This window comes from Myroides sp. LJL116, assembly GCF_054871685.1.
Window position 1 is genome coordinate 115343 of the sequence record NZ_JBTXLR010000005.1, and the last position, 57671, is coordinate 173013.

37 protein-coding genes and 1 other RNA gene (2 of these 38 running past the window's edge) are annotated in these 57671 nt (G+C 34.1%); 15 read left to right on the forward strand and 23 right to left on the reverse strand.

Features of this window, described 5'->3' with window-relative positions:
• Positions 1 to 1210 carry the 5' portion of an ATP-dependent DNA helicase gene (locus tag ACYSNM_RS06120; RefSeq protein ID WP_461756080.1) on the reverse strand. 224 nt of this gene lie to the left of the window's left edge, so only the first 1210 of its 1434 coding nucleotides appear in the window; its start codon is at positions 1208 to 1210; its stop codon lies beyond the left edge, outside the window.
• A 127-nt stretch (positions 1211 to 1337) separates the two neighbouring features.
• On the opposite strand from ACYSNM_RS06120, the gene ACYSNM_RS06125 reads away from it, so the two are divergent.
• Together ACYSNM_RS06125 and ACYSNM_RS06130 are read left to right on the forward strand one after the other, a co-directional pair.
• The gene (locus tag ACYSNM_RS06125) at positions 1338 to 2129 is read left to right on the forward strand and encodes a DUF3822 family protein (RefSeq protein WP_461756081.1); all 792 of its coding nucleotides are present in this window, start codon (positions 1338 to 1340) and stop codon (positions 2127 to 2129) included.
• Positions 2126 to 2695, forward strand: coding sequence for an RsmD family RNA methyltransferase (locus ACYSNM_RS06130; RefSeq protein WP_461756082.1), 570 nt, complete (start codon positions 2126 to 2128; stop codon positions 2693 to 2695). Before ACYSNM_RS06125 ends, ACYSNM_RS06130 begins: the two co-directional genes overlap by 4 nt.
• A 90-nt stretch (positions 2696 to 2785) precedes the next feature.
• On the opposite strand, the gene rnpB is transcribed toward ACYSNM_RS06130, so the two are convergent.
• Positions 2786 to 3107: RNase P RNA component class A (gene rnpB, locus ACYSNM_RS06135), an RNA gene on the reverse strand.
• A 196-nt stretch (positions 3108 to 3303) separates the two neighbouring features.
• Here rnpB and murQ point away from each other — a divergent pair.
• Genes murQ through ACYSNM_RS06155 form a run of 4 tightly spaced genes read left to right on the forward strand, consistent with a single transcriptional unit; the run spans position 3304 to position 5552 of the window.
• A complete protein-coding gene (gene murQ / locus ACYSNM_RS06140) occupies positions 3304 to 4116 on the forward strand; it encodes an N-acetylmuramic acid 6-phosphate etherase (protein ID WP_461756083.1) in 813 nt (270 codons plus the stop codon).
• Positions 4117 to 4120: 4 nt separating this feature from the next.
• Positions 4121 to 4351, forward strand: a complete 231-nt coding sequence (locus ACYSNM_RS06145) for a DUF6095 family protein (protein ID WP_461756084.1) — start codon at positions 4121 to 4123, stop codon at positions 4349 to 4351.
• A 9-nt stretch (positions 4352 to 4360) separates the two neighbouring features.
• Complete coding sequence (locus ACYSNM_RS06150; protein WP_461756134.1) at positions 4361 to 4747, forward strand: DNA topoisomerase IV; 387 nt, start codon at positions 4361 to 4363, stop codon at positions 4745 to 4747.
• 13 nt (positions 4748 to 4760) lie between these two features.
• Positions 4761 to 5552 carry a TerC family protein gene (locus ACYSNM_RS06155; RefSeq protein WP_461756085.1) on the forward strand — a complete coding sequence of 264 codons (792 nt, stop codon included), beginning with the start codon at positions 4761 to 4763 and terminating at the stop codon, positions 5550 to 5552.
• Positions 5553 to 5892: 340 nt separating this feature from the next.
• Here ACYSNM_RS06155 and ACYSNM_RS06160 read toward each other — a convergent pair whose 3' ends face one another.
• On the reverse strand, positions 5893 to 6576 hold the full coding sequence (locus tag ACYSNM_RS06160; RefSeq protein WP_461756086.1) for a TrmH family RNA methyltransferase: 684 nt from the start codon (positions 6574 to 6576) through the stop codon (positions 5893 to 5895).
• A 40-nt stretch (positions 6577 to 6616) separates the two neighbouring features.
• On the opposite strand from ACYSNM_RS06160, the gene ACYSNM_RS06165 reads away from it, so the two are divergent.
• Positions 6617 to 7315, forward strand: a complete 699-nt coding sequence (locus tag ACYSNM_RS06165; protein ID WP_461756087.1) for an SIR2 family NAD-dependent protein deacylase — start codon at positions 6617 to 6619, stop codon at positions 7313 to 7315.
• Between the two features lie 60 nt (positions 7316 to 7375).
• Here ACYSNM_RS06165 and ACYSNM_RS06170 read toward each other — a convergent pair whose 3' ends face one another.
• Complete coding sequence (locus ACYSNM_RS06170; protein ID WP_461756088.1) at positions 7376 to 7951, reverse strand: YceI family protein; 576 nt, start codon at positions 7949 to 7951, stop codon at positions 7376 to 7378.
• 417 nt (positions 7952 to 8368) lie between these two features.
• Between ACYSNM_RS06170 and ACYSNM_RS06175 the strand changes: the two genes are divergently transcribed.
• Both ACYSNM_RS06175 and ACYSNM_RS06180 read left to right on the forward strand, forming a co-directional pair.
• Positions 8369 to 8581 carry a hypothetical protein gene (locus ACYSNM_RS06175; RefSeq protein WP_461756089.1) on the forward strand — a complete coding sequence of 71 codons (213 nt, stop codon included), beginning with the start codon at positions 8369 to 8371 and terminating at the stop codon, positions 8579 to 8581.
• On the forward strand, positions 8581 to 9402 hold the full coding sequence (locus ACYSNM_RS06180; protein ID WP_461756090.1) for a hypothetical protein: 822 nt from the start codon (positions 8581 to 8583) through the stop codon (positions 9400 to 9402). Before ACYSNM_RS06175 ends, ACYSNM_RS06180 begins: the two co-directional genes overlap by 1 nt.
• A gap of 278 nt (positions 9403 to 9680) precedes the next feature.
• Here ACYSNM_RS06180 and ACYSNM_RS06185 read toward each other — a convergent pair whose 3' ends face one another.
• Both ACYSNM_RS06185 and ACYSNM_RS06190 read right to left on the reverse strand, forming a co-directional pair.
• Entirely contained in the window at positions 9681 to 9917 is a 237-nt protein-coding gene (locus ACYSNM_RS06185) for a hypothetical protein (protein WP_461756091.1), read from the reverse strand.
• A gap of 5 nt (positions 9918 to 9922) precedes the next feature.
• Entirely contained in the window at positions 9923 to 11068 is a 1146-nt protein-coding gene (locus ACYSNM_RS06190) for a THUMP domain-containing class I SAM-dependent RNA methyltransferase (RefSeq protein ID WP_461756135.1), read from the reverse strand.
• A gap of 108 nt (positions 11069 to 11176) precedes the next feature.
• Between ACYSNM_RS06190 and ACYSNM_RS06195 the strand changes: the two genes are divergently transcribed.
• Positions 11177 to 11908 (forward strand): class I SAM-dependent methyltransferase, encoded by a 732-nt coding sequence (locus ACYSNM_RS06195; protein WP_461756092.1) that lies wholly within the window; start codon positions 11177 to 11179, stop codon positions 11906 to 11908.
• 4 nt (positions 11909 to 11912) lie between these two features.
• Complete coding sequence (locus ACYSNM_RS06200) at positions 11913 to 12614, forward strand: ZIP family metal transporter (protein WP_461756093.1); 702 nt, start codon at positions 11913 to 11915, stop codon at positions 12612 to 12614.
• Between the two features lie 406 nt (positions 12615 to 13020).
• Here the strand turns inward: ACYSNM_RS06200 and ACYSNM_RS06205 are convergent, their stop codons facing one another.
• The gene (locus ACYSNM_RS06205; RefSeq protein ID WP_461756094.1) at positions 13021 to 16200 is read right to left on the reverse strand and encodes a cytochrome c biogenesis protein; all 3180 of its coding nucleotides are present in this window, start codon (positions 16198 to 16200) and stop codon (positions 13021 to 13023) included.
• A 207-nt stretch (positions 16201 to 16407) separates the two neighbouring features.
• Between ACYSNM_RS06205 and ACYSNM_RS06210 the strand changes: the two genes are divergently transcribed.
• Positions 16408 to 17604 (forward strand): pyridoxal phosphate-dependent aminotransferase, encoded by a 1197-nt coding sequence (locus ACYSNM_RS06210; protein ID WP_461756095.1) that lies wholly within the window; start codon positions 16408 to 16410, stop codon positions 17602 to 17604.
• A gap of 143 nt (positions 17605 to 17747) precedes the next feature.
• Positions 17748 to 19118 (forward strand): Gfo/Idh/MocA family protein, encoded by a 1371-nt coding sequence (locus tag ACYSNM_RS06215; protein ID WP_461756096.1) that lies wholly within the window; start codon positions 17748 to 17750, stop codon positions 19116 to 19118.
• Positions 19119 to 19223: 105 nt separating this feature from the next.
• On the opposite strand, the gene ACYSNM_RS06220 is transcribed toward ACYSNM_RS06215, so the two are convergent.
• The 4 genes from ACYSNM_RS06220 to ACYSNM_RS06235 all read right to left on the reverse strand — a co-directional run bounded on the left by ACYSNM_RS06220 (position 19224) and on the right by ACYSNM_RS06235 (position 31672).
• On the reverse strand, positions 19224 to 19613 hold the full coding sequence (locus ACYSNM_RS06220; RefSeq protein ID WP_461756097.1) for a hypothetical protein: 390 nt from the start codon (positions 19611 to 19613) through the stop codon (positions 19224 to 19226).
• Positions 19614 to 19925: 312 nt separating this feature from the next.
• Positions 19926 to 20381: a PaaI family thioesterase gene (locus tag ACYSNM_RS06225; protein ID WP_461756098.1), complete on the reverse strand. Its 456-nt coding sequence runs from the start codon at positions 20379 to 20381 to the stop codon at positions 19926 to 19928.
• Between the two features lie 89 nt (positions 20382 to 20470).
• Positions 20471 to 21997 (reverse strand): L-type lectin family protein, encoded by a 1527-nt coding sequence (locus ACYSNM_RS06230; protein ID WP_461756099.1) that lies wholly within the window; start codon positions 21995 to 21997, stop codon positions 20471 to 20473.
• Positions 21998 to 22066: 69 nt separating this feature from the next.
• The gene (locus ACYSNM_RS06235; RefSeq protein WP_461756100.1) at positions 22067 to 31672 is read right to left on the reverse strand and encodes a beta strand repeat-containing protein; all 9606 of its coding nucleotides are present in this window, start codon (positions 31670 to 31672) and stop codon (positions 22067 to 22069) included.
• 718 nt (positions 31673 to 32390) lie between these two features.
• On the opposite strand from ACYSNM_RS06235, the gene ACYSNM_RS06240 reads away from it, so the two are divergent.
• Positions 32391 to 33026, forward strand: coding sequence for a nitroreductase family protein (locus tag ACYSNM_RS06240; protein ID WP_461756101.1), 636 nt, complete (start codon positions 32391 to 32393; stop codon positions 33024 to 33026).
• A 1433-nt stretch (positions 33027 to 34459) separates the two neighbouring features.
• Here the strand turns inward: ACYSNM_RS06240 and ACYSNM_RS06245 are convergent.
• The 6 genes from ACYSNM_RS06245 to ilvD form a co-directional block, all read right to left on the reverse strand.
• Complete coding sequence (locus tag ACYSNM_RS06245) at positions 34460 to 34978, reverse strand: methylated-DNA--[protein]-cysteine S-methyltransferase (RefSeq protein ID WP_461756102.1); 519 nt, start codon at positions 34976 to 34978, stop codon at positions 34460 to 34462.
• 123 nt (positions 34979 to 35101) lie between these two features.
• The gene (gene ilvA, locus ACYSNM_RS06250; protein WP_461756103.1) at positions 35102 to 36346 is read right to left on the reverse strand and encodes a threonine ammonia-lyase IlvA; all 1245 of its coding nucleotides are present in this window, start codon (positions 36344 to 36346) and stop codon (positions 35102 to 35104) included.
• Positions 36343 to 37389, reverse strand: a complete 1047-nt coding sequence (gene ilvC / locus ACYSNM_RS06255) for a ketol-acid reductoisomerase (RefSeq protein ID WP_461756104.1) — start codon at positions 37387 to 37389, stop codon at positions 36343 to 36345. The genes ilvA and ilvC overlap by 4 nt, the downstream gene beginning before the upstream one ends.
• Positions 37390 to 37418: 29 nt before the next feature.
• A complete protein-coding gene (ilvN, locus tag ACYSNM_RS06260) occupies positions 37419 to 37925 on the reverse strand; it encodes an acetolactate synthase small subunit (protein WP_461756105.1) in 507 nt (168 codons plus the stop codon).
• Between the two features lie 17 nt (positions 37926 to 37942).
• On the reverse strand, positions 37943 to 39637 hold the full coding sequence (ilvB, locus tag ACYSNM_RS06265; RefSeq protein ID WP_461756106.1) for a biosynthetic-type acetolactate synthase large subunit: 1695 nt from the start codon (positions 39635 to 39637) through the stop codon (positions 37943 to 37945).
• 8 nt (positions 39638 to 39645) lie between these two features.
• A complete protein-coding gene (ilvD, locus tag ACYSNM_RS06270; protein ID WP_461756107.1) occupies positions 39646 to 41331 on the reverse strand; it encodes a dihydroxy-acid dehydratase in 1686 nt (561 codons plus the stop codon).
• 1343 nt (positions 41332 to 42674) lie between these two features.
• Here ilvD and ACYSNM_RS06275 point away from each other — a divergent pair.
• Entirely contained in the window at positions 42675 to 42980 is a 306-nt protein-coding gene (locus ACYSNM_RS06275) for a helix-turn-helix domain-containing protein (RefSeq protein ID WP_461756108.1), read from the forward strand.
• 460 nt (positions 42981 to 43440) lie between these two features.
• Here the strand turns inward: ACYSNM_RS06275 and ACYSNM_RS06280 are convergent, their stop codons facing one another.
• From ACYSNM_RS06280 to ACYSNM_RS06305, 6 genes are all read right to left on the reverse strand, one after another.
• Positions 43441 to 45405 carry an OmpA family protein gene (locus ACYSNM_RS06280; protein ID WP_461756109.1) on the reverse strand — a complete coding sequence of 655 codons (1965 nt, stop codon included), beginning with the start codon at positions 45403 to 45405 and terminating at the stop codon, positions 43441 to 43443.
• Positions 45406 to 45422: 17 nt separating this feature from the next.
• Positions 45423 to 46346: a PorP/SprF family type IX secretion system membrane protein gene (locus ACYSNM_RS06285; RefSeq protein WP_461756110.1), complete on the reverse strand. Its 924-nt coding sequence runs from the start codon at positions 46344 to 46346 to the stop codon at positions 45423 to 45425.
• Between the two features lie 12 nt (positions 46347 to 46358).
• Positions 46359 to 47672, reverse strand: a complete 1314-nt coding sequence (locus ACYSNM_RS06290; protein ID WP_461756111.1) for a gliding motility-associated C-terminal domain-containing protein — start codon at positions 47670 to 47672, stop codon at positions 46359 to 46361.
• A gap of 19 nt (positions 47673 to 47691) precedes the next feature.
• Positions 47692 to 48333: a hypothetical protein gene (locus ACYSNM_RS06295; protein ID WP_461756112.1), complete on the reverse strand. Its 642-nt coding sequence runs from the start codon at positions 48331 to 48333 to the stop codon at positions 47692 to 47694.
• Positions 48334 to 48423: 90 nt separating this feature from the next.
• Positions 48424 to 49779, reverse strand: a complete 1356-nt coding sequence (locus ACYSNM_RS06300; RefSeq protein ID WP_461756113.1) for a hypothetical protein — start codon at positions 49777 to 49779, stop codon at positions 48424 to 48426.
• Positions 49780 to 49811: 32 nt separating this feature from the next.
• On the reverse strand, positions 49812 to 57671 hold the 3' portion of the coding sequence (locus tag ACYSNM_RS06305; RefSeq protein ID WP_461756114.1) for a hypothetical protein. Its footprint extends 75 nt past the window's final position; 7860 of the gene's 7935 nt are visible here — the last part of the coding sequence; its start codon lies off the right edge, out of view; it ends in the stop codon at positions 49812 to 49814.

Consider the following 57671-nt stretch of genomic DNA (forward strand, 5'->3'; position numbering starts at 1 on the left):
TTTTCATTTGTTGGTACCTCGAGGTGCACTCTGGGTAATCCAAGAGCACTTCCTGATATAGGGCATTATTTTGGGCATAGGTTAATGCAGGGCTCTCGCTAGTTAAAGTATCCAAGCAAATAATGGTATCAAAACTTGCCATTGTAGGATAATCTATCATACGCACCTTTACCTCTGCAAAACGAAGCCCATATAACTCTTTAGTGTTATAAATCTGTAATACCTCAATAATATCCCCATTGGCAATAAAGTCAGTCACACTAGAATCTTTTAACCAAAAGTAATTATTGCGTACTACCATTAATAAATCCCCGGCAGATACTTCACTTTCTTTATCTAAAATTCGCATTCGAATCTGCATATTATAGGCGTTTGCTCTCTTGTTAGAACGCACTATAAAGGCAGTTTCCTCTGGACCATAATTGGAATAAGAATCAAAAATGGCATCCTGGATATCGTAACCATCAAATAGGGCTACAATATCTTTAAAGCCTTTGGTGGAAAAGGTAAAAGTATCAAAGAAATAGGAATCCAATAGTGTTCTAAGCTCTGTGGCGTTAAACAAGATCCCAGAGTCTTGTTCTTGACGCATCACCTGATCAAGCTCAATACTCTCTACAGGCATTTGAAAAGCCAAAGACAGCATTTGGGTATCTAAAGCAGGACTATTAACCATATTTACAGGAGGAAGCTGAGCGGAATCTCCAATGAGAATCAACTTGCAATTTTGCCCAGAATACACATAATAAATTAAATCATCTAATAGGGATCCATGCGGGTACATACTGCTATCAGAGGCGCTACTATCAGATATCATCGAGGCCTCATCCACAATAAAAATGGTATTTCTAAAGCGGTTAACTTTCATGGAAAATTGCATGGACCCACCTTGTGAACTAGGTTTTGGATAGTAGATGTGCTTATGAATAGTAAAGGCTTGTCTTTGAGAGTAATTACTCATCACCTTGGCAGCCCTACCTGTAGGGGCCAATAATACAGACGAGCGATTTACGTATCTTAAATGATTAACTACACTGGAAATAAGAGTAGTTTTTCCCGTACCTGCATACCCTTTCAGCACATAGATTTGATCCTGCACATCATTGGTTGCAAAGTCGGCTATATTTTGTAAAAAAACATCTTGTTTAAAGGTTAATTCAAAAGGAAAACTTGCCTTTAGCCCTTTGTAAAAATCTATTTGGTTTATCATATCAATGTTTTTTCTTTCTGTAATACATACAAAGATACCAAGCTTTTAAAGGGTAAACTAACATTGTAACTTAAAATGTGTAAATTTGCAGGCACACCCAAAGTTTAGAAAACCCTTAAAATTTAAAATGACTAATAGTAACTATAGACTCCTGGTTCAGGTTTCCTCGAGTAAATTTTCTTTTGTTACAAAGAATTTACACACCCAAGAGGTTACCTTTTTTGGTTCTGAGGCAATTACCAATCAACGAACTATCGAGCAACAACTTGACAGTATTTTTGAAAAATACCCGCAATTAAGTCAAGAATTTAATCACATTGTTATCTATCATGATAACACATTAAACACTTTTATACCTAAGGAGCTTTTTGACCCAAATAACCTAAGTGCTTATTTACAATACAATACCAAAGTATTTTCAACCGATTTCTTTGACCACGATTATATAGAGAATTTGCAAGTGCATAATGTTCACTTGCCTTTTGTTAATTTAAATAATTACTTTATTGATAAATTTGGTAGTTTCACTTATAAAAATATCAATACAGAACTTGTGGATATTCTTTGTGATAAGACCAAGGCAAAACAAGAAATATGCGCTTTTGCTTATATTCAAAAGGACCGCTTTGAGGTAGTAGTAGCTAAAGAAGGACAACTTATCTTCTTTAACTCCTTCTCTTATCAAACTCCAAGTGATTTGGTGTATTTTATCCTTTTTAGCTTTGAACAATTAGCTTTAGATCCAAAACAGACGCCTTTATACTTAATGGGTAGAATCGATCAACAAGATCCTATCTATGAATTGGCTTCTCGTTTTATACAAAACACAAGTATTCTTAGTGATCACGCTTTTATTAGCGTAGATTTACTATTACATCATCAAGTACCAAAACAACATTACATACTGTTCCATTCATGAGAATAATATCTGGAAAATTAAAAGGGCGTAGAATCATCACCCCTAAAAACCTACCTGTGCGTCCAACCACAGATATGAGTAAAGAAGCTTTATTTAGCATTTTAAATCACCACTTTAATCTAACTCAACTTACTGTATTAGACTTATTTGCTGGTACAGGAAATATTAGTTATGAATTTGCCTCTAGAGGGGTGGAGCAAATAATTAGTGTTGACCAAGATTATGGTTGTATCAACTTTATAAAGAAAACAGCAAAAGAATTTGATTTAAATATCACTGCATTTAAATCCGATGTATTCAAGTTTGTAGAAAAGCACCAACAGAGCTATGACATAGTATTTGCTGACCCTCCTTATGACTTTACACAGGAGCAGTTTGAGAAAATCGTCAAAGATGTTCTTGCTACTCCTTTAATTGAAGAAGATGGGATGCTAATTATAGAACACTCTAAATTCACAAAACTAGATCACTTAGAGCACTTTAGTTTCTCTAAAAACTACGGTGGATCTGTATTTAGTTTCTTTGAATTTGAATTAGAGGAAGAAGAAGATGACCTAGAGGATTAACCTCTTTTAGTTTAAATAGCATAAAAAATAAATCCCTATAAAATTTATCTTGTAAAAGAGAAATTCTATAGGGATTTCTTATAACCAAAAATAAAATGCAGACCTATAAGCCGGATTCTGTATATGTAAAAACATACCCTTATCATTTATCTAGGCCATTAATTACTCAATGGCTCCATCTGCCTACCCCTAAAGCATCGAGCGAGTAGCTCTCAATCGCTAAATATACATGGCATTTCACTGTATAGAGTTTACCTGGTTTCACTACAGCATTACCTGTACATACTTTCTGCTGCACTTGTCCTCATGCTATATAAAATACAACACGGATGGGCGTTACCCATTATACTACTCTATAGTGTCCGGACTTTCCTCTCGTTTTAAAAAAACCAGCGATAAGGCGGCCTGCATTAAGGGTGCAAAAGTAAGCCATTCTACTTTAAAACAAAACTCTTTACTATAAATATTATATTTTTTTTACACTGACTCCCTCATTCAAACCAATAAATTGGTAAAACTTAGCCAAAGCTTAATAGTTATAGCCCCTTAGATTGTCTTGTCAAGAGTTTTTTACTTATTTTTGTTACAATAATCAACAACTACAAAAGGTGGGATTTACAAAGACTACAGAACAAGCTTCCTTATATGATAACCTACAGGATATGACTCCTGAGCAAATCCTATATAGCATTAATAAAGAAGACCAAAGTGTGGCTCTATCGGTAGAAAAAGCAATGGACCAAATACTTAAAGTGGTTCAAGAGGTAACAAAGAAATTAAAACACGATGGTCGTTTATTTTACATTGGAGCTGGAACATCTGGACGCCTAGGTATTTTAGACGCCTCAGAATGCCCACCAACCTTTGGAGTAGATCACAATTGTGTCATTGGATTAATTGCCGGTGGTGACAAGGCTATACGTACAGCTGTAGAAAATGCAGAGGACAATATACATCAGGGCTTCAAAGATCTTCAAGAGTATAACATTAACCAAAAAGATATTGTTTTGGGTATTGCCGCCTCGGGAACCACGCCTTACGTGCTTGGAGCATTAGAGTCTTGCAAGCAAAATGGTATTCTAACAGCTGGATTAACCTGTAATGCAAATAGCCCCTTAGCCCAACTAGCTGATCTTCCCATTGAAGTAGTAGTAGGTCCAGAGTTTTTAAGTGGAAGCTCGCGCATGAAAGCTGGGACTGCCCAAAAAATGGTACTTAATATGATTACTACCAGTGTTATGATTGGCCTTGGAAAAGTCCATGGCAATAAGATGGTAGACATGAAAATGACCAATGAGAAATTAATACAACGAGGTGCTCAAATGCTTGTGGAACAATTACAAATTGACCATCAAAGTGCAGTAGAGCTCCTAGAGAAATATAAAAGCGTACGAAAAGTACTTGATAATTATAAATTCTAAACAAATGCAACAACACCATACAGATCGAAAATTATTACATAAAGGAGTTCGCTTCCTATTATTTGCTCTTCCTTTATTTTTTATAGGGCCAATTGTTTTACACAGTTCATTAAAAAATCAGAACCACCCCCTATTCGCCTTTGTTTTTGGACTAGCTTGCTTTCTTTGTTTAAGCTCTATGTTCTTATTATATAAAGGGTTACAAACAATAATAAAATCACTTTTTTCAAAATAATTTACTATGATAAAGTCTAAATTACTTTATTTACTACCTCTGGTAGCTTTAATTACTACCTCATGTTATAAACAAGAGAGAAACTGTCAAAATTTCAAAACAGGTAATTTTGAATTTATTGCCACTATTGATGGAGTAGAAAAAATTTCTCGCTTTACACGAACAGAAGACTACGAGATAGAAACTTTTGAAGGTAAAACCGATACTTCTTCTATTCGTTGGGTAAATGATTGTGAATACGTACTTCAAAAATTACACCCTAAGAACATGGCAGAACAAAAAGCCATTAGTATGAAGATTATTACCACAGATGGTAATACCTGTGTCTTTGAATATGGTATTTTAGGAGACACCAGAAGAGAAAGAGGTAATCTAACTAAAGTATCCGACCTATAAAACCTGCTAAATTATGGAAGCACTCTTAAATGTAGATAGCATAGTAGCCTTTATAACCTTAACTTTTCTAGAGATAATTCTAGGAATTGACAACGTTATTTTCATCTCGATTGTAACGGGTAAATTACCCGAAGAACAACGAAAGAAAGCTACAAAAATTGGACTTTTCCTTGCTATGTTTTTACGTATAGCCTTACTTTTCGGAGTTACATGGCTTATTGCAATGGAAAAAACTCTCTTTAGTGTTAATTGGTCTTGGTTTAGCGCTAACTTTAATGGACAGGCTCTTATCTTATTTGCAGGAGGTATATTCTTAATTTATAAGTCTACCAAAGAAATACATGAGAAAATCGCCCACGTACAACAGCACCAGCCCATAGACACTCCTAGTAATGCAAAAAGCATAGCCTATAAGTCTTTCTCTAATATTATCTTTCAGATACTAATGATCGATTTAATCTTCTCAGTAGATAGTATATTAACTGCTGTAGGAATGACAAACGGGCTTGCAGGAGCTTTATACATTATGATTGCTGCAGTAATTGCCTCTGTAGGTGTAATGATGCTTTTCGCAGTTCCTATTGGAAATTTTGTGAACAAGAATCCAACGATACAAATTTTAGCTTTATCGTTTCTAATTTTAATTGGCTTTATGTTAACCACAGAGAGTATGCATATATCCAATGCTGTTTTAGCAGGTCAATCAATTGGAGCAGTTCCTAAGGGATATCTATATTTTGCTATCGCATTTTCATTGATTGTAGAATTTATCAATATGCGTATTAGAAAAAAATCTGCTGCTTAAAAGAGCATATTCCATAATTAAACAACTATAACACCAACACTTGACAAAGCTTTTAGTTTTGTAATTTTGATGTGAAATAGTACGCTAAGTCGCAAAGCGCTTAACTATATATAAAACTACTTTAACACTCCTTGTTCTTAAGGGTGTTAAAGTAGTTTTTTGTTTATACTACAAATTCAATTAGAGAACTTCAATGAATCATTCTATCTTTTTTAAAGCCCGACCCTGCCAAACAGGCCCCTTTGTATCTATTATAGGATAAGTCTTTAATATAAAAGGCCCCCTTTTAAAAAAAGAAGGCCTTTAATAATATACGATACCAAACACTTAAAAGGTAGTATTATACCATTTTGCTCTCTAAATAGCGCTCGGTAACAAAATCAATATCTTTGATTGTCTTTCTTGCCCAATCTATTCTTTTCTCAATGATCTGCTCTGGGGTTAAATGCCAAGCTAAATCACTTCTTCTAATTCTATTGGATAAACTCTGAATAATTAAAGCCGCAGAAACAGAAATATTTAAACTCTCGGTAAATCCTACCATTGGTATTTTTAAATAAGTATCTGCGTTATCCATAATCTCAGGTGAAAGACCAGATTTTTCGGTACCAAAGAAAATAGCCGAAGGTTTAGTTATATCAAAATCCTCCAAATGGTGCGCCTCTACATGTGGGGTTGTAGCAACAATTTGATATCCTTTATTTCTTAACTCTTCCATAGACTGCTCTGGGGAGGTATAAGTGGTAATATCCACCCATTTTTCCGCTCCTAAAGCGATTTGTTTATCAATGGTTTTACCATATTTCTGTTCAATCACCCCTAGGTTTTGCACTCCAAAGACTTCACAACTACGCATAACAGCGCTAGTATTGTGCATTTGATATACATCCTCTGCTACAATAGTGATATGATTGGTTCTATTTTCTAAAACCTGTTTGAAACGCTCTACTCTATTAGGGGTTAAAAAAGTTTCTAAGTACTCTAAATATTCTAGATCTTGAAATAGCTTTTTTGGATTATTCATTTTATATTTAAGTTTTTATAAATGCAAAGGTAACAATAATATGCAAAAACACTTAGTTGTCCTCTCAGGAGCAGGTATATCCCAACAAAGTGGTATACAAACCTTCCGAGATGCCGATGGTCTTTGGCAAGGATATGATATAATGGAGGTTGCCTCTATAGAGGGTTGGAACAAAAATTCCGATTTAGTTTTAGACTTTTACAATAAAAGAAGAAAACAATTATTAAGCTGTTCTCCTAATGCGGCCCATTTAGCTTTAAAAGAATTAGAAGCCTATTTTAAAATAAGTATTATTACTCAAAATGTAGATGACTTACATGAAAGAGCTGGTAGTAGTGATATTACCCACTTACATGGAGAATTATTAAAAGTAAGGTCTCTACAGGATGAATCTCTAGTGTACCCTTGGCATAAAGATCTTCTAAAACACCATAAAAATGAACAAGGACACGGTTTAAGACCTCATATTGTCTGGTTTGGAGAAATGGTTCCTATGATGGACAAAGCCATAAAGAAGGTAGAAAAAGCCGATATTATACTCATTATTGGAACTTCCTTGCAGGTATATCCCGCGGCAGGTCTTTTGCAATATGCAAAAGCGGATATACCCGTTTATTATATTGATCCTTCCCCTGGAAGCACACAAGGGTTTTCTCAAGAAATTACCCTTATTAAAGAAACTGCAACAAAAGGTATGAGTCAGCTATTTCCAGAATTAGTAAAATGGAGTAAAAAATAAAAATAGGAGGCATCCATTAAGGTTACCTCCTATTTTGTTTCCAATTCTAAAAAAAGGAAATTATTTTTGCTTTGTAAACTCTAAATTCACATTGATCTTTACTTGTTTTCCTATGGCTTGTCCACTTGGGTCATAGTCGATATTGTATTGAAAACGATCAATTGAAGTATTTGCTTGTAAGCCCATTTTAGTATTACCAGAACCATCATCTTCTAATACCCCACCATATACCATATTGAAGCTCACAGGATGACTCACTCCTTTAATGGTTAAAATTCCATTTAAAATATAATTATCTCCAGCTACTTTTTCAATTGAAGTACTCTCGAATTTCATCTGAGGGTATTTGCTAGTTTCAAAAAAGTCTGCACTCTTTAAATGGTCATCGCGCATTTCAACGCCTGTATTGATGCTATTAACATCTATGGTAAAGATAAATTTTCCATCACTTAAATCCTCTGCGTTACCTTGGTACTCTCCTTGGTAAGAATCCATTCTACCATCTACAAAAGAAATCCCTAAGTGTTTAACACTAAAATTTAAAAAAGAGTGGTAATTATCTACCTGCCATTTATCTTGGGCCAAAGTAGTAATACTAGATAAAACTACAATTGCTAATAAAGCTATTTTTCTCATAATAAAACTGTTTTTTTAATTCCTTACAAAGATAGAGAGCCCTAAAAGGAAACCACTTAATGTAGATTAACAAAGACCACACATCTATTAAAACACTCTAATATAATGCATTATATCTTTATTATATTAAAAATAGCACTTTACCTGTAAGTTATTTCATTTAACTATCCAGCTGCTAAACACCTAATACTAACCTACACTAAACAAACCCTGTAAGTAATTACAGACAAGGTGTCTTAGTAATGAGTTTTCTAAAATAGAATTAGCAAATTTCGCAGTTAGTTTTAATTGCACACATTCTTATATTTAGGTATAATTCAACAACGTTAAATCCTATATAACAACAAATTACCTCCTTAAATATTTTGATAATCATTTTTTACATTGTATTTTTACGTAAAATTTAATCATTAAAACATGAAACTTTTAAAAAATATAAATAGATGGCTTGAAAGAAAAAACAAGTCTGATATTGAAAGAGTTAGAGTGACTTCTTCTGGAGCATTTTATATGAAAAGTGAGGACTTATTTAATGATAATAAAGAAGCTTTAGAACTAATTGAAAAATTAGATAAATCCTTATCAAATTTTAAGAAAGCAAATGCTAGAAACTTTGCTAAAGTAGAATAATGCCACGCCTAGATTTAATTATATTACCATTATTAGCTGGCTATATATTTCTTTTTACATTTAATTTAACGAAATTTTACAATATAAGGGTAGATAGGCAAAGACTTATTTTCAACTCTTTAATTTGTACCGTATTTTTATCTTTTTTTAGTTTTCTCTTCGATTTTTATATTTTAAAAAGCGAGACTTTCTTTGGTTTACCTAATCCTTTACTACAATGTAGAACTTATTTAAGCAAGCTTATCGACCAAATCGTAGGGAGCCAAAATTTAACCTTTGGTTTTAAGCAATCCATTCTAATTCTGCTCCTTTCATTTCCATTAGCTAAAATTCTAAATTTAGTATTTAGCAGAAAGTTTGCTTTTGATTACACCATAAGAAAATTTGGATCTCAACTTGATCGTTTATTTTGGTTTTCATTAATGGAATTAAGGGATGAAGATAAACTTTTGATGATAACAACCAAAAGCAACAAAGTATATATTGGATATGTGAATAAGATCTCAGAACCTCTATCCGAATCATATATTAGAATTATACCTAATTTTAGTGGTTACCGAGATAAAGAAAAACTTACAATAGATATTACAACTAAATATACGGATGTAATAAAAGATTACCTGCAAAAAAATAAGAAAAAGGAAATAGACGACAAACTAGGGATAATTATACCGGCAAGTGAAATATTAATTGTTTCTAAATTTGATGCAGAAATATTTGGTAGATTTAACAATAGCAATCAAGACAAACAAGATAATTTAACTCCAAATCAGATTATAATTAAAGGCATTTCCAATATATTTACAGACCTTTTAAAATAAATAAAGTTACTTAAGTATAATTTCTTGTATTCAAAAACTTATAAAAAATAAAACTGCAACTACTATTAACTTAGGGTTTAGCAGCTAATAAGTCCAATTAAGACAGATAAACTATTTTTTAAATTTTCACCCTTACCTTAGATTATAAAGTTCAAGAACAGCTTAACATTGAAAGTACATTAATTGTTATAAAAAATTTCACTACAGTTATAGAAATATCTACTGGAGTTGAAATCAAAATAAAAAAGAGCAGGTTTTTAAAATCTGCTCTTTTACTATTACTTATTTAAAACGATAACTTTTTTCATGAAAATCCACTTCATACAAATCTTATCCCCTTTTTCTGTTTTAAACACTTTAAATTGAGGTGCCACTATAGTGGCTATAATTGCTGCTATAATAGGCAACCATACACCTTGAAGTTCTGTAAAGACCCCTAAGAGCCAACGCAATAAAATAAAAAATAGCGCAAAGCTGCAAAATTGCAACAATAAAGATTTTGTACTTGCATTCATAGTAGTTATTCTTTGGTTATATATTTTCCTTTTTTACTTCCCTCGTATAATTCATATTTGGCAAAGCGTGCTTCTAATTTACCATTAAATAATTTAATTTTTCTAGAAGGTCTTAATCCAACGTATTTTAACGCCTCAATATTACCGGTAATAAACCAAGCTTGTGTTCCTGGGTAACCTTGTTTTAAAGTATCTCCAATTTCACGGTAAAAACGCTCTAAGTGAATATCCAATCTCTCTCCATAAGGTGGGTTGAATACCATATGAAGTGGTCCCTGATTTTCTTTTTGCGTATCAAAGAAGTTAGCCTCATCCACTTTGATGTAATCTTCCAAGTGTGCATTATACACATTATCTCTTGCTTTACTAACGGCAGAAGGAGCTTTATCGTATCCTTGAATAGTATAATGGAACTCTCTAACTTTTTTCATTAAAGAATCTTCAATCTTCTCATATAAATCTGCATCCCAATCTTTCCATCTCTCAAAGGCAAATTCTTTGCGATTAATATTGGCTGGAATATTACACGCAATCATTGCTGCTTCAGTCAATATAGTTCCTGAACCACACATTGGATCTAAGAAATAACATTGACCATCCCATCCACTCATTAGTAGCATACCTGCAGCTAACACCTCATTAATAGGAGCAATATTAGTTGCTGTACGATATCCTCTATGGTGAAGAGAGTTTCCAGAAGAGTCTAAAGAAACTGTACACATATCTCTATCAATATGAATATTGATTCTTAAGTCAGGGAAATCCTTATCAATATTAGGACGCTTTCCTGTTTTATCTCTAAACTGGTCAACAATAGCATCCTTACTCTTTAAAGCTACGAATAAAGAGTTATTAAAGTTTTCTGTAAAAACTGTTGCATCAATTACAAAGCTTTGATCCGCATCTAAATACTTACTCCAGTCTATACTTTGGATCCCTTTATAAAGGTTCGCCTCATTGTATACAGCAAATTGATGTATAGGCTTTAAAATCTTCAAGGCAGTACGTAAAGCTAAATTAGCCTTATACATAAAACCTTTGTCTCCTTGGAAGCTAACCATACGCACTCCAGGTTTAACATCCATTGCACCTAATAACTGTAATTCTTTGACTAATACCTCTTCAAAACCGAAGAAAGTCTTAGCTACCATCTTAAAATTTTCCATCTCAATAAATATATAAGGAATAATTTGTTTACTCGCTTTATTACGCAAAAATAAAGTAAATTTGTAGGCTAATAAAAGATTTAAAGTAAAAGTATGTCAAAACATGAAAAAGCATGGTATAAGAGTTGGTTTGATACCCCTTATTACCATACTTTGTACAAAGATAGGAATTACCAAGAAGCACAATTATTAATCGACAACTTATCGGATTACCTAAATTTAGAACAAGATTCTAAGGTTTTAGATTTAGCATGCGGAAAAGGACGTCACTCGGTTTACTTAAATAGCCTAGGATATAAAGTAACCGGAGTAGATCTATCTAACAACAGTATAGAATCTGCTAGCAAATACCAAAGCGAATCTTTAGACTTTAAAGTCCATGATATGCGCGAGCCAATGTCAGAGAAATATGACGCAGTGTTAAATTTATTTACCAGCTTTGGCTATTTCAATGATGAACAAGACAATCAAAAGACCTTACAATCCATTCATCAAAGTTTAAATGACTATGGTTTAGCGGTAATTGATTTCTTAAATGCTGAGAAAGTTATTGAAAACCTAGTGGAAGAGGAAACCAAAGAAGTAGATGGGATTACCTTCCATATTAAAAGAAAATTAGAAGATGGCTTTATTGTAAAGGAGATTTCTTTCTTTGCAGATGGTAAAGATCATCACCACACAGAGAAAGTAAGAGCACTTCGCCTACAAGATTTTGAAAAAATGATGGAAGACCAAGGCCTTTTTCTACTAGATACTTTCGGATGTTATAAACTAAGAAAGTTTCACCCTAAAGATTCGGATAGACTAATTATGATTTTCAAGTAAGCCTATGGTTTATATAATACCCTTTCTATCGGTTATAATCGGTTACTTAGTAGCCATTACATTACAACCAAAGAACAAAAAGCACATAAAGTTATTAATGGCCTTTAGCGGCTCGTTTTTATTAACTTTAACTGTAACCCATTTACTACCGGAGGTATACGAGTATAGTACTCCTGTGGTAGAGCAAGGCCATAGCCATGGTAGAAACCTTATTGGTTTTTATATCATGCTTGGAATTGTGTTTCAAATCGTTTTGGAGTATTTCTCCAAAGGAGCCGAACATGGGCATGTACATATACATAATAAACTAGATAAAATACCTTGGCTTTTATTTATTAGCCTTTGTATACATGCGCTTTTAGAGGGTATGCCACTTAGTAAACACCAAGAATTATCCGTAGGTATAGCTATTCATCACTTACCTATATCGGTGATATTAACTGCCTTTTTCATTCAAGGAGAAATGAAGAAAAATGCCATACTATTTTGCATGGTTATTTTTGCATTAATGACTCCACTAGGTACTTTAATATCCACTAATGTAGGGTTTTTAAATGATTATTATCCGCAAATTTCTGCAGTAGTAGTAGGTATATTATTTCACATATCCTCTACAATCATTTTTGAAAGTAGTGAAGACCACTCCTTTAATATCAATAAACTAATTGCTATTATATCTGGAGTTATCTTAGCTTACTTTGTATAGTCTAACAATAAGGTTTAAAACATCAAATAGCAGTATTACTTAAAAGTAATACTGCTATTTTTTTTGTCTAATACCTGTTTTTAAAATAGCTCCCAACACATAGGGTCTTACCCCCTTTTTACTTTCTATGCCAGTACATACAAACTAACTTCAAACTAGGGCCACTACTGCAGTATGAAATGTCCTATAACCCAGTATTTAAACAAGTCCTACCTCAACCTTCTTTAATAGATATAAAGCTTAATCTCTATACAGGTCTACGGCTACAGATACATTTTCTTGTTAAAGCAATTAGGTCCTATATCCTATCATAACTTAAAACCCACAAGACAAAATAATGTAATAAAAAAGGGAGAATCCATAATGGACTCTCCCTTTTCATTTGATTTATAAGAAAAATAATTAATTATTTTTTATAGTATTTACGGTACCCAAACCAAGCAGCTGTACTTAGTAAAATACAGAACCCTAAAGAATACCAAACAATAGAAGGCGTAATTACTTGCTCTCCTTGCGCATAAGAGTGTAGTCCACTTAAGTAGAAGTTAACTCCAAAATACGTCATCATAATAGAGTAGAAAGCAAAAACACTAAATACGTTAAAGATCCACATTCCTCTTAAAGCAGGTACAAAACGAGCGTGAATAACAAAGGCATAAACCATAATACTAATTAAAGCCCATGTTTCCTTTGGATCCCATCCCCAGTATCTTCCCCAGCTTTCATTAGCCCATTGTCCTCCAAGGAAGTTTCCAATGGTTAAAAGCACTAAACCTACCGTTAAGGCCATTTCATTAATATAAGTTAACTCCTTAATATTTAAATCCATTTTAGCCTTATTCTTACTATTAGTTAAGATCATTAAAATTAAGGATACAATTCCTAAGATCATACCTAAAGTAAATGGTCCATAACTTGCAACAATTACAGCTACGTGTATAATTAACCAATAAGAGTTTAATACAGGTTGTAAGTTAGCAATAGAAGGGTCCATGTAGTTTAAGTGTGCTCCCCAAAGAATCATACCAACCACAAAGGAAGTAGATGCAATGGTTAATTCACTCTTACGTCCAAAGTATAATCCAAATAATGCTGTTGCCCAAGCTACATAAATAACCGATTCATAAGCATCACTCCAAGGAGCGTGTCCAGATACATACCAACGAACTGCTAAACCTAAAGTATGAATAATAAACAAGATAACTACCCCATAGCTTAAGTACTTCACAACTGTTTTACTCAAGCGATTTGGTTTAATAATATCGGCAATAATGAAGATAAACATAAATACTGCTACTAGCATATAGTAAGAGTAAAGTGTTTTAAAGATATTATACTCATTGTATAAGATCTCAAACTCAATACGCTTTTGCTCAGGCATTACCTCTTTACCCATAGTTTGCTGGTAAGTCTTCATATGAGATAAAAACTCATCTGCCTTAGAGTAATCTCCTGTTTCTTTAGCTTGGAATAAAGCAGGCACATACATTCTAGGTAGGATACTTTTTGTAAAAACAGAATCCATTCCATGAATTGCCACCTCATTTAGTTCAAGTGGTGATACCCATTTATTATTTTCATCTCCAGGAATTGGGAATATCGTTAAGATACGTGTGGTAAAAGCAGCATTTAATAAAGCCATTTTCCCATCCATATCTAAGAAGTCTTTCTCAAACTGACTTTTAATAGGAGTATGGTTAGCATCCTCTACTACTTGAGTCAATTTATAGTTCCCCTTATCATCGAAGAAATCCATAAAAGTAGCGTGTTTAGTACCACTTGGAAGTCCTAGGATTTGGGTCATTTTCTCATTACCTCTTGGAAGAGTAATAATTGGAGCATAATACCAATAGTTTGGCGCTCCTTGTATTTGTTGAGCAACTGTAAACTGAGTCATGGATAAGAACACCTGGTCAGGGTTCAATCCTTGGTAAGTTTCTTTTTTGTATACTTTTCTTAAAAGCTCTGAAGCAAAAGTATTGATAGGTTTCATTCTTCCACCGTAATCTTGGATTACAAGTTGTCCAAACTTAGCAGCGTGTTCTGGTGAAACAGCTGTAGTTTTAACAAGAGAATCAATCACCGCTGGAGCAGGGCGAAGTGGATTCTGGTGATCGTGTTGTGCAAAAGCAACACTAGAGAATAATAGAACCATTATACTAAGTAAAGCAGCTTTCTTTTGTCTTACTTTATCTAGTTTTCTACGTAAATCTCCAAAACGAGTATTTTTATCAAATAAAATAGCTAACATACCGATGTATAAAAAGAAATATCCTACATAAGTGATCCAAGTTCCCCAGAAATCGTGGTTTGCAGAAAGAATAGTTCCCTTCTCATCTCTATCGAATTCTGCTTGGAAAAAGCGGTATCCCTTATAATCTAAAATATTATTCATGTAAATTCTAGCATCAAATTCCTCTTGTCCATCTATAACAGTAACCTGGCTCTCAAAAGCAGAATAGCTAGTTTGTGTTCCTGGGTATTTAGCTGCAATAAATTTATTTAAACGGATTTCAAAAGGAGTAGTATATACTTTACTTCCAAACATTAAAGTAAAATCTAACTCTCCAATAGTAATACTTACAGGTTCACCTACTCTACCTGCTTTACCGATTAAAGTAACTTCTTGAGACTCTCCTTGACTCTCTACCACTACAGTTAAAGCATCGGTATTATGTCTGGCTTTATAATCTCCATCACTTACAAGAACGATTTCACCTTTAATTGGCATATCAGGTAATACAAACTGCGTACCAGCCATGGAATAAAGTGATCTAAAGTTTAAAGAGTGTTTCTCACCCGCCTCTACATGTCCTGTAGACTGATCGGCCATCACCATAAAGTTTCCTTCAAAAGGAGACTCCATAAAAAAGCCATCTTCCTCCTCTGTAATATTAATTGCACCAGGAGTTGGTTTATCATAAGCAAAAAGAACATTGTGAATACTCACTACTTCTCCTTGCTTTAAAAAGTGCTCATGACGATCTCCATCCCCACTTTCAACTAATTTCAAAAAGTTCACTCCGTTTGGATTCTCCTGAATTTCTTCTACAGCCCCCATAACAAAGTCTTTATACACTACTTTAAAATCAATTCCATTGAACTCTTCTGAAATAGTAAACTTATTCTTGTTTGGAGTGTAGTCAGAAAAAATCATTTGCTCTTCAAAAGTTCTTCTTCTTTCTTGCCCTTCATACTGACCATCTGCCATGATCGTTACAAAGGTATCTTGGGAATAGATACTATCGGCTGTTTCCCCTTCTCTAATAGGCATCATACCTTCAAAACTGATATAACGCGTAATAAAAGCACCTAATAAAATAAAAATAAATGCTGCGTGTAACATTAATGTTGCCCACTTCTCTTTATTTAAAAGGCGGTACCTTTTTATATTTCCAAGGAAATTTAAGAAAAACAGCAACATAATCATTTCAAACCATTTGGCATTGTAAATTAGTATACGTGCAGTAATAGTATTATAGCGATCCTCTATGAAGGTTCCTATAGCTAAAGCTACCGCAAATACAATAAATAAAAGTGCCATTAATCGCGTGGAAGAAATGAAAGATATTATTTTTTTGTCCATGAGTTGTTAATACATTGTTTTACAATGCAACAAAAATAACCAAAAACACCAGCAATACATGTTATTTAACTTATTATTTACTTATGAATTTATTCTTGGATAACATAAAAATAATATACATTTGCATCCACGACTACTTGTGTAATAAGGTGAAAACATGGGTTTTCAACTTTTACTTGTAGTATTCAAACAATAAACCTATTAACTATGCCAAAAATTTCTCAAAAAGGCCTAAACATGCCGGAATCACCAATTAGAAAATTGGTTCCTTTTGCGGAAGTTGCAAGAAAAAAAGGAAATCATGTTTTTCATTTAAACATTGGTCAGCCAGATATTAAAACACCTCAAGTTGCACTTCAAGCAGTAAAAGATGCTAATATTGAAATATTAGAATACAGTCACTCTGCTGGATTTGAAAGTTACCGTAAAAAATTAGCCTCTTATTATCAAAAACATAACTTGGATGTAACACCAGAGGACATCATTATTACCACAGGTGGTTCTGAGGCATTAATGTTTGCTTTAGCAAGTACTTTAGATCAAGGAGATGAGATTATTATCCCAGAACCTTTTTATGCTAACTACAATGGGTTTACTACAAGCAATGGAATTAATGTAGTTCCTGTGATGAGTAAATTTGAAGATAACTTTGCTTTACCTAGTATTAGTGAATTTGAGAAACTAATTACTCCAAAGACAAAAGCTATCTTAATTTGTAACCCTGGAAACCCTACAGGTTATTTATATTCCGCAGAAGAAATGCAGCAATTAACAGATCTTGTTTTAAAGCATGATTTGTTTTTAATCGCTGACGAAGTATATAGAGAATTTGCTTATGACGGGTACAAACACATCTCTGTGATGAGTATACCAGCTTTGGCAAATAACGCTATTATGATTGATTCTGTTTCTAAGCGTTATAGTATGTGTGGTGCTAGAATTGGATGTATTGTTTCTAAAAACAAAGAGTTAATGCAAACAGCAATGAAATTTGCTCAAGCAAGACTTTCTCCTCCTACTTATGCACAAATCGCTTCAGAAGCAGCTTTAGACACTCCTCAATCTTATTTTGACCAGGTAATTACAGAATACAAACAAAGAAGAGATATTTTTGTAAAAGCTTTACAAGAAATTCCAGGTGTTGAAGTAGCTGTGCCACATGGAGCATTTTACTGCGTGGCTAAATTCCCAGTAAAAGATGTAGACCATTTTGCTAAATGGTTATTAGAGGATTTCGAATTAGACAAGCAAACAGTAATGATTGCACCTGCCCAAGGATTTTACTCTACAAAGAACCAAGGTTTAAACGAGGCTAGAATGGCTTACGTATTAAAACAAGAGGATTTACTTAGTTCAGCTAAGATCCTTAAAAAAGCACTTGAAGTATATAAAGACATAGAATAAAAAGTTAAATTTTAACATTCAATACTTGTCTTGTTTTCAGTATATTAAAATTAAGCAATGATTTTTTTTCATTGCTTAATTTTTTTTTACCAACTATTAGTCTATTTTTGAAAAACTAACCTAAACCAAACAAAAACTAAGAAATGAATCGTAGAAATTTTATTCAATCTTCTGCTATGGCAGGTTTTGCTTCTCTTATCATGCCAAACTCTCTTTTTGCATTTGACAAAAAAGCTAAAAAAGTTAGAGTAGGAATGATTGCAGTGGGAATGCGTGGGCAAGTACACCTTGATGAATTATTAAAACGCGACGACGTAGAAGTAATTGCAATGGCCGATCCAGATCCTCGCATGATCAAAAGAGCACAAAAAATCGTAGACAAACACAACAAAAAACAGCCTATTGTTTATGGTAATGGGGATTATGACTACCAAAACCTTTTAAAAAGAGACGATATTGATGCAGTAATCATCTCTTCTCCTTGGGAATGGCATGAACAACAAGGTATTGAGTCCATGAAAGCAGGTAAAATCGTTGGAATGGAAGTTTGTGGTGCAACAACTTTAGAGGAATGTTGGAACTATATTAACACCTATGAAGAAACTGGAGTTCCAGTAATGATGCTTGAGAACGTTTGTTATAGACGTGATTTAATGGCTATCTTCAATATGGTTAAAAAAGGTAAATTCGGTGAAATGATTCACGGAACAGGTGGTTACCAACACGATTTAAGAAATGTACTTTTTAACGATGGAGAGCAACCTTATGGAAATGGAGTAGAATTCGGAGAAAAAGGATTCAGTGAAGCTGCTTGGAGAACAGACCACTATGTAAATAGAAATGGGGAATTATACCCAACTCACGGATTAGGACCAATTGCAGCAATGTTTGATATTAACCGTGGAAATAGAATTACTCACTTAACAGCAATGGCTTCTAAGGCTAGAGGATTAAATAGCTATATTGTAGATAATGCTGGAGCAGATCACCCAAATGCACAAGTAAAATTCAAACAAGGAGATATTGTAACTACAACGTTAAAGTGTGAAAACGGAGAAACTATTGTTTTAACCCACGATACTTCTTTACAAAGACCTTATAACTTAGGATTTAAAGTACAAGGAACCGAAGGAATTTGGCAAGAAATTAGTTCTGGTGCATTCGATAAAGGATTTATCTATTTTGAAAAAGAAATGGGATACAATCACCAATGGGACAATGCTAAAGAACACTTAGAGGAGTACGATCACCCACTTTGGAAAAATAACGAAGCAAAAGCAGTAGGTGCAGGCCACGGAGGAATGGACTATTTCATGATTAATGCTTTTATCGAAAGTATTAAGAGAAACGTGGAATTCCCATTTGACGTTTATGACATGGCTACTTGGTATGCAGTAACTCCACTTAGTGAAAAATCTATTGAAGAGAATGGTCAAGTACAAGAAATGCCTGACTTTACAAAAGGTGCTTATAAAAACCGTAAAACCATCTTTGGATCTAACGATCAGTACTAAGAAGGTATTTATATAAATAATAAAGGAAGAGGTTAACTTAATTAGTTAACCTCTTCCTTTTTATTCCTGCTCTATAGTAATAATAGTACATAACTATCACTATACTTACCTTACGCAATCCGCAGTCCATAAGCGATCATCTTTAGTAAAGGCAATTACCAAAGTACTTTGATCTATACGAATATAATGCGCCTGATCTGAGCCAACATTAATCACTACATTTTCTCCATCTTTCTCAAATTCCACTCCGGTTAAATCCGGAATATCGTTGGAGAATAGAAAGTTATAGTTCTTACCAACCTTAATTACCTCAACACTACCATTAGAGGTATTAATGTGCTTATCGCCAAAATCATAAGTAAGCTTACCTTTATACTTTCCAATAAAAAGATCATTATTCACTGGATCATCGTCCTTGCTACAAGATAAGACTACAAAAAGACCTAAAAGCGCTACTGAAAGTCCTAAGACTGTTTTCTTTATAAAAATTTTCATAATACATTATTTTGGTTATGTATTAATAGCAACAAAAATTAAGCCACAACATTGAAAATCATTATATTAATGGAAATAAACTAACCTTTAGCCTTGCTAATTTGTATTATAAACAGCTTATAGTAAAGAAAAAGTATGGACCATTAAAAAGTATAATCTTTTCAAAGTAGTCTACATATGCGTTTATAAAAACAAAAGAGTGTATTGTTTTAAAAATTAGTTTTACCTGTTTTTTAAACAATACACTCTTTTTATTTTCTAGCTTTTAAGGCAAAGCTATTTATTACTACTAGATATTTTTACCACATAGTACTATTTTAAAGTAATAGCTAAAATTTCTCCAGTAGCACAAAGTTCTTCCATAGCAAATAAATCCATAGTAACAGTAACTTTTCTACCGTCTATACTTTTTAATTTCCCTACAATAGTTAAGGGCTGTCCCATCGGAGTTGCTTTCTTAAAGTTTACATTTAAATTACCCGTTACGCAGCGAACCGATAAAGTCCCTTTATCTAACTCATCTCCATTTGCTTTACTTGCAAAAGCTGCAGCCGAGGCTGTTCCGTGACAATCTAATAAAGAGGCTATAAGTCCTCCGTAAACACTACCAGGCAAGGCAGTATATTTAGAATCCGGGGTGAAAGTAGAAACAGTTAAATCTCCTTTTAAATACGTTTTGAGTCCATGGCCTTCAGAGTTTTGGGTTCCACAGCCAAAACAATGGGCAAATTCAACAGGGTATAAATCCTGTATGGCAATTTGAGTCATAATAAAATACTTTGGTTTATAGTAACTGAAATATACCTCTTTACTTTGGTAGTTTCACTATAAAAGAAGCCTAATATTTTAAGGAAACCCTATTTTTTTAATACCCTACTCTCGATATTAGGATTTACTATAGCCCCACATTCTACAGTATTAATCGTTAATACGATTTCTTCCGAAGTCTTACCGTTATTGTTATCAATCACATATTTAGCTCTCATATTTTGAGAAGAAGTCACATATTTACCTGTAACAGTAAAGGTAACTTCACTGGTTTCTGGATTGTAGGTCCATTTACCAACATCAGTCTGATTAAGGGTTAGTCCCACCTTTTCGCCTTTCGTATTTAAAAAAGAAAAACTTTGCTTGTTCAAATCCAAATCAGAATCTTTAAATAAAATAGCAGAACTGATTCCTCCGATATTATTATTATCTGCATTATCACTTTTTTTAACGCACATCTGCCATGAGCTAGGTGGTACAACTAAAAAATCAGAAGAGGTGACTTTTAAATTACGAACAATAGCAATTTGCTCTAAAAAATCTCCAGTAGAAGCGGTAAAACCAAACTTTACCTTTTGTGGAACTGGATGACTAAAACCATACTCAGCGTTGTAAATATTCTTAACTCTATAATGGTCTAAATACTCAAAGTCTTCTACAAGTGGAATCGTTTTACCATCTTTAATAGTACTAATACTAATAGTTGTCCCAACTAAGGAAGTACCATCGTCACCGAAAATAGGTGCAACATCCACCTTAATACGCTGGAAATTATAAGCGCCTTCTTTTCCACCATCTAAAATATCCATCAAATGTCCATTGGGATTATGGGCAAAGGTATAACTACCATTACTACCATCTATAGTAGCCATAGTAAAATAATCTTCAGGGGCTTGCTCTCCACCAAAATATCTAGTAAATAAAACAGGAGTCCCTAAATTATTATAGTTAGTATTGGTGGTACCCCCACGCAAAGTAATTTGACCTCTATTATAAACAAAGTCATTATATTTACTAATACCAGGATTACTACTAACTTTTTGAAATTGATCCTCTTGAATCCCCTCTCTTAATTCATAGTTCTTCATAGCTCCTGTCCCATAAAACCCTCTACCTACCCCTGGTGATCGGTCAAAATAATAAGAAAAACCAATCCCTAAATACCCCCCTTGCAGTGCTTTTTTCATTTGTCCTGAAACATTAGCATTTGTAGCATAACCCAAGGCGGCTCGATTTGCCCCGATAGTAAGCTTAGGTTGAGTTGCATCATAGAGAAAAAAGACTAAACCTCCCCCTTTAGTACTACCATTAACAGGGTTTTCAACACTTGCTAAGGCATAATCAAACTCAAAGGATACTTTACTATTTAAGTCTATAACCAAATCATCTATTGCAAATCCACTAACTCCAAGATTCTTATGGGTTAATATTAACCCATCTTTTGTATAGCGCTGTGCCCCACTAGGAGCAAAAGTTCCCATGTCTTCAATAATACCAGCAGGTCTTGTTCCATCCTCACTAATTAAGGATGATTCATAAACTACTCCTGAAGGGGATTGCCCAAGCAGCAGTAAACTGCTAAAGCACAAAATAATGATATAATATAATTTATTCATAACTTTCCAACTATAGTAAAACAAACTAGTGTACTTCAAAAAAAGTACACTAGATGAATTAGTTTATGATTAGTCCTTTATTTGTAAAACAATATTGAAGTAAGTTTTACCTGTTGGTACTGCATTGGCTTTTATACTATAGCTCATTACTCCTTCATTACTCAAACTTACATCAGAAAACACATCCTTATCATAATAGGTAATAAAATAATTTAATTTACTACTATCAATGATTGGTAAAGCAGGATTGGTTCCTGCCCCTGGATTACTTACCATTGGCTCCTGAAACTGTGTTGCATATTGTTGGTATAAATCCATAGTACCACTCTTCCCAGATACTACTTCTACATATATTGCAGGTAGGTAAAATATCTTACTCATTGGGTTAGAACTACTTTGATTCATCGCTTGAAAACTAGCTCCACCTTTACCATCTGCAGTTAAAACATAACCACTATCACTACCATCAGAAGATATTTTGGAAGGTAACACTCCTTTATCTCGTATAACTGTTCCACGAACTGACTCTGCTTTTAAATGATTAAAGTCTACTGCATCATTTACAATCTTATCACCAGTAATTGCTTTATTATCAATCTTATCTGTAGTAATTGCAGCTTCTTTAATAGCATCCCCATAGATAGCGCCTTTTTGAACTTGATTATTAGCTACAGCATTTAGACTAATAAACTCATTCGATATAGAGTTTTTTCCAAGAGTCAACTGGGCGTGTTGCGCTAAAGCACCTTCACCATTACTAACTATAATTGGTCCATCTGAGGTTAAATTACCATCTGCTTTCATACCCACAGGTGGAGAGAATACAGCATTTCCATTTCCATCCGCTGTCAAAACACTACCTGAAACTGCATTACCCGCTACTTGCTTAGAGCTTATTTTATCTGCTGAAACTCCATTAGTTGCAATTGCATTTCCAAATACTGCCCCAACACCCAGTTTGGCATTTGTAACACTTGCCGGACCTAGTTTATCCGTTGTAATTCCTTCATTTTTAATGGCATTACCATAAATCTCACCATAGGCTATATGAGAAAACTTAATAGCTGAATTAGCAATTTTATCAGAAATTACTGCACCACTAGCAATTTTCGGACTAACTACAGCCCCATCTGCAAGTTGTACGGCGCTTATTGAATTATTTACTATATGTGTGGAATTTACAGAATTATGATTAAGCTCTAAAGTAACATCTTTAAAAACGGCATTATCTCCACCTGATACACCAATGGTTTCAGAACCCTTAAGGTTACCAGCTCCAGTAGTTCCTGATCCACTTCCAGTAAAGGCAACAGTTCCATCACCTTGAACGGTTAAGACACTTCCTACGGTAGCTTGTTCTGGATCGATTTTTTTGGCAGTAACCCCTTTATCTTTAATTACAGTACTATACACGGACCCAGTGGCTAATTGATTAAAACCAACCGCATTGTTGGCAATTTTACCTGTTGTGATATTTTGATCTTTAATATGCTCTGTTAGTACCGCTTGTTTTGCGATTGTTCTACTTGAAACAGCTGAATTTGCCAAATGAGCTTCCAAAACATTTTCATCTATAATATGTCTTGAACCAATAGCATCGTCGGCTATTTTTACTCCAACAATACCTTTATTAGCAATTCCAATACTAAGATCTTGTAAGGCTGCTTTATTACCAGTTGCTATTGATAAACCATCTGTACCAACTACATCTTTACCAGAGGACACAATACTTTGAGTCATGTCTACAAACTCCGCGCCTCCTTGTCCATCTGTAGCTAATACCAGAGAAGCAGGTTGACCTGTAGAACTAATTTTATCTGCTGAAACAGCAAGCTCATCAATATGTTGGTTTTTAATACCTTTAGGAGCAACACCCATTTCTATATTTTGTAAAACTGCTTTATTACCAGCAGTTACAACAAGGGAAACATCTGTAGTTAAAGTTTTACCTTGACTAGTGGTTAAATCCGATAAACTCGTAAAGACAGAATTACCTTTACCATCACTACTTAACACACTTCCAGCTACAGAATTCTCTGCTCCTTGCTTAGAACTAATCTTATCACTTGTCACTGCATTTGTGTCCAAATGTTGGTTTTTAATCCCCTTATTTGCGATAGCAATACTAGTTGAAGCTAGCAAAGATTTATTATTTGGATCTACAGAAATAGAACCATCACTTGTTAAATCAGCGCCATTACCTGAAAAAGCATTATCATTTAATGCCACATAAGCAACTGTTCCATCTCCTTTAGAGGCTAAAACAGTATTCTTTGGAGCACTTTCTGATCCAATTTTAGATGCAATAATAGCTTTATCTGCTACTTTTACACTTTGAATACCACCATCTTTAATTTGAATAGTAGTTGGAGCTAACACCGCATTTAATCCTGTTGTACCATTTCCAAATTCTAAAGCTTCTCCTACCTTTAAGTCTTCTCCTCCACTTAGAATAGCTTCTTTTAATACATAATCAAAACCACCTTTACCATCCGTTACTAAAAGATAATCTATATCTACATTTGTTCCATTTTCTTTGGAACTTAAAAGATCAGAGGTTATACTATTTTTAGCAATTCCAATACTTACATCTTTTAGTAATGCATTAGTAGGATCTCCGCTATTTACCACAATTACATTGTCAGTACTTAAATTACCAGCTGTTTCTGTTATAATATCCCCTAACTCACCCCAAACAACACTATTATCCTCTCCACTTAGTAGAACACTTTTTGCTGTAACTCCCTGTGAAGACATTTTATTTGCTGTTACACTTAAATTAGCAATAAGGGGATTAGTAACTGCATTAGGTGCAATATGGTTAGTTTGCACCCCCTCACTAGCAATGTCCATAATCACATTACTTAAAACAGTATTTTTACCTTCATCTTGAATGCTTAAGGTTCCTTCACTTGTAATTTTTCCTGTATTAGTAATTAAATTAGGAGTAATTGGTAAATATTCTACCGATTTACCATTTGCAGTTACTGTTGCTACAGCTCCTGTTGGGGCATTTCCACCTGTTAATTTATTAGCTCCAATAGAAGTATTCTTAATTGATAAAGTTACATTTTGTAATACTTTATCTTTCCCAGCTTCAGAAGCTGCGATTATTTCATCTGTTAAAATACTACCTTTATTGCCAATTAAATCAGCTGAAAGATTTTGGTAAGCAACTACTCCTTGCGCATTTGCCACCGCCACTCTATTTGCAGTACCCTCACCTGCAGTTAATTTTGAAGCAGTTATGGTAGTATTGGCAATATTATTATTGGTTATAGTCTCTGAGGCAATATGTGTTCCAGTTACACCACCTTGGTTAATTTTTACATTAACTCTTGTAGTAGTATCTCCATATAAAACATTTTCCCCATTTTCAACTACTAAAGAGTTATCACTTGTTAAATCTCCTTGCATAGCAGTACTTACAGCATCTTTTGCAGGTAAAAAATTAGCATTTCCAGAACCATCGGCAGCTAGAATTGACCCCTTAGGACTATTTTCACTTCCAATCTTACTAGCCGTAACCGCTAAATCATCAATGTGGTCTGTTTTAACCCCATCTTTATTGATTTGTAAAGAAATATCTTGTAATAAAGCGCTTGAAGCCTGGCCATCACCACCAATAAGTAAAGACTCATCTACAGTTAATCCTTTAGCTGTAATCGCACCAGAAAAAGGTTGAAAAACAACAGATCCATCTTTTTGAGCAACTGGAACAAAGCTTTCTTTTCCTTCTCCAGCAAATAATTTATCTTCTGTAATTGCTTGACTAGCCACTTTTGTATTAGTAACCCCACCTTGAGCAATAGAAATCTTCATTGGATTTAATACCGCTTTATCTGCAGTCTCTAGTGTAATAGAGTTATCAGCTGCTGACATAGGTTTCCCCATTGCTGCAATAGTATTGAACACCTGCTCTTGAACTTGTGTGTTTTTTGAAATTTCCACAATATTTTCAATAACCGCTGCTGGTATATCAATTACGCCAATTGGGTTATCAGAAGATTTATCATAGAAGGAATACACTCCATCTTCTTCAGTAATAGAAAGTGTATTTGCATCAAAGGTTATTCCTTCTCCAATCTGATTTCCGTTAGCATCAAAATCGGATTCATTAAAGTAAGTAAAAGTCCCGTTTTCATTATCTTTTAACAAAGTTACTGTTTCATTGGACTTAATAATTTCTTTAATAATAACATTACTTCCATCTACCCATTGTACATTTCCTAATTGATCTGTTACTAATAATTGTTTAAGACCCCCTGGATTAATTTTTGCTGTGGTTACCGCTTTATCCGCTATACTTAAGGTTACATCTTGAGCAATCACCTTCTCTAAAGAGGTTCCATCATTAATTAAAATACCATCACCAGCTAAAGTACCTTGTGAAAAGTTTTCCAGTGTTTCTAAGCGCTCAATAATATCCGTGATAGCCTCTTCTACATTATTATATGTAATAGTAGAATTATCTTCAAACACAATACTACTTGCTCTTGTATCAATAGTAGCAATAGGAAGGTCACTTTCTTTATCTGTAAACACATAAACAAAAGGTGTACTTTGAGTAATAGTTAAGGTATTTGCATTAAAGGTTGTACCTTTTCCTTCAATTGGCTTACCTTGAGCATCTATACTTTGCTCATTATAATAGGTAAAGGTTCCATCGTTATTATCTACAATTTGTGTCACCGTTTCCCCTTTCTTTACAATTTCTGTAAATACAGGATCCCCAGCTTCTGCCCAAGTTACACTTAGACCATCTTTTTGTGTAGTTAAAATACTACTAGGTGAGCCAGGGGCAATTTTTTCTGTTGTTACAGCCTTTGTACCTAACTTTTGACTGGAAATCGATAAATCGGCAACATCTAATTTCACATCTTTTAAAGTAGCTCCCGCTCCACCAGTGATATCAATTGTACCACCTTCAGAAGTAATGCCTTTTCCTGTGTTGACAACAATATCCGTTAAAGCTTTATAGGATGCACCTCCATCTCCATCTGATGTTAAAACTAATCCATCTCCAGCTTCACCACTACCTAGCTTATCTACTGTAACAGCTTTTTTATAGATATGTTCTGTTTTTACTCCACCTTGGCTTATTTGGATATCAACAGGCGTTAAAGCAGCCTTATTCATAGAAACCGACAAGCTACCACTTTGAGAAGTTATAGCCGTTCCATTTTGTGTAGCATAATCATTTAACGAAGTAAACACCGCGTTACCCTGTCCATCTGCAGTAAGAATACTTCCAGATGCGGAGGTATCAGCTCCTTGCTTAGAGCTAATTTTACCACTTGTTACAGCCAAATTGGCAATATGCTCATTCTTAACTCCACCTTGTGCAATACCAATGGTAACTTCTTTTAATACAGAAGCATTACCAGCAGGTATATCCAAAGATCCGTCGGAAAGCATATTAGCACCTTTTCCAGCTAAAGCAGCGCTATTTAATTCTTGATAAATAACATTCCCTTGCCCATCTGCAGCTAAAACCATATTAGCTACCTGATCACCAGAATCCATTTTATCTACGGTAACGGATTTCTCACCTAATTTAGCATTAGTTACTCCACCATCATTGATATCTAAGGTAAAAGGCTTTAATACAGCATCCTGTCCATTAGATCCTCCAGCAAAACTTAAGGCAGTAGTCAAAGATAAGTCTGCGCCATCTACTGAAACACCTGCTTGTGACATATAATTAAATCCTCCCTGACCATCTGATACTAAAAGGAGACCGTTTTCTACATTTTCACCATTTTCAGTAGATAAAAGTTTATCCTTAGTAATGCTATTGTCCTTAATTCCTAGGGTAAAATCCTTTAAAACAACACCTTTTCCATCGGTGGCTCCAGCTTGTATTTCAATAATTCCATCAGTAGATAAATCAGCTGCATCATCCATAAATTCAGATACTGGTGCCCATTTTACTCCATCGTTAGCATCACTGGTTAGAACTAGATTTTCTGCTACACCTTTTGAAGTTAACTTAGTATTGTCTATCGTTTCATTATTAATATTAGACCCTTCAATGGTTAAATTCCCTATTTTTGTTCCGGTAATAGATGCATCTGCAATAGATAAAGATAAACCTTTTAATACGGTATTATCTTGACTATTGGCAGTAGTAGAATTTTCTGTATTAACCACTATGATTCCATCAGTAATTACACTAGCTCCACCTTGGATTGTATTTGCCTGAATAGGTAAATAGCTAATAGAACCATCTGCATTAACTGTAGCAACGCTTCCTTGTACATCTGTATCTTTAGATCCTAACTTATCTGAAGTAATACTTTGATTATTAATACCTAAAGTCACTGCAGTAAGTGCTGCAGATTGTCCATTTTTAACATTTATAATAGCATCTGTATCAGAGCTAATAGCTTGACCATCTCCAATAGAAGCAGCATCTATAGATCCAAAACCAACTGTATTGTTGGATAAAATCATAGCAACGTTTCCTACATCTTCTCCATTTGGGTCAATTTTCCCAATGGCTAAAGAAGCGTCTTTAATGTGGGTATTTTGAACAGCATTAGGGGCTATATTTATACTTTTAACTCCAGCATCTGCGATTTGTATGTTTACGTTATTATCTCCAATAATAACATCTGTTCCATTTGACACAGTCAAACTACCGTTTGAAACAATATCTCCTTGAAAAGTCTCTTCTAAAGCTTTATCTACAGATTGAAAACTCGCTGAATTGTTTACCCCTGCAGTTAAAATATAACCATTTTGATTAGCACCAGAGCCAATTTTATCAGCTGTTACAGCTTGAGTAGCTATATGCTCTGTTTGAATACCACCAGTTGCAATCTTTATCTCTGTATCGTTTAAAACAGATTTCCCTCCGCCTGTAATGTCGATAGAACTATCCCCTGTTAATGCTTTTCCATTATTTTGTACTGCATTAATTATGGTATTTTGAACATTATTATCACTTATAATATCCTCAAAGTGATTAATTACAGTACCAGGAACATCTATAGTAGCAATAGGAACATCATTAGAACTCTTATCAAAGAAATCATACTTTCCACTTGGATTGCCTTGAGCATCCTTCTGTTCGATAATTTTTAAAGTATTGGCATCAAAAGTAATTCCTGTTGGTGTACCTACAACATTTCCTTGAGAATCAAACTCTACTTTATTATAATAAGTAAAGGTACCATTTTGGTTATCCTTTAATAAAGTAGATCCAAAAGGATTATTGATAATTTCTTGAATAATCTGATCGCTACTATCTACCCAGGCTACTTTACCATCCGTATTTGTTACTAAAAATTGATTCTTGGCTGAAGCTGGCTCAATTTTTCCTGGTGTTACAGCTGCATCATTAATATGAATTGTTTTAACTCCATCTTTGGCGATAGTAATATCCATTTCATTTAAAACGGCTTTATCTCCACCTTTAATACTTAAAGATAAATCATCAGAAGACATGATTTGCCCTTGATTGGCAATTACATTGTAAATATTTGTTGGATTATCTCCTTCATTAATGATGGTATTTAAATTATCCCCAACGGTTCCTAAGATGTCAATTTCAGCTAAAGGGTCTCCACTTCTAGTTGCACCATCTCTAAAAATAAACAAACCAAGTTTTCCACTATTTTCATTATCCTTGTTTATCGTTAAGGTATTTGCATCAAAAAACACCCCTGGACCGTTTGGTAAACCATCTTTACCGATATCCTGCTCATTATAATAAATAAAAGTACCCTCTAGTTGACTTGGAACCAGTTGAGTAACTTTCTGCAGACCATCTATTACCCCTTTTATAGGCTCATTTATAAGTGGAGTCCACTGAACTTCCCCATTTAAAGTAGTTAAGAAGTATTTATCGTCTCCTGGCTGTATTTTCGCTGGGGTAATTCCCTTATCTGCTACGGAAATAAACGTTTCACTTAAAACAGCTTTATCTCCATTATTAATAACAATAGAACCATCTGTTGGCTTTAATGACTGTCCATTAGCCGCTACAGAGTTAAATATTTCCTGAGATACTGTAGTATCCTCAAGTATAGTTACAATATTATCTTGAACAAGTTGTACTACATCAATTACTGCTAAAGGATTAGTCAAACTAGTCTTACCATCTGTAAAAGTAAATACACCTTTACCACTGTCTTGTATAGCTAAAGTATTGGCATCAAAAAAGGTTCCTTGTCCAGTTATTTTTCCACTTGCATCAAAATCTGCTTCATTAAAGTAAACAAAAGTCCCATTATTGGCACTAGTATCTAACACAGTAATAGTTTGATTTTGAGCAACTACTTCTTTTAATATTTCATCTGTAGCCTCAATCCACTGTACCTTATTATCTTTGGTAGCTAAAAGGTATTTGTTGGTCCCTGGTGCAATTTTTTGGGTTGTTACACTTTGATCGATTAATTTAGAAGTAGATACCGATAGATTAGCAAGCTTGTTTTGAGTGATAGCACCGTCTTCAATACTTAAGGTCATATCTTTAAGCACTGCTCCTTGTAGTGAAGTAGCATTATTAATTAAAATACCACTCCCCTGTACAGTAGCAGGGTTTAATTTTAACGTTTCTACTTTCTCAATTATATTCTCTACTACTTCTTGTAGGTTATCTCCTTGAATTACCGTACTACTGTTATCAAAATAAATAGAATCCGCTTGTGTACTAATAGTCATTAAAGGATGTTCTAATGAAGTCATTCCATCATAGAAGTCATAAATCCCTTTTTCTGAAGGACTGCTTCTCTGTACAATACGAAGAGTATTGGCATCAAAGTTTACTCCTTTTCCTAATATCGGCATACCTGTTGTAGGATCAATATCTTTTTGGCCATAATAGGTAAAACTACCATTATTATTATCTATTAAGATTGGCATAAAGACTTTACGCTGCAAAATCTCATCGATCATCTCACTAGTAACCGTTATCCATGTAACTTTACCATTAGCATCTGTGGTTAAAATTTGCTTAGCCTCTCCCCCTTGTAATTTAGCAGGTGTAATACTATTGTCATTAAGGGATAATTGCGTATTATTTAAAACTGCTTTATCCCCACCAACTACAGCAATCATGGAGTCTCCACTCAAGCTTTTGGCATTTGCAGCAATCACTTGTGTAATGGAATTAACCACTGACTCATCTTGTAAGATCTCAGTGATATTATTGATTACCTCCCCTGGTATATCAATAGTAGTTTGAGTGTTATCCTCTGAAGTATATACATATACTCCTTTACCTTTATTATCTAAAGTTGTTATAAGATTAATGTCCTGTAAAGGAACAGAAACAATATGTCCTTTAGAATCCTTTAAAAATAAAGTAGAGTCTACTAAATTAACGGCAAATTCCACATTGGTTGCACCATCGAAAGAGAAGTCCTCTAAATCTATAGAAGTTATCAATCTTACCCATCGTTGGTCCATCCAATAATAATAACCAGGCTCAACACCTTGTGCCTTAGCTGTATTAAAAACTAGTAAACTATTTGGGTTTCCTTTGTTTGGATTAGTCGTTAAATCCTTTAGGGCTACTCTAGGGATTAACACCCCTTTTAGCTCACCTTCTTTAGCTTGTATATCAAGTAAAGAGGAGCTGTTTGGGCGGAGAGTTCCAATTCCAACTTGGGCTAAGGCAAAACTCGAGACCATTAAAAGTGCGACGGAGAGTACATTTTTTTTCATAAACTAGCTGCATTTGTTGTATTATATCTATAAGAACTTTTTAAGGACTCCCTTTTCAAGAATCCTCGAGTATTCTAAATTAAAGCCTAATCCAGGATAAACAGTACATGCTTAATTCACTCAACACTTTATAAAATGAATTAAACACTCTATTTATTTAACACAAAATGTCCTTCTACATACCCTAAAAGAATAAAAAACCACCACATCATCAACCATATTGTTTTTACCTCAATTAGACATCTACAATTTATAGATTATTATTCAAATTTTACAGAAATTAGCAGTTTTTATTTAATATTTTATACATTAAAACATTGAACAATTCTTATATTTATTAACATAATAAGCTAACTGTAAAAAAAAATTACACAAAACTGTTGATTTGGGTAATTTTGTCAATAAACTAGAAAAGACATTTTTAATCAAAAAATCGCAAAATAAATGAATAAAATATATAAAAAGACAAAATAGTCTGTATTAAAATACGATATACTCAATTTTAAGCACTTAAAACATATAAACCAAAAAACAATCTACCTAAAATAAGAACTTATAGAAAAACATTGCCACCATTAAATTTTAACTAAAACCCAAATCCTAAAAAACGGTTTTCCAACAAATCTTTACCTTTACTTTAAGATGGTTTTTTTCTAGGTACGGCTAAAAAGCCCTATATTGTCAACAACAGAGCTATTAAAATTAAAAATAACAGTACATGAGTTTAATTGAAGATTTACAATGGAGATCGGCTACTAAAGCCTATGATCCAACAAAGAAAATCAGTAAAGAAGATATAGATAAGATATTACAAGCTATCAACCTTGCCCCTAGCTCCTCTGGACTACAGCAATACCGCATCCTTGTTATTGAAGATCAAAAGACAAAAGATTTACTAACTCCTGGCGCATTAAACCCAGAATGTATGAGAGACTGTTCTCATATTTTAGTATTCGCACCTTGGGATGGATATACAGATGAGAAAATTGACCAAGTATTTAACGCCTCTACTAAAGCAAAAGGATTAGAAGATGGAAGATTTAATTCTTATACAGATCAGTTAAAGAAATTATTTAAAACTTGGACTAAGCAACAACAAGTGGATCACGCTGCAAAACAAGCATACATAGGTTTAGGTTTAGCACTTGCCCAAGCTGCAGAGTTAAAAATTGATGCTACACCAGCAGAAGGTTTTGACAACAAAGTCATTGACCAAGTTTTAAACCTAGAAGAAAAAGGATTAAAAAGTGCTGTATTACTTTATTTAGGATATAAAGATCCTGAAAAAGATTGGAACTCTGCTTTACCTAAGTTCCGAATTGGAGTTGACCAATTAGTGGAAGAACATCTTTAAGATTACTACTATATAGTCCCGTTTTTTTAAAGCGGGATTTTTTTGTCCTTATTATTTCCTATAAAAATTGTACTACAAATAGGGATAAAAAAAAAGTTCCCTAAACAGAATTGGAAGCCTGTTTAAGGAACACATTAGAAAACAACAGTTTTTTCTAACACTGCAATAGTACGACAAATTTTTCACATAAAGCCTATATTTCCCAGTATTCTCAAAGGTTATTTCCACTGTATCACCCTATATATTGTGTATCAATACGCTAAGTAGGGAATTATTTTCAATATAATTTTATATAGAGTTATAAAGTAGGTTGTCTTTAGTGTCTATAATAGGTTAATCAATACTTTTAGATTACATTAAAAGTTAATTTAAGTCAAAAAGTTTTGAAAAACTATCTTGACAAAGCAACATGGCCAAGACAAAAAGCAAGTAATCCCATAAGCATACTATTTTATACTACTTGAGAAGTATCTAGTTTTAAACATAACAAAAAGTCAGATATAAGCAATGAATAGTAGTCTTTTGGCTCTTTTAGCATGTTTGCTTTTAATTAACTAGAGCTTCCCTTTACTTGCGCAACTCTCTCTACAAAAGCGTTTTAATAGGTTATATTTATTTTTCTATTTTCAAGTAATTTTGTAATTTTAATAGAATTTAAATGCCTCTTTATACCAAACAACTAACTATTAATAAGAGAGTTACTATGAAAAAATTTCATCCGTTTTTTACAATTGGAACAGTGGGAACAATTGTGATAGGATCCTTGCATATTTTTCTAGCATTGGGATTATCCTTAACTACTGCTCATTCTACCTTTTTCGTCCTTTATCCAGTGTTTTTCACCCTTCTTATAATCGGCTTTGCATTGACACTTAAAAAACAAAAAGAAACTAAGGTGGTTTAAAAGTATTTTTTGAAAACTTACACGGATAATTACCCCGCGGATAAGGTATCAACCAAAGCATTTTTGCTTGCAATCAAATAAAAGGTAATCATCCGTGTTATTTACATTGTTTTACTATAAATAAGCTACTGAAATAATAGGTATTCGAAAAGATTTTATTTACTACGTTAGATCTATACCTTTTGTAAAGTAATAAAATGATCCGTGCTTTATTTAGATAAAGCAGTACTTTAGAAGTTAGAAGACAGTAAATAATTAATAGAGTTAAAAAACAAAAGTAGGTATAAAAAAAAAGTTCCCTAAACAGAATTGGAAGCCTGTCTAAGGAACGCACTAGAAAACAACAGTTTTTTCTAGCACTGCAATAGTACGACAATTACTGTAGTATACAAAGGTTTTTCTCTTTATTTTCAAACCTTTTTACAACCTACTAACTGTCAGTTATTTACTCTCTTTTAAAAAGTAAATAACTTTGATATTATCTTTAAAAAATCCCAAAAAAGACTTTACATAAGGATGTTTTTCTACTTTAAAGCTCCAATCTATAAGCTTTAGTCTCCAAATCAATCAAATATTGCTTCCTATAAAGGCCCCCTGCATACCCTGTTAATTTACCATCTGTACCTACAACACGGTGACAGGGAATTAAAATCATAATGCGATTTTTGGCATTAGCACTAGCAATTGGGCGAACACTAGAGGGTTTACCTAGTAACATAGCTTGTTGTTTATAGGTAATAATCTGACCGTACTCTAAGGTTAATAATTGATCATAAACTAAGTCTTGTAAACTACTAGAGTCGATATCCAATAGGGTATTAAACCTAGTTAACTCTCCAGTAAAATAAGCTTCTAATTCTTGTTGCAAGAGCTCAATATGCCTATTTACCCCTAAAACAATAGGAGCGTTATATCTTTTTTCTAATTCCTTTATATCCTTTTTTAATAAAAGGTGGTCCTTAAACATAAGATAGCAAATTCCCTTAGGAGAACTTACAGCTACTATATCCCCTAAGGGACTAGAAAAAATGCTTTGCAAAAGTGTCATACTTATTCTTTTAAAATAAACTTCTTACGTAAATATAATAAATTACTGCTTTTCAACACAATAGGAGAAAAAATACTTTATAAAAAAAGATCCACCTTAAAAGATGGATCTTTTTATAATAATCTAACCTACTAAATGAGTAAATAGGTCTTCTTTTTCATTTAAATATCTATAGTTGTAATTTCCTTTTTGTAATCCATCGATAATATTGGTGTAATCCTCTTTTTGCTTTAACTGAATACCTACTAAAGCAGGTCCACTTTCGCGGTTGTTCTTCTGAGAGAATTGAAAATAAGTGATATCATCTTGCTGGCCTAAAACTTGATTTACAAATTCTTTTAAGGCTCCTGCTCTTTGAGGAAAATTAATGATAAAATAGTGTTTAAGACCTTGATATAAAAGAGATTTCTCTTTGATTTCTTCGGTTCGGGTAATATCATTATTACTTCCACTTACCACACATACTACTGTCTTTCCCTTGATCTGTTGTTTATACATATCCAAAGCTGCAATACTCAGAGCTCCTGCAGGTTCTACCACTAAGGCTTCTTCATTATAAAGCCTTAAAATGGTGGTACAAACCTTTCCCTCTGGGATACTTACCACTTGGGACAGCCCATCTTTACAAATTGCAAAGTTAAGCTCCCCTACTCTTTTCACAGCAGCTCCATCCACAAAGGTGTCTAGAGTTTCTAAAGTAGTATTTTGCTGATTAAAAATCGAGGTTTTCATACTACATGCACCTTGAGGTTCTACCCCAATTATCTTGGTTAAAGGACTTAAAACTTGAAAGACACTACATATTCCCGCAGCTAATCCACCTCCACCAATGGGTACAAAAATAAAATCAATTTTATTTTTTAGATCTTCTAAAAGTTCTAATCCAATAGTTGCTTGTCCTGCAATAACTAACGGGTCATCAAAGGGGTGAATAAACTGAGCTTTATGCTCCTGGCAAAACTCTTTTGCATAAAAAGAGCAGCTATCGAAGCTATCTCCCTTTAAAACAATCTCTACCTTATCTTTGCCAAACAATTCCACTTGCTTAATTTTTTGCATAGGTGTAGTAGTTGGCATAAAAATAGTAGCCTTAATATCTAATAATTTACAAGCATAAGCTACTCCTTGTGCGTGATTACCAGCACTAGCGCAAACCACGCCAGTACTTTTTTCACTTGGATCTAAACTTGAAATCTTATTGTAGGCACCGCGTATTTTATAGGATCTAACACTTTGAAGGTCTTCTCTTTTTAAATATACATCGGCATCAAATTCCTGACTTAGATTTTGATTTTTGATTAAAGGGCTATGCAAAACTACTTTTTGTATGTTCTTTTTTGCAGAATAAATAGTGTCTAATGAAATCATGCTTTTGAGGGTCTTAATTTACGAACTTCCACTCCTGTTTGCCATAGCTCACTATTGCGTACTTGTTCTAATTCTTTTTCTAATTTTTCACGGTAATCTTTTTTACTATTGGCATCTATGGTAATTTGAGCTTCCTCCCCGCTAGAAACACTTTGGTATAATTGCTCTAGAACTGGCCTTGTTGCATCTTTAAATCTATCCTTCCAATCTAGGGCTCCTCTTTGAGCGGTAGTAGAACAGTTAGCATACATCCAATCCATTCCATTTTTAGCCACTAAAGGCATAAGGCTTTGGGTTAATTCCTCTACTGTTTCATTAAAGGCTTCACTTGGAGTATGTCCATTAGAGCGTAATACATCATATTGAGCTTCAAATATTCCTGCAATAGCTCCCATTAAAACGCCTCTTTCTCCAGTTAAATCACTGTAGGCTTCTTTTTTGAAAGTTGTTTCAAATAAATACCCAGATCCAATACCAATTCCTAAAGCTAATGCTCTATTTTTAGCATTTCCTGTTGCATCTTGCTCAATTGCATAACTAGAATTAAGCCCACAACCCTCTAAAAATAAAGTTCTTAAAGAAGTACCTGATCCCTTTGGAGCAACTAAGAAAACATCTACATCTTTAGGAGGATAAATTCCTGTTCTATCTTGGAAAGCAATACCAAATCCATGAGAGAAGTATAGTGCTTTACCTTTAGTTAAATGCTTTTTCATTGACTCCCAAGCGTGAATTTGACCAGCATCAGAAAGTAAGTTCATCACTAGAGTTGCTTTTTCACAAGCCTGTTCTACTTCAAATAGATTTTTGCCCTCTACCCATCCATCTTTAATGGCTTTATCCCAGCTAGAAGTACCTTTTCTTTGTCCTACAATTACATCAAACCCATTGTCTCTTAAGTTTAGGGCTTGACCTGGTCCTTGAACTCCATAACCTATTACAGCAATTACTTCGTCTTTTAATATATCTTTCGCTTTATCTAAAGAAAATTCTTCTCTTTTTACAACGTTTTCTACTACTCCTCCAAAATTAATTTGTGCCATTTTTATTGTTTTTTAATTGGTTTATTATTTTATAAATATTGGTTTATTTCTTGATTCTCTCTAGTGATAACTATTGGTGTACTTTGGGTAAACTCCAAAACTCCAAAACTTTTTAACTGTTCTAATAAAGCTTTATTTTCAAAAGAACTACCTGTTTTCTCCACCACTACAAAGCAATTATCTTTTTGTATTACCCTTGCCTTGTTTGCAAAAAGTACTTCTTGTAAATCTTCTTGTACAATAGGGTTGAAGTTCAATTTATATAGGGCCAGCTCTTGACTTACTACATCACTTTGTCCGTAGTAAAAGACCTTATAAACATCAATGAACCTTTCTATTTGTAAGCATATTTTCTGAATTTGCTCCAAAGAACAAACTACTTGCATATTGTATTTTTGCATCTTACCCGAAGTAGAATCACAAAAGCGAATACTTTTTATTTTTAAGTTCCTACGGCTAAATACATTTACTATTCGATTTAACATCTCCCTGGAATCCTGGGTGTAGATATTAAGGGTATATACATTATTTTGCATCTGAAATCCTTTTTAAATTAACTAAGACGTACCTTGGAAACACAAGCTCCAGTTGGAATCATAGGGAAAACATTTTCTTGTTTTGCCACTTTTACCTCCAATAAATAACTCTCATTACTGTTTAGTAGCTCATCTAATGCACTACTCATTGTATCTGGGCTTTCTACTTTATCCCCCTTTATATTATAACTCTTTGCTAGGGTAACAAAACATGGACTTTCTATATTAGTATGGCTATACCTATTGTCGAAAAACATTTGTTGCCACTGCCTTACCATTCCCAAGAAAGAGTTATTTAAAATAATAATCTTTACAGGTATTTTATTTTGCATTATTGTTCCCAACTCTTGTAAAGTCATTTGAAAACCACCATCTCCAATAACAGCAATTACTGGACGATTTGGCGCTGCGACTTTAGCCCCTATCGCTGCTGGTAAGCCAAAGCCCATTGTACCTAAGCCTCCACTTGTAATATTGCTTTTACTTTGATTGAAATGATAATGACGAGCTGTAATCATTTGATGTTGTCCCACATCGGTTACAATAATTGCCTGTCCTTTAGTAACATGGGAGATATAATCTACCACTTGATTCATTTTTATTTCACTATTTAAAAAAGAGTCGCTATTGCTTTGCAAAGATTTTTCCTCATAGGTCTTCTCTGTATGAAATTCCTCTAGCCATGTGCTGTGATCCTTAGGCTCTAAAAGATTAATCAATCGTTTTAATGCTTGTTTTGCATCCCCTACTATAGCTACATCGGCCTTTACATTTTTACTAATTTCCGCCTTATCTATATCTAGGTGAATTACTTTGGCCTGTTTGGCATAGGTCTGTAAATTACCCGTTACCCTATCATCAAAACGCATCCCAATAGCAAAAAGCACATCACACTGATTGGTTTTAATATTAGGAGCATAATTTCCATGCATACCCAATAATCCTACATAAAAAGGATTATCACAAGGCAAGGCTCCTAATCCTAAAAGAGTACAAGCCACAGGGATGGTTGTTTTTTGAACCATTTGCAGTAACTCTTTCTCAGCTTTAGAAAGTATTACCCCTTGTCCTACCAAAATAAAAGGACGTTTTGCATTATTAAGCAGTATTGCCGCTTGTTTTAAAGCATCCTCTGATACTGGTGGGTAAGGAATATAACTTGGAATATCTAAGCACTTTTTATAATTAAAGTCCATGTATTCAAATTGTGCATCCTTGGTAATATCAATGAGTACTGGTCCAGGTCTACCTGAGCTAGCGATATAAAAAGCTTTAGCTAAAATGGTAGGTATTTCACTAGCCTTTGTAATTTGATAACTCCATTTTGTAACTGGTAGAGACACTCCCACTATATCGGTCTCTTGAAAAGCATCTGTCCCTAATAAGGAAGAACTAACCTGTCCGGTGATACACACAAGTGGAGTAGAGTCAATAAAGGCATCGGCTAATCCAGTAACTAAATTAGTTGCTCCTGGTCCCGAGGTAGCAAATACTACCCCTGTCTTTTGACTAACTCTAGCATAGCCTTGACCTGCGTGAATGGCTCCTTGCTCATGACGAACTAAAATATGTTCCAATTCTTTGTCATAATCATAAAGAGCATCGTAGATGGGCATAATAGCCCCACCGGGATAGCCAAAAATAGTTTTTACTCCTTCCTGCACTAAGGTTTTCACAACAGCCTGAGCTCCAGTGATTCTTGTTGATTCCATAAATAATGTTATTGGTTATAATAATCTGTTATACATCCTTTTGAGGCATCGGTCACACTTTGTACATATTTATACAATACCCCTTTTTTGTGTTTTAGCTCTGGTCTTTGCCATTGCAATCTTCTTTGCTCTAATGCCTCTGGGCTTAGATGAACATTGATGGTATTGTTTAGAGCATTAATACTAATGATATCATTGTTTTGTATTAGTGCAATGACTCCCCCATCATAGGCCTCTGGAGTAATATGGCCTACCACAAAGCCGTGGCTACCCCCGGAGAATCTTCCATCAGTAATTAAAGCCACATCACCTCCTAAGCCAGCGCCCATAATTGCCGAAGTCGGCTTAAGCATCTCTGGCATACCTGGGCCCCCTTTTGGCCCACAATAACGTATAACTATTACATCCCCTTTTTGTATTTGTCCCCTTTGAACACTTTTTATCACCTGGTATTCGTCGTCGAAAACTCTTGCTGGTCCTTGGAAAAAATCCCCTTCTTTTCCACTTATCTTAGCAACGCTTCCCTTTGGAGCTAAATTCCCAAATAGCATTTGTAAATGCCCTGTACCTTTTAAAGGTCCCTCTAATGGTAGAATCACCTTTTGCCCCTGAGATAGACTTGGTAAGTCCTTTAAATTCTCTTTAAGTGTTTTACCTGTAACGGTTAAACAATCCCCGTTTAATAATCCCTTGTCTAATAGATATTTCATCACAGCCGGTACCCCTCCTACCTTATGTAAATCCTCCATTAAATATTTTCCTGAAGGTTTTAAATCCGCTAAAACTGGTATAGTGTCACTAATTTTTTGAAAATCCTCTAGTGTTAGGGTAATATCTACTGAATAAGCCATCGCAATTAAGTGAAGTACCGCATTGGTAGATCCTCCTAAAACACTTACTAATACCATAGCATTTTCAAAAGCTTCCCTAGTCATAATATCTCTAGGTTTTATATCCTTCTCAAGTAAGTTTAACATGGCAGCTCCCACATCCATACACTCCTTTTGTTTTTGCTGACTTAAAGCTGGGTTACTCGAGCTATAAGGCAAACTCATTCCAAGAGCTTCAATGGCTGAGGCCATGGTATTTGCTGTGTACATTCCTCCACAAGCTCCTGCTCCTGGACAGGCATTTTTGATAACCCCTTGATAATCCTCTTTACTGATACAATGATTGATCTTCTTACCCAAAGCCTCAAAAGCAGACACAATATTTAAATCCTCCCCTTTGTATCTTCCTGGGTGAATTGTCCCACCGTAAAGCATGATACTAGGCCTGTTTAATCTACCCATGGCTATTATAGAACCTGGCATATTTTTATCACAGCCTGGTACTGCTATAAGACCGTCATACCACTGGGCTCCAACTACAGTTTCTATAGAATCCGCTATCACATCCCTAGATACTAACGAGTATTTCATCCCGTCTGTACCGTTAGAAATACCATCACTAACCCCAATAGTATTAAAAATCAGTCCTACCAAATTTTGATCATTCACCCCTTGCTTGACTTGTTTTGCTAGATCGTTTAGATGCATATTACAAGTGTTACCTTCATAGCCCATACTAACGATTCCAACTTGCGCCTTGTCTAGGTCTTGCTCGCTTAATCCAATGCCGTAAAACATGGCTTGAGCTGCTGGTTGAGTGGAATCTTGGGTTACGGTCTTGCTGTATTTATTTAAATTTTTCATTTTAATTCGTACTAAAAAAGGTTTATCAAATGGGATTTTATTCTATTATCCCGAGCTAGTAATTTTTGATTTTTATTTTGGGTGTAAGGGTAGTATTCAAAACATAGTCACTACCAATTTAACTTAAAAAGAAAAGCCTTTCTTCTAATTTTAAGAGAAAGGCTTTAATTAAAACATAAAACTTTCTTTCTCTTTATGGCCCGTGTAGGCTCTTAAAAACACAAACACTAATATATATAACTAAGATTTTCATACTTTTTTTAATTTTTGGATAACAAAAAAGCCTTTCTCGTGTGACGGAGAAAGGCTTTGTTTTATATATAACAATAGAATACCAATCTCCTTATGGGCAGCAAATAATAATTAGAAGGACAATAAGAAGAAGAATATTTTTCATAATAATAGTAATTGTAATGTTATTGAATAATGTGTAAAAAAAAAGCTCTCCAAAAAAACTGGAGAGCTACAAATATTTTATATGGTTTAAAAATAGTTACGACCTCCCGTTGCGTTAAGTGATAATCACTAGCACAATAATAATTACAGGAAGAAGGATAACTAAATTTTTCATTTTTTGACTTTTTATTTTTTGACTTTTTATTTCGTTTTGTCTTTCACAAATATAGAAATAGATTTTAATAAACCATGGTTGTTTTTTAAAAAACATGCATTTTTATTAAAAAAGTATTTTTTATCAAAATTAAAATTGTTAAATAAATTAACTAAAACGAAAGAAATAGAGCTAAAACAACATTGCGCAATACTCTGTAAATAAGCAAGTTGCAACGCACAACCAAAAACCAAGCCAATTCTCTATTAAAACCGGATTAGAATGAGGAAAAAAAAGTAAAATATTTTTATATTTTTTTTACATTTTATTCAAAAAAGTATTTTTATTAAATAAATAAGCTTTTTTAGCACTGACTAATTAGCATTTTTAGTCTACTTTCAAGACTATTGGATCTGAAAAAGACAAAAAAAAATTACATTGAGCATATTTCATAGACAGAGTTGTTGACTATCTTCTACCTCTTTTTAGGATGATTTAAACTAAAAATAACTGAGCCTTATGCCTCTCTATAGATATAGAACTACTAGAGCTATACAAAATATCCTTTTTTACTAGGTTTTTATTCATTATGGATCTCAATAGGATCGTACTTACTGTTATATTCTACTGTATTGTATTAGATATAATGGATACCTATCTACAATTCTACATAACTAAGTAGTAAAGGTTAATAGAGTTGCCCTAAAAAGAACTAATATTAATTATATTTACGTATCTTCACTACCATCATAGTATTAGTTATATAGTAAAAACAAACTTAAATACCACTATAATGTTACTTATCTCCCAATCTAAAGCACAAAGAAAGATCGTTGAAAATATACGAGAGAGACGATTACAAATGGAACTTACACAAGAAGGACTGTCGCAAAGATCAGGCGTTCCGCTATCTACTTTGAGAAAATTTGAACAAAAAGGGGGAATTTCGTTAGAATCCCTACTAAAAATACTTATGGTTGTTGGTGGATTAGAAGATATCATTAATGCTTTAAAACCAAAGCAACAACATTTTAAATCAATTGACCAAGTAATCAAAGCAGAAGAGAAACAAACTAGAAAACGTGGAAAAAGAAACTGAAATCACCAATAAAAAATATAGGTAGCTTTATTTGACTTGAGTTTAATATAATGCCCTTTACTTATATACAATAGAATAATCTATTTTGAATAGTAAACATTTTCTCTAGAAAGAAACTTAGAGATATCACCACAAAAACTCCCATTACTACCAGCTGTAATTGAGCTTTTCCAAAAGATAATTACCAAATCATTTCATAATGCTAAGGAAATAGATGAGATACACATTACAACCTTGCGTAACTCTTCTTACAAGGTACGATGACTCCTTCTATATAATAAGAGCAAACTTGCATGTTTATATTTGATTATTAATAGAAATATAGTTTCCCTACACCCTGCATAATAACCATTATCAAACAAGGCTAAACTACAGTTAGGACACTGCACCAAAAAAAAAGCCGATTCCCATAAAATGGAAACCGGCTTCTTAATCAATAAGCTTTATTTATTTAAATATATTAGATATCTAATATAATAAATTCACTTCTTCTGTTTTGTTGATGTAATTCTATAGAACAAGGTACGTTATTAGCACATTTATTAATTAATTGTGTTTCTCCGTAACCTTTACCTGAAATACGATCTTCTTCAATTCCGTTGTCTATCATCCACTTAATAGTAGATTTAGCACGGCGATCAGATAATTTAAGGTTGTACGCATCACTTCCACGGCTATCTGTGTGTGAACGAACATCTATTTTGATTTGAGGGTACATTTTTAATACCTCTACAACTTTAGCAAGTTCTACTGCAGCATCAGGGCGAATATTACTCTTATCGAAATCAAAGTAAATTGGATCTAAATCTAATTTCTTAAATAAGTCATCCTCTTTTTCAATCACTTCAACAATTGGTTCTAATCCTACGTTTAACTCATGAATATCGTTAAACACTTTTCCTAAAACAACTGCTTGCTCTGATACATGGTAGTCGGATGCTTCCACTTTTAAGCGGAATTTTTGATCACAGTCTAAAGCCATTGTCGTATAATTACCATCTTGATCACTTGTTAATGTTTCTAATACATTGTAAGTATTATCATACAGGGTAATTTGAGCATTAGGTATTCTTGCGTTTGTATTTTTATCGTAAACATATCCTTTGATCACTTGCTTACAATCTACCACTTGGAAGAAATAAATATCATCTCCTCCTAAGCCCTCTTCTCTATTAGAAGAAATAAAACCTTTACGGTTTTTAGGATCGATATAGAAAGCGAAATCATCCGATGCACTGTTAAGTGGCGCTCCTACGTTTACAACATTACCAAAACTACCATCAAAGTTAATCTTGGCCATAAATACATCTAAACCTCCCAATCCTGGGCGTCCATCGGTAGAGAAATATAAGAATCCATCCTCTGAAATGAATGGAAAGGTTTCTCTTCCTTCTGTATTTATTCTAGTTCCTAAGTTTTCTGGCTCAGAATACGTCCCATCAGAATTAATAGCTACTCTAAATAAATCTGAACTTCCAAAAGTTCCATCTCTATCTGAGGCAAAATACAACCAGTTTTCATCTGGTGAAAGCGCCGGGTGAGCTGTATTAAAACTATCTGAGTTAAAAGGAAGCTCTTCTACATTAACCCAAGAACCATTTTCCTGGTTTTTGGTAGCTTTGTATAGCTTTAATAAAATAGAATAATCTTCATTATGTCTCTTCTTTCCATTAACCACGTTATTACGGGTAAAGTACATTGTATTTCCATCTTTAGTAAAAGTAGCAGAAGCCTCATTTACCTTATCAATATACTCTACATCTAAGATTACAGGATCTGAAAAAGTTCCGTCACTTTGAATAGTAGTACTGTATAAACTAGTAAAGGCCTCATTGGTCCATTTATGCAATTTTCCATTTCGAGTTTGATCAGTAGCTCTTGCAGAAGCAAAAACTAAATCATTACCTGTAATACTAGCTCCGTAATCCGAATATTCCGTATTGATAGACAAAGGTTGTAACTCATAGCGTTGAACACGAGAGGTAATATCCTTTAAATAAGTAGTCTTATTGTCTTGGAATAAACGAGCTCTTTGGTCTCTTTTCTCTATCTCAGAGAACTTATCCATATAACTATCTGCTAGAGGGTAATCTTGCATACTTTTTAAAGTTTGCGAATAGCGATAGTAATATTCTGAAGGTAGTTCCTGATTAGTTTGGTTTGCAAAATCAAACAACTCTGCATACCACTTATTAGCATCTACGTATTTTCCATTAAAATAATAAGCATCGGCTAACTTGGTAAGAGTGTTTACACTCTTGAAACCTTTTTCTGCAATTTTCTCATAGATTTCGATAGCATTCACATACTCATAAAGTTCGAATCTGCTATCTCCTTGTTTTTCCTTACCATTTTGTGCAAAACCCACACTAGAAAGCAAAAACAGAGAAGTTACTGCAAAAATATTTTTTACTATTTTTCTCATTATTTTTCCTTTGTTTATTAGAAGAACCTAGGTGTATTAGTTCTCTTCTGGTGGTTAAATAATTCAAAACGCAACAAGAATTCATGAGATCCAGAATTATAATGTTTCAGTTTTGTTGTCTCTGCATCATAAGAATATCCTATGAATAAACTTTCGTTGATTTGAAATCCAGCCAATCCACTTACTGAACCACTTACACGGTAAGCAGCCCCAAGGGTGAATTTGTCCATAAATAAAGCATTTGCTGTTAAATCTAACTGTACAGGTGCCCCTTGGACAGCCTTAGCTAAAAATGCAGGCTTTAATTTAAACTGATCGTTGATTTCAAATACATACCCTCCCATTAAGTAAAAGTGCGCTTTTTGCTCCACAGTTAAATAATCATTGTCATCATATCTATCTGTTGATAAAATATGAGGAACAGATAATCCTAAATAAGACTTATCGTCATATAGGTATAAACCTGCTCCAATGTTTGGAGTAAACTTACTTTTAATATCAGGATATAAAGAAGGTTGATTGTAAATATATAAATCACTGTACTTTACGTCCAATAAGTTACCAGAAGCTTTAATACCAAAAGATAATTTATAGCGGTAACTGATATCAATTGCATAAGAAAGGTCTACTGCGAAAGTATTATCACTCATTACTCCAATCTTTTCATTACGAAAAGAAGCACCTAATCCCAATCCTGATCTTCCAATTGGTGTATTCATAGCAACAGATGCTGTTTTAGGAGCACCATCTAATCCTACCCATTGTGTTCTATAATGACCAAAAAAACTTAAACTCTGTCTAGTTCCAGCATAAGCAGGGTTAATACTAGTAGGGTTATACATATATTGGGTATACTGAGGGTCTTGTTGTGCTAAGGCATTAGATCCACTTATTGCAAACAAGCAGATTGCCATATTCTTTATTAATCTTGTAAAATTCATTCTCTGCTGTTTCTAATTGTTGTCTAATTGTAAATAACCTGCTTTTTTGATATTCTTACTACCTGAATCTGACGTATATTCATAGTTGATTACGTAGTAGTAAGTACCTGAAGGAAGTTTTGAACCTTTGTCTAAAGTAACCTTTCCATCAGAATAACCTCTAAACACATTACCATTGGAGTTATAATTAGTAGTTTGATATACTTTTGCTCCCCATCTATTGAAAATCTCAACACTATTATTTGGATAGCGCTCTATATTCTCAATTCTAAAATAGTCGTTATGCGTACCATCATTAGTAGATACTAAGTTATAAATAACTACACCACCATCTAGTATATGATCTGAATCAACAAGCCCTAGGGTAAAATAACCATAACCTTTAACCTCCGTTGGAGTAGTTACAGTCTTATTATCTAGATCAACAATACCACCTTCATTTATCCACATCTTTACAGCTGGATTCCAACGTAAAACAGCCAACTTCATTTCATTTGCTTTTGTTCCAATGAACTGTGTTGGTGTAGTACGCTCATCCCAAGTTAAACTAAGAACAATATCCGCTTTGTTTTTTTCTGAGTTTTCAATCAACCAATACTCTTTGGTATCTACTTCTAGTACAACTCCTTCTTTTTCGCTTCTTGAAGCAAAAATTTCAGGAGCATCTAAAAACCCATAATGTCCACCAAAAGCATCTTTAGTATCTCCTTTTGTCTCATGTGCAATCATAGCTGGACGGTGAATACTCACATCTCCTGTTCTAGTTGCTTGAGGCATTTCGCCTCCAAAAGGATAAGTAAAAGAAGTAGTACCTAATTTATCTACTCTACCTAAAACGTGTCCACCATCGTGAACATGCTTAATAGAAGAGCCATGTAAAAAAGTAAGACTTCCATTTGCTTCTTCTACTCTAACAATACCATCGGCGAATTGTGTCTCACCATGAATATCAATATCCGAAAGGATTTTGAATGCTTCCTTATCTGTAGTATTATTAAATTCTACGTGATTTAAAGTAATAGCATTTCCTTTAATATTCTGTAGGGTATTCCCTTTGAAATAAGTAGTTCCTTGAGGTGTATCTCCTTTATAATCGAAAAAGTCACCATTGTTCTCTACATCTTTAAAAACATGGAATTCACCATTGTTTCTAAAGTCAGCTCCTGGCTGATTCACAAAATTATATTTTGTAGAAAGCACACCATTAGGGCTAACGTAAAGTTGTCCTTTATTGCTTGTTACCTCATTAGGTTTTTGCACAGATTGAGCTACTGCCCCATAACTGCAGATACCTGCTAAAAGTAAAAGCGTTTTATAATTTATCATATCAAATCACTTTTAAAGGTTATGGTTTAACCACAAACACAATATTCATGATTGTTGCGTCTGTAGCAGCTGCTTTCACATTATAAGTCATTACACCTTCTTCTGTAATAGAAAGTACTTCAAAAACAGATGTATCAAAATCTGTTACATAGTAATAAAGATCTGTTGGGTTTTCGAAATAAGGAATAATACTTGGTGCTTTCTCACTTTTGAAATAGTTCTGAGGCTGTCCTACTACTTGCATTTTATTCTCTAAATCAAACTGTTTTTTATACTCTGCAAATAAATCAACTACTACATTTTGTTTATCCTCTGAAGTATCAAAAACAATACTTGGCATATAGAAAAACTTTACCGATTTATTATCTGTAGTAACCATCTGAGACCATTTAGACCCATCGTTATAGTAGAATCCAGGTACTACATCACCAGCTGTTACAGTGTTATATACTGTCATACCTTCCACGTGAGCTGCCAAAGGAGCTGCTTCAGTAGAAGACGTCAAAGCAACGCGAGGAAGTAAAAGTCCTTTATTAGTCTCTGAATCCAATTCCAAAATTGCGTTTGGATTAATATCCGGATTAGTTCCTCCAATTTTACTTTGAGCAAATCCTGCGCTAGTGATTAAAGCTAATGCTAATGTTAAATATAATTTTTTCATTGTTGAGTTTGTTTTATAAAAGTGCGAGCCTAAAGCTTGAGTAAAAAGGCTCGCACTAGTGAGTGTTTTATATTATTGTTCGTTTGTGTACTATGGCTGTACTGGATTAGGCATTGGCCCGATGATCATAGGAGGTACATTTGAACTAGTAAATTCAATGATTACCTTATATGTTCCAGCTGGTAAAGCTGTGAAGTGATTTCCAGTACCAAGGTTGAAACTAATTTTATTTTCAGCATCAACACTAACTTGAGTAACATTGTTAGCTACAATGTTTTTCCCATCTAATAAAGTTACAGACACTACTCCTGTTGCATTTGATTTAGCTGGTAAAGTAATTCCAGAAGTAACAGCAGAAGGAGCATCAGCTACAGCACCACCTACAGTTGTTTCTCCTAGGTATTTAAATACCCATTCACCATCAATTTGATCTCCTGTATTGATAATAGTAGTATTGTTGATTTTATCCCCTAACATATTTTTAATACGTTGGATGTTTCTTTCAATTAAATTCAAGATGAATGAGTCTGAAAGAATAATTTCAACTTTTTCTCCTTTTTCATTAATCGTGTAGAATACATCTGGTGAAGTAGGGTTATTATCATGGTCACCGTAATATACGTTACCACCTTCGTTTAACACATTTGTAATAGCATTCTTAACTTTTGTGTTATTTTCAATAGCTGTAACAATGTCTTGTGTCATGTTGATATACTCATCTTCACCTGCTTCGTTTAGGTATTGGTAGAATATCTCACCTGCTTTAACATTAGCAGCTACCGGAGCCTTTACTGTTTCATATGCTGGTAAAGTACCATCTGCAACAACAACTGAACGACCTAAATTAGTTTCTGTTTCAAAACCAGTAACTATTTCTTCAATGTTAATCTCGGTAGTTTCATACTTATTAGTAGTAGGATTAAAACTTACCTCATAAAACTTCTTAGTAGATTGGTCATAAACAACAGTTGTATGTGATTCCTTATCGCCTTCATCTGTACCCTCATTACCAGGGTTAGAAGGTAGAATGAAGTTAATTACAGCTTGAATATCTTTAATATCATTTGTGATATTAGTAATATCTCCACCAATACTTGTAATAGCTATGTCTAATTCAGCTCTACTTACAATACGATTCCATTTTTCATTTTCCCAGTAGTAAAAACCTACTAATATATCCGTTTCTGGATCTATCTTATCTGCGTCTTTAATTACAGCAGTTTTGTTAAAAACAAGTAAGCTTACTTGTTCCCCTCCAACAATAGGATTAGGCTTATTATATTGGTTTAAATCTTTAAGTTCTACTCTAGGGATTAAGATACCTTTAGTATCACTTACTATATCTAATTCCGCTGACAAAGCAGGATCGGGTGTACCGATTCCTACTTGAGCGTTAGCGAAATATACTGTTCCCAAAAGGGCTGCGATGATCGTTAATTTTTTCATTTGAGTTTTTATTTTGAATTATTGTTGTTTTTTTATTTTATTCTTTGAGTTACGTTTAAGTTTGATTTTACGTTAGAACGTTTAGCTATTTCTACTTCGATAATATCTCCGTAAGTATAACATGCTCTTATTCCTTCATATTTTATTTTATCGTCATCAAAACGAGGATCTTCAATGTTTGCTGCTAATACTGCACGGATACTTACTTTTTTACCGCTGAAATCTACTCCGTCAATTCTACCATTACGAGGAATATCCATTGTAAGTTTTCCAGTGTTCGCATCTACATTTGCAAAAGGAATTGCGATCCAAGTCTCTACACCAGCATCATCCACGTTTTTCATTTCCCAAGCTACAGTTGTAGCAGCTGAAACTTGTGGCATAACGTCTAAGGTAGTTTTAGTATCCCCACGGTGTACTTTCATTTCAAGTTTACCGTTAGTCTGCTCTAGTTTTTCACCATTTAATAAATAGTGATCAAATACTGGAGTTTCATTCACTTGAACATTTAAAGGTACTCTAGGACCAGCTTCACAACCATTACGGTAAGTCTGCACCCATAGAGTATGTTTTCCTACTGGTAAATCTCCTAAGTCAAATACTAAACCAGTATTTCCTCCAACGTCTTCTAAAGCTTCTCCTCCTACTTGCACTGTAAACACTTCAAAATGTGTACATCCATCCTCAGGAGTTAATTCTAATAGACCTTGGTGACAAACGTGTAATACATCCTCTGTTCCTTCATTTCCTTCCTTGAAAGTAGGTATTAAGCTTACATCATATATTTTAGTAAAATCACCTAAAACACCAACCACACTTCCATAAGCAATTTGTACTCTATCGAATGGCTCGTAAGATTGTCCTTCTCCTGTAGCTGATACAATTACTTTAACTCTATCCTCGTACCCTCCTAGAAGACCTAATAATCTTAATCCTAATACGTTTCCACCTACAGAAAGAGCTGGACCTACTTTTTCATCTCCTAAATACTTTTGAATAGTATACCCTTTAATTAATTCTAAACTAAGAACAGGGTTTAAAGGTGTTTCTAAAATAATTTGTAATTCGTCATTAGGTAAAGCTACTTGTTTGAATACTACCGTTAAACTAGCAGCATTTAGTACTGCTACCCCACGCGATATCATAGCGTACGAGTCCATGTCTGTATCCACAGCATTCCATGGAGTACTTACTGAAGCTGTTGCACTTGCAACTCCTAATCCTAAGTCTTTTACTCCGTGAAGAACATCTTGAATGTTACTTCTAGCTCCTGGAGTAACTGGACTACAGTTAATATCACCTTTTTGAGTGATATACACTCCGTACACTTTAGCGTTTTGAGCTACTCCAACTAATGAACCTTGAGAAATACGAATTCCTTTATAAGCCTGTGGTCCACTAAGTTTTCCTGGTACAAAAGTAAATTCTACAACGTTATCTGCTGCTAATAAATCTAATAATCCACCTTGAACAGGTTTGATTACTCCGATGTCTCTTCCTTTAGAGTCAACCCCTACTACAGAAAGACCACCTGCTAATACTAGTCCACTATACTCTTTTCCTAGTTTAATTGTAACTGGAGTACCAGCTGGAATTTCTTCATCAAACATGATAGTTTGCCAAGTTGTTCCAATACCTAATAATCCTAAACCAGTAGTAATTGTTGAGTATGTAGTAGGGTCAGGGTCAATAGCATTTGGTCTATTACTTACTCCTCCTGTTATAATACTACCCCATGATTGAGATGCTGTAGCATATTTTCTTACAGTTGTATCTGAACAAGCTGCAGAATCATAAACAATTACGATTACTTCTTCTAAAGCCTCACATCCATTTGCTACAGCATATGCATAGAAAGTATAAGTACCGTGACTATCGAACTTAACCTTACGGTTTCCATCCCCATCAGCGTCCAGAACGGAATATTGGCCATCTTTATCTAGTGCATACCAAACAACAGCAGCACCATTACTTGCTGTAGCTCTAGGTAAAGATATTTCAGTGTTTACATTAGTTATAATTTTTCTAATTTCTCTTCCATCTCCACCAATTTCAAAACTAATCGTTGGACGATCTTTTAGAGTAACTTCTACTGGATTAGATTCTTTTCCAACACAAACTCCTGGCGCTTCTGCTCTAACTGTATATATACCAGCTAAAGTAGTCTCTACTTCATGACTTGTCGAGAAAGGCTCATTACCGATTGTATTACCTTCTGCATCAAGAATCGGATCGTTGAATATTTCAACTTTTTCTCCGTTAAGGTACCAATGGTAGATTGTACCCGCTGGTCCTTCTGTTGCAGTTAAAGTAGCGCTAGCCCCTACACAAATAATAGCATCATCAGGCTTAACACTCAACACCGGCGCATCGGTTCCATCTAAAACTTTGACAACTACTTCTGCCTCATCGTCTGAGAAACAATACCCCTCAGCTTCGAAAGTTACATAGTAAGTAGTACTATCTAAAGGACTTACTTTAAAAGTGTCCCCTATATGTACTAATTCTTTTAAAGTTCCATTATTAATATACCATTTGAAAACAGGATTAACAAAAGTATTGGCAGCACTTGCTGTTAGTGTACGCTCTACTCCTGCACAAGCTTCTAGATAATCAAGTGTTATATCGAAATCTTTTATTGTAACTGGAGTACACTCTGTCGTAAACTTAAATTCAACAGATTCCGTTTTTTCACCTCCATCAATAGGAGAAGCATATTTAACTGTTGCTGTGTTAGCTAAAACACCATTTGTCGCCGTAGGAACTTCAAGTACTTCAGCTTTTACTATAAGATCAATAGTCTCTCCTGGTTGTAAAACAGCTATAGTAAAGATAACCTTATCTCCTTGTATCACTAGATTATCAGTCTCTAAAAGCTTAACGGTTACGTCATTTGTATCAGCAAAAACATCCTCAACTGTAAAGTGACGTATAGCTTTATTACTATTATTGGTAACTGAAATAGTATAAGTTAAAATATCTTCTTTCTCAACTATGTTTCCATTTTTATCGCTTTCCCCACGCTTAGCAATTTTTACACTGTCAGTAGGTTCAACATTAATAATAGTTCCTGGTTCTTTCGATGTATCCGGAGTAGAAGGATCAACTGTATTATCTACAGGTGGGAAACTTGGGTTTCCTGTTGTGTTAGTATTCGTACCAACAATTGCAATGTTTTTAATTGCATCTAATCCTTCTAAATTTGAATTTACTTTCACAGTAAAAGTAAAACTTTGTATATCTCCAATAGCTAAAGCACCATGATTAGCAAAAGAAACTGTTCTAGTTGCATTATCATAAAATCCTTCATTGGCACTACTTACATAAGTTGTTCCTGCTGGTAATACATCATGAACAAAGAAATTTGTGATATCCGCATTACCATCATTTCTAACATGAATAGTATAATTAACCAGTTCACCACCTTTTACTGAAGCGATACTTGCATCTTTTTCTTCACCTACTGTATAAGTTTTCCAAGAAGTAAATCTTTCTGATAATTCTTGACATGTACGAGACACATCATAGATTCTTAATGATGAAGAAACTCCTAATCCAACTAAACTGTTTAATGAAATTGCAATTCTATCATATTCATAACTTGGAGTAAATGGCAATACAACTCTACCTGAATTATTAATTAAATCAATAATGTTTATACCATTAACAATTCCATTTCCAAAATTCACTTTTGCAACTTGAGTATCACCATTATAAGCGATAATCTCAATTTTACCTAATAAATCTAAATCTATCAAACCATTAGAGGTAGTAAAGTCAATATTTACAACTTCGTTAGCTTTAGAAAGTGTGTTGAAATAAAACCATTGTGTTACTTTACTATCAACTCCTAAAGTTCCTATACTTATTTCTGAGTAGTTTGTAGAATTATCATCTATCGCACGCTCAGGATTTACAACTCCATGATTTGTTATTCCTTCAACTCCTAAAGAAATTCCTGAATATTCATAAGAAGTAGCAAAAACATCTTGACATTTATTATCGCTAGCTTCATAACACATAGAATAAATATTCATAGTGTTTGGAGAAGCTAAAAGCGGAATACCTGCTTTGGTTTTATCTGTAATACGAACAGACTTATAATCCCCTTTAGGAGTAATAGCAAGATATGTACGTCCTTCTTTATCAATCATAACGCGAATAATTCCACTCAATTTCTGAGTATCTGTTTCGCTACTATTACCATCTAAAATAACGTTACCATCTTCATCTTTCACTTCTACCGTAAAATAGTGATCACCTAATAGTAGTCCTTCTAATAAACCACTAACAAGACCACCTAAATTTCCTCCAAGTAAATTACCAAGTAAAGTTTCATCAATATCAAAACGAACATAAGAAGTCGTTCCACCTTTAACAACGTGATCGTACGCTAATTCTATTACACCTTCGTCTGCACCAATTCCTAAAAGAACACCTGCTCCACTTTGGATAGTTGCATATGCATCAAAATTATCATCAAGCACATTTAGAACATCACTTGCATTGTGGAAATCAACTAAGACATTCGCACAAACTGGATCTTCAAAAGGATGAGGACTATTAACCTCTGGGCAATTTACTCCCACACGTTTAACCTCGTATATATTTAAATCTGCACTCGTAGCAACATTTGCTAAACCATTTGCAACGATTTCAACTCTGTCATAAACTTCAGTAGTATCGAAAATAAAAGTTTGACTACCACCAGCTTTAAATAAACCTAAAAGATCGAATTCTTGGATAAGTCCTTGTTTTAGAGTAAAACTCTGTACTTCGGTATTACCCAAATAAGTAACTACCTTGTAAGCTCCTAATAAATTGAGATTTAAAATAGCTGCATTTCCAGGTTGTAATTTTACCTTTAATTGATCTCCTTCTAAAGAAGGTTGAGTAAAATAGAATGTTTGGAAAACGCTTGCTCCAACACCTAATGTTCCAGCAGTAATCTGAGAGTAACTAGAAGAGTTATTATCAATAGCGTAATAAGCATTGGTAACACCTGCACCTTGTAATACTCCAGTACCAGCACCTAAACCTAGACTTAATCCTCTTTGATCAAACGAAGTAAACTGAACTGGGAAACAAGAATCTAATCCTGCTTCAAAACACATATCATATACGTCTAATACGTTTACCCCTCCTGTTCCTAAGATTCCTAATGTCTGAGTAGATATTTTAACACTGGTATAACTATCAGTAGGAGTTACTGCCAAATAGAATCGCCCTTTAGTATCTTCTACTAAAGTAACTTTACCTTTTGAGTTTCCTACAAAACCGTCAGAACTTACTGCTTCTAAAACTTGCTCATCACCTTTATATGCTTCAACTGTAATAACGTGATCGCCTAATAATGCTCCACCTACTACACTTACTACCTTACCTAAAGTACCTGATAATAATGCATCTAAAACATCTTTTTCTGCATTAATACGTATGTAAGAAGTCTTATTGGCAGGTAGCGTACTACCAGTTGACATTTCAATCATCGAAGTAGTTGCTCCTAGATTAAGGATAGCACCATTCGAAGATACTAAAGATGCATAACTTTCATTATTACCATCCACTGCATTCCCTGGAAAATCAACATTTTCAAAATCAATTAATTCTCCTGCACATACAGGTACTTCAAAAGGTTTCTCTGTTGGCAATGGGATTTCGATCGCTGGGTCTGGACAAGCAGAACCAAAACGCTCTACCTCATATATTTGTATACCTCTCCCTAAAAGGTTTAATTCAGCTCCTTGATTAACGCGAATCTCAACTCTATCAAAAGAGTGGCCTGGTCCAAAACGAAGTGTTGTTTTTTTACCATTAGAAATTAAATCTAGTACATCTAAATTAGCAACTAGCCCACTAGTTAACGGTTTTCTATAAACTTCTTCTATGCCTTTATAAGCAAGAATTTCAATTCCACCTAAAAGATTTATATCTACACCCCCTTTTGGCATTTGCATTGTTATACTAAAAGTAGCATTAGGCTCTGAAGGTGTAGCAAAATCAAAACTCTGAGCTACACTCCCTAAAGCAGTTACATTCAATAATCCTCCTTGTGGTAGTACCGAGTAAGTCTCATCATCTCCATCAATAGCTGCTTCAAAATTATAATCAGTAGAACCTCCTAGTAAATTGATATTTAGTCCTGTTGAAATTAAAGAAGTAGATATTGGGCTTCCACATAAAGCTTCTGTTGTATTTATTTCTCTACACATGTCATAAACATCCATAGTAAAAACTCCTTCATCAGCACTTACATTTAATAACCCTGGGTTTACGCTATTAGTGATTTTCACACTATTATATTCAACAGTAGGAACTACTTTTAAATAGTAATAGCCTTCCTTGTCTTGTACAATGCTTACGCTACCTTGAGCAGCATCATCTCCACCGCCAAAAGCGTTACTACTTTTTCTACTTAGTACACTGTTATTATTACCATTTTTGTATGCATCTACTTGAAAATAATAATTTCCAACTAAAATAGAACCAAGATTATCACCAATTCCTCCTAAAATAGAACCTAGTAAGCTAGTTAATAATCTTTCATTAGTATCGATACGGATATAAGTAGGAGTATTCGCAGGAACCGTATGATCCCACGTCATATGAATCATTCCATTAACATCCTGACTACCGATTAATCCCAGAAGTTTTCCATTTGCTGCATATAAGGTAGCAGCACTCTTATTATTTCCATCAACTGCCCATGAAGCAAAATCAACATTCTCAGAATCAATTAAATCCTTTGCACAAGCTGGGTTTATAAATAAGCTATAATCATCACCTTGAGGCTTATTAATTAAAGGATTTTCACAACCAGATCCTTCTCCTCCATAACGCTCAACATCATAAATTTTCAAACCTTTACTTAATAGGTCAACATCTATTCCTCCATTAGCTTTAACTTCAATTCTATCAAAGCCTTTACCAGGAGCGAACACAATAGTTGCTTTTCCATTTGACTCCAAAAGTCCTAAAAGATCAATACCATTGATAAGACCACTAGCCAGTGACTTACTATATACTTTAATGTCACCATTATAAGCGTTCACTTCAATACCACCTAATAAATCTAAACTTAGAACTCCAGTGGTACCTAAACCTAATGTAATATTAAAACTTGCATCCGCATCAGATACATTAGGGTAATAAAACATTTGCGATAAGTTAACACCTAAATCTAAAGATAGTAAACCACTACTTTTCATAGTTGAATAGGTATCCATAGAATCACTACCTGAATCGATAGCATTTCCTAATTTCTGATTCCTAACATCTAATAAGCTTAATCCTAAACCTCCAGTTCCATCAAAACTTGTACCTATCGGCTTACCACACTCTACATCAACAGAGTTATCATAAGTAAAAACCCTTGCAACCGTAGCCTCATAAGTACTCAACGCTCCTATTACGGCAAGAGCTTTATTTTCAATTTTGATTTTTTGGTATGGTTGACTTGGTTTAATTGCTAAAATATTTTTTCCATTCCCATCTACGAATATTCTAGATTGACTACTAACAAACTTAGCATTACTAGAAGTGCTGAATACCTCAGTATTATTGTTAGTAAGAGCACTAACTTCGATGTTTTGGTTACCAAGTAGAATAGTTTCTACTAATTTTCCTAATGCATCTCCTAGGTTTCCACCTAATAGCATATCAAATAATCCTTGATCTCCATCGAGTTGTATGTAACTCCATTGGTTAGCAGGGATTTCATTATCAAATCTAGCTACTATATGACTATTGTACTTCCCTATTGCTAGTATTAATCCAGTTCCAGCTTTTAAAGTAACCACCTCGTCATTATCATCATTGATGTTGGTATGACCTTGTACACCTAGAGAGCTCTTACTTTCATACTTGGCTAAAACTTTTTCTTGCCCGTAAGA

Coding starts and splice junctions, on each gene's coding strand:
- ACYSNM_RS06185 (WP_461756091.1), bottom strand. CDS start 9,917: ATGAATGCAAGTACAAAATCTTTATTGTTGCAATTTTGCAGCTTTGCG.
- ACYSNM_RS06300 (WP_461756113.1), bottom strand. CDS start 49,779: ATGAAAAAATTAACGATCATCGCAGCCCTTTTGGGAACAGTATATTTC.
- ACYSNM_RS06280 (WP_461756109.1), bottom strand. CDS start 45,405: ATGAGAAAAATAGTAAAAAATATTTTTGCAGTAACTTCTCTGTTTTTG.
- ilvC (WP_461756104.1), bottom strand. CDS start 37,389: ATGGCACAAATTAATTTTGGAGGAGTAGTAGAAAACGTTGTAAAAAGA.
- ACYSNM_RS06195 (WP_461756092.1), top strand. CDS start 11,177: ATGTCAAAACATGAAAAAGCATGGTATAAGAGTTGGTTTGATACCCCT.
- ACYSNM_RS06215 (WP_461756096.1), top strand. CDS start 17,748: ATGAATCGTAGAAATTTTATTCAATCTTCTGCTATGGCAGGTTTTGCT.
- ACYSNM_RS06220 (WP_461756097.1), bottom strand. CDS start 19,613: ATGAAAATTTTTATAAAGAAAACAGTCTTAGGACTTTCAGTAGCGCTT.
- ACYSNM_RS06190 (WP_461756135.1), bottom strand. CDS start 11,068: ATGGTAGCTAAGACTTTCTTCGGTTTTGAAGAGGTATTAGTCAAAGAA.
- ACYSNM_RS06245 (WP_461756102.1), bottom strand. CDS start 34,978: ATGACACTTTTGCAAAGCATTTTTTCTAGTCCCTTAGGGGATATAGTA.
- ACYSNM_RS06170 (WP_461756088.1), bottom strand. CDS start 7,951: ATGAGAAAAATAGCTTTATTAGCAATTGTAGTTTTATCTAGTATTACT.
- ACYSNM_RS06235 (WP_461756100.1), bottom strand. CDS start 31,672: ATGAAAAAAAATGTACTCTCCGTCGCACTTTTAATGGTCTCGAGTTTT.
- ACYSNM_RS06175 (WP_461756089.1), top strand. CDS start 8,369: ATGAAACTTTTAAAAAATATAAATAGATGGCTTGAAAGAAAAAACAAG.
- ACYSNM_RS06145 (WP_461756084.1), top strand. CDS start 4,121: ATGCAACAACACCATACAGATCGAAAATTATTACATAAAGGAGTTCGC.
- ACYSNM_RS06155 (WP_461756085.1), top strand. CDS start 4,761: ATGGAAGCACTCTTAAATGTAGATAGCATAGTAGCCTTTATAACCTTA.
- ACYSNM_RS06180 (WP_461756090.1), top strand. CDS start 8,581: ATGCCACGCCTAGATTTAATTATATTACCATTATTAGCTGGCTATATA.
- ilvD (WP_461756107.1), bottom strand. CDS start 41,331: ATGAAAAATTTAAATAAATACAGCAAGACCGTAACCCAAGATTCCACT.
- ACYSNM_RS06125 (WP_461756081.1), top strand. CDS start 1,338: ATGACTAATAGTAACTATAGACTCCTGGTTCAGGTTTCCTCGAGTAAA.
- ilvA (WP_461756103.1), bottom strand. CDS start 36,346: ATGATTTCATTAGACACTATTTATTCTGCAAAAAAGAACATACAAAAA.
- ACYSNM_RS06240 (WP_461756101.1), top strand. CDS start 32,391: ATGAGTTTAATTGAAGATTTACAATGGAGATCGGCTACTAAAGCCTAT.
- ACYSNM_RS06285 (WP_461756110.1), bottom strand. CDS start 46,346: ATGAATTTTACAAGATTAATAAAGAATATGGCAATCTGCTTGTTTGCA.
- ACYSNM_RS06160 (WP_461756086.1), bottom strand. CDS start 6,576: ATGAATAATCCAAAAAAGCTATTTCAAGATCTAGAATATTTAGAGTAC.
- ACYSNM_RS06165 (WP_461756087.1), top strand. CDS start 6,617: ATGCAAAAACACTTAGTTGTCCTCTCAGGAGCAGGTATATCCCAACAA.
- ACYSNM_RS06230 (WP_461756099.1), bottom strand. CDS start 21,997: ATGAATAAATTATATTATATCATTATTTTGTGCTTTAGCAGTTTACTG.
- ACYSNM_RS06200 (WP_461756093.1), top strand. CDS start 11,913: ATGGTTTATATAATACCCTTTCTATCGGTTATAATCGGTTACTTAGTA.
- ACYSNM_RS06205 (WP_461756094.1), bottom strand. CDS start 16,200: ATGGACAAAAAAATAATATCTTTCATTTCTTCCACGCGATTAATGGCA.
- ACYSNM_RS06290 (WP_461756111.1), bottom strand. CDS start 47,672: ATGATAAATTATAAAACGCTTTTACTTTTAGCAGGTATCTGCAGTTAT.
- ACYSNM_RS06225 (WP_461756098.1), bottom strand. CDS start 20,381: ATGACTCAAATTGCCATACAGGATTTATACCCTGTTGAATTTGCCCAT.
- ACYSNM_RS06210 (WP_461756095.1), top strand. CDS start 16,408: ATGCCAAAAATTTCTCAAAAAGGCCTAAACATGCCGGAATCACCAATT.
- ACYSNM_RS06130 (WP_461756082.1), top strand. CDS start 2,126: ATGAGAATAATATCTGGAAAATTAAAAGGGCGTAGAATCATCACCCCT.
- ilvN (WP_461756105.1), bottom strand. CDS start 37,925: ATGCAAAATAATGTATATACCCTTAATATCTACACCCAGGATTCCAGG.
- ACYSNM_RS06295 (WP_461756112.1), bottom strand. CDS start 48,333: ATGAAAAAATTATATTTAACATTAGCATTAGCTTTAATCACTAGCGCA.
- ilvB (WP_461756106.1), bottom strand. CDS start 39,637: ATGGAATCAACAAGAATCACTGGAGCTCAGGCTGTTGTGAAAACCTTA.
- ACYSNM_RS06275 (WP_461756108.1), top strand. CDS start 42,675: ATGTTACTTATCTCCCAATCTAAAGCACAAAGAAAGATCGTTGAAAAT.